This is a genomic window from Tropicimonas sp. TH_r6, assembly GCF_033101155.1.
GTDB lineage: Bacteria > Pseudomonadota > Alphaproteobacteria > Rhodobacterales > Rhodobacteraceae > Tropicimonas.
In genome coordinates this window covers 1-55,729 of sequence record NZ_JAWMPX010000008.1, presented here as the reverse complement: position 1 = coordinate 55,729, position 55,729 = coordinate 1, and the positions used below count along the sequence as shown (strand labels likewise).

At 61.3% G+C, this 55,729-nt stretch carries 59 protein-coding genes and 2 pseudogenes (1 of these 61 cut by a window edge); 32 read left to right on the top strand and 29 right to left on the bottom strand.

The window, feature by feature from the left end; translation table 11 throughout:
• Window positions 1-125, top strand: partial view of a MerR family transcriptional regulator gene (locus tag R3X27_RS09995; protein ID WP_317708712.1) — the 3' portion only. 262 nt of this gene lie to the left of the window's left edge; 125 of the gene's 387 nt are visible here — the last part of the coding sequence; its start codon lies beyond the left edge, outside the window; the stop codon is at window positions 123-125.
• A gap of 66 nt (window positions 126-191) precedes the next feature.
• On the opposite strand, the gene R3X27_RS09990 is transcribed toward R3X27_RS09995, so the two are convergent.
• The 13 genes from R3X27_RS09990 to R3X27_RS09930 form a co-directional block, all read right to left on the bottom strand.
• Window positions 192-1,535 (bottom strand): HAMP domain-containing sensor histidine kinase, encoded by a 1,344-nt coding sequence (locus R3X27_RS09990; RefSeq protein ID WP_317708711.1) that lies wholly within the window; start codon window positions 1,533-1,535, stop codon window positions 192-194.
• Entirely contained in the window at window positions 1,532-2,203 is a 672-nt protein-coding gene (locus R3X27_RS09985) for a response regulator transcription factor (RefSeq protein WP_317708710.1), read from the bottom strand. The genes R3X27_RS09990 and R3X27_RS09985 overlap by 4 nt, the downstream gene beginning before the upstream one ends.
• 5 nt (window positions 2,204-2,208) lie before the next feature.
• Entirely contained in the window at window positions 2,209-2,496 is a 288-nt protein-coding gene (locus R3X27_RS09980) for a PepSY domain-containing protein (RefSeq protein ID WP_317708709.1), read from the bottom strand.
• 110 nt (window positions 2,497-2,606) lie between these two features.
• The gene (locus R3X27_RS09975) at window positions 2,607-3,080 is read right to left on the bottom strand and encodes an EF-hand domain-containing protein (RefSeq protein WP_317708708.1); all 474 of its coding nucleotides are present in this window, start codon (window positions 3,078-3,080) and stop codon (window positions 2,607-2,609) included.
• 164 nt (window positions 3,081-3,244) lie between these two features.
• A complete protein-coding gene (locus R3X27_RS09970) occupies window positions 3,245-3,898 on the bottom strand; it encodes an isoprenylcysteine carboxylmethyltransferase family protein (RefSeq protein WP_317708707.1) in 654 nt (217 codons plus the stop codon).
• Window positions 3,895-4,158, bottom strand: coding sequence for a DUF2933 domain-containing protein (locus R3X27_RS09965; protein WP_317708706.1), 264 nt, complete (start codon window positions 4,156-4,158; stop codon window positions 3,895-3,897). Before R3X27_RS09965 ends, R3X27_RS09970 begins: the two co-directional genes overlap by 4 nt.
• Before the next feature lie 15 nt (window positions 4,159-4,173).
• Window positions 4,174-6,486 carry a copper-transporting P-type ATPase gene (locus R3X27_RS09960; protein ID WP_411572481.1) on the bottom strand — a complete coding sequence of 771 codons (2,313 nt, stop codon included), beginning with the start codon at window positions 6,484-6,486 and terminating at the stop codon, window positions 4,174-4,176.
• Between the two features lie 337 nt (window positions 6,487-6,823).
• A complete protein-coding gene (gene lgt, locus R3X27_RS09955; RefSeq protein WP_317708841.1) occupies window positions 6,824-7,747 on the bottom strand; it encodes a prolipoprotein diacylglyceryl transferase in 924 nt (307 codons plus the stop codon).
• A 96-nt stretch (window positions 7,748-7,843) separates the two neighbouring features.
• The gene (locus R3X27_RS09950; protein WP_317708704.1) at window positions 7,844-8,530 is read right to left on the bottom strand and encodes a TVP38/TMEM64 family protein; all 687 of its coding nucleotides are present in this window, start codon (window positions 8,528-8,530) and stop codon (window positions 7,844-7,846) included.
• 103 nt (window positions 8,531-8,633) lie between these two features.
• Entirely contained in the window at window positions 8,634-9,158 is a 525-nt protein-coding gene (locus tag R3X27_RS09945) for a c-type cytochrome (RefSeq protein ID WP_317708703.1), read from the bottom strand.
• Window positions 9,155-9,541, bottom strand: a complete 387-nt coding sequence (locus tag R3X27_RS09940) for a DUF302 domain-containing protein (RefSeq protein ID WP_317708702.1) — start codon at window positions 9,539-9,541, stop codon at window positions 9,155-9,157. Before R3X27_RS09940 ends, R3X27_RS09945 begins: the two co-directional genes overlap by 4 nt.
• A 189-nt stretch (window positions 9,542-9,730) precedes the next feature.
• Window positions 9,731-10,060 carry a hypothetical protein gene (locus R3X27_RS09935; RefSeq protein WP_317708701.1) on the bottom strand — a complete coding sequence of 110 codons (330 nt, stop codon included), beginning with the start codon at window positions 10,058-10,060 and terminating at the stop codon, window positions 9,731-9,733.
• Between the two features lie 70 nt (window positions 10,061-10,130).
• Window positions 10,131-10,862 (bottom strand): calcium-binding protein, encoded by a 732-nt coding sequence (locus tag R3X27_RS09930; RefSeq protein ID WP_317708700.1) that lies wholly within the window; start codon window positions 10,860-10,862, stop codon window positions 10,131-10,133.
• A 172-nt stretch (window positions 10,863-11,034) separates the two neighbouring features.
• On the opposite strand from R3X27_RS09930, the gene R3X27_RS09925 reads away from it, so the two are divergent.
• Together R3X27_RS09925 and R3X27_RS09920 are read left to right on the top strand one after the other, a co-directional pair.
• Window positions 11,035-11,757 (top strand): response regulator, encoded by a 723-nt coding sequence (locus R3X27_RS09925; protein WP_317708699.1) that lies wholly within the window; start codon window positions 11,035-11,037, stop codon window positions 11,755-11,757.
• Window positions 11,754-13,142 carry an ATP-binding protein gene (locus R3X27_RS09920; RefSeq protein WP_317708698.1) on the top strand — a complete coding sequence of 463 codons (1,389 nt, stop codon included), beginning with the start codon at window positions 11,754-11,756 and terminating at the stop codon, window positions 13,140-13,142. Before R3X27_RS09925 ends, R3X27_RS09920 begins: the two co-directional genes overlap by 4 nt.
• Window positions 13,143-13,241: 99 nt before the next feature.
• Here the strand turns inward: R3X27_RS09920 and R3X27_RS09915 are convergent, their stop codons facing one another.
• Window positions 13,242-14,258 carry a hypothetical protein gene (locus R3X27_RS09915; RefSeq protein WP_317708697.1) on the bottom strand — a complete coding sequence of 339 codons (1,017 nt, stop codon included), beginning with the start codon at window positions 14,256-14,258 and terminating at the stop codon, window positions 13,242-13,244.
• 155 nt (window positions 14,259-14,413) lie between these two features.
• On the opposite strand from R3X27_RS09915, the pseudogene R3X27_RS09910 reads away from it, so the two are divergent.
• From R3X27_RS09910 to R3X27_RS09895, 4 genes and pseudogenes are all read left to right on the top strand, one after another.
• Window positions 14,414-15,172 (top strand): annotated as a pseudogene (locus R3X27_RS09910) (heme lyase CcmF/NrfE family subunit); the annotation flags it as partial.
• Window positions 15,173-15,738: 566 nt separating this feature from the next.
• Window positions 15,739-15,966 carry a type II toxin-antitoxin system prevent-host-death family antitoxin gene (locus R3X27_RS09905; RefSeq protein ID WP_317708696.1) on the top strand — a complete coding sequence of 76 codons (228 nt, stop codon included), beginning with the start codon at window positions 15,739-15,741 and terminating at the stop codon, window positions 15,964-15,966.
• Window positions 15,957-16,400 (top strand): type II toxin-antitoxin system VapC family toxin, encoded by a 444-nt coding sequence (locus tag R3X27_RS09900; RefSeq protein ID WP_317708695.1) that lies wholly within the window; start codon window positions 15,957-15,959, stop codon window positions 16,398-16,400. The genes R3X27_RS09905 and R3X27_RS09900 overlap by 10 nt, the downstream gene beginning before the upstream one ends.
• Window positions 16,401-16,496: 96 nt before the next feature.
• Entirely contained in the window at window positions 16,497-16,709 is a 213-nt protein-coding gene (locus R3X27_RS09895) for a hypothetical protein (RefSeq protein ID WP_317708694.1), read from the top strand.
• Between the two features lie 118 nt (window positions 16,710-16,827).
• On the opposite strand, the gene R3X27_RS09890 is transcribed toward R3X27_RS09895, so the two are convergent.
• From R3X27_RS09890 to R3X27_RS09880, 3 genes are read right to left on the bottom strand one after another with little or no spacing between them, the layout of a single operon-like run.
• The gene (locus R3X27_RS09890; protein ID WP_317708693.1) at window positions 16,828-17,964 is read right to left on the bottom strand and encodes an SAVED domain-containing protein; all 1,137 of its coding nucleotides are present in this window, start codon (window positions 17,962-17,964) and stop codon (window positions 16,828-16,830) included.
• 9 nt (window positions 17,965-17,973) lie between these two features.
• Window positions 17,974-18,708, bottom strand: coding sequence for a hypothetical protein (locus R3X27_RS09885; protein WP_317708692.1), 735 nt, complete (start codon window positions 18,706-18,708; stop codon window positions 17,974-17,976).
• On the bottom strand, window positions 18,701-19,924 hold the full coding sequence (locus R3X27_RS09880) for a nucleotidyltransferase (protein ID WP_317708691.1): 1,224 nt from the start codon (window positions 19,922-19,924) through the stop codon (window positions 18,701-18,703). Before R3X27_RS09880 ends, R3X27_RS09885 begins: the two co-directional genes overlap by 8 nt.
• 175 nt (window positions 19,925-20,099) lie before the next feature.
• On the opposite strand from R3X27_RS09880, the gene R3X27_RS09875 reads away from it, so the two are divergent.
• The 6 genes from R3X27_RS09875 to R3X27_RS09850 all read left to right on the top strand — a co-directional run bounded on the left by R3X27_RS09875 (window position 20,100) and on the right by R3X27_RS09850 (window position 24,573).
• Complete coding sequence (locus R3X27_RS09875) at window positions 20,100-20,657, top strand: hypothetical protein (RefSeq protein WP_317708690.1); 558 nt, start codon at window positions 20,100-20,102, stop codon at window positions 20,655-20,657.
• Window positions 20,647-21,063 (top strand): hypothetical protein, encoded by a 417-nt coding sequence (locus R3X27_RS09870; RefSeq protein WP_317708689.1) that lies wholly within the window; start codon window positions 20,647-20,649, stop codon window positions 21,061-21,063. The genes R3X27_RS09875 and R3X27_RS09870 overlap by 11 nt, the downstream gene beginning before the upstream one ends.
• Window positions 21,060-21,842: an ImmA/IrrE family metallo-endopeptidase gene (locus R3X27_RS09865; RefSeq protein ID WP_317708688.1), complete on the top strand. Its 783-nt coding sequence runs from the start codon at window positions 21,060-21,062 to the stop codon at window positions 21,840-21,842. The genes R3X27_RS09870 and R3X27_RS09865 overlap by 4 nt, the downstream gene beginning before the upstream one ends.
• 873 nt (window positions 21,843-22,715) lie before the next feature.
• Complete coding sequence (locus R3X27_RS09860) at window positions 22,716-23,642, top strand: sialidase family protein (RefSeq protein WP_317708687.1); 927 nt, start codon at window positions 22,716-22,718, stop codon at window positions 23,640-23,642.
• Between the two features lie 12 nt (window positions 23,643-23,654).
• Window positions 23,655-24,074, top strand: a complete 420-nt coding sequence (locus tag R3X27_RS09855; protein WP_317708686.1) for a DUF411 domain-containing protein — start codon at window positions 23,655-23,657, stop codon at window positions 24,072-24,074.
• 49 nt (window positions 24,075-24,123) lie between these two features.
• Window positions 24,124-24,573 carry a cytochrome c gene (locus R3X27_RS09850; RefSeq protein ID WP_317708685.1) on the top strand — a complete coding sequence of 150 codons (450 nt, stop codon included), beginning with the start codon at window positions 24,124-24,126 and terminating at the stop codon, window positions 24,571-24,573.
• 533 nt (window positions 24,574-25,106) lie between these two features.
• On the opposite strand, the gene R3X27_RS09845 is transcribed toward R3X27_RS09850, so the two are convergent.
• From R3X27_RS09845 to R3X27_RS09835, 3 genes are all read right to left on the bottom strand, one after another.
• Window positions 25,107-27,221: a protein-disulfide reductase DsbD family protein gene (locus R3X27_RS09845; protein WP_317708684.1), complete on the bottom strand. Its 2,115-nt coding sequence runs from the start codon at window positions 27,219-27,221 to the stop codon at window positions 25,107-25,109.
• Window positions 27,206-27,979 carry a DsbA family protein gene (locus R3X27_RS09840; RefSeq protein ID WP_317708683.1) on the bottom strand — a complete coding sequence of 258 codons (774 nt, stop codon included), beginning with the start codon at window positions 27,977-27,979 and terminating at the stop codon, window positions 27,206-27,208. The genes R3X27_RS09845 and R3X27_RS09840 overlap by 16 nt, the downstream gene beginning before the upstream one ends.
• Window positions 27,980-28,284: 305 nt before the next feature.
• The gene (locus tag R3X27_RS09835; RefSeq protein WP_317708682.1) at window positions 28,285-28,566 is read right to left on the bottom strand and encodes a DUF2933 domain-containing protein; all 282 of its coding nucleotides are present in this window, start codon (window positions 28,564-28,566) and stop codon (window positions 28,285-28,287) included.
• A 226-nt stretch (window positions 28,567-28,792) separates the two neighbouring features.
• Here R3X27_RS09835 and R3X27_RS09830 point away from each other — a divergent pair, with 226 nt between their 5' ends.
• Genes R3X27_RS09830 through R3X27_RS09795 form a run of 8 tightly spaced genes read left to right on the top strand, consistent with a single transcriptional unit; the run spans window position 28,793 to window position 34,388 of the window.
• Window positions 28,793-29,335 carry a L,D-transpeptidase gene (locus R3X27_RS09830; RefSeq protein WP_411572478.1) on the top strand — a complete coding sequence of 181 codons (543 nt, stop codon included), beginning with the start codon at window positions 28,793-28,795 and terminating at the stop codon, window positions 29,333-29,335.
• 50 nt (window positions 29,336-29,385) lie between these two features.
• Window positions 29,386-29,844, top strand: a complete 459-nt coding sequence (locus R3X27_RS09825; protein WP_317708681.1) for a cytochrome c — start codon at window positions 29,386-29,388, stop codon at window positions 29,842-29,844.
• Window positions 29,845-29,894: 50 nt separating this feature from the next.
• A complete protein-coding gene (locus tag R3X27_RS09820; RefSeq protein ID WP_317708680.1) occupies window positions 29,895-30,200 on the top strand; it encodes a hypothetical protein in 306 nt (101 codons plus the stop codon).
• A gap of 44 nt (window positions 30,201-30,244) precedes the next feature.
• Window positions 30,245-30,826: a cytochrome c gene (locus R3X27_RS09815; protein WP_317708679.1), complete on the top strand. Its 582-nt coding sequence runs from the start codon at window positions 30,245-30,247 to the stop codon at window positions 30,824-30,826.
• A gap of 1 nt (window position 30,827) precedes the next feature.
• Window positions 30,828-31,715, top strand: a complete 888-nt coding sequence (locus R3X27_RS09810) for a cytochrome c (RefSeq protein ID WP_317708678.1) — start codon at window positions 30,828-30,830, stop codon at window positions 31,713-31,715.
• A gap of 56 nt (window positions 31,716-31,771) precedes the next feature.
• A complete protein-coding gene (locus tag R3X27_RS09805) occupies window positions 31,772-33,163 on the top strand; it encodes a multicopper oxidase family protein (RefSeq protein WP_317708677.1) in 1,392 nt (463 codons plus the stop codon).
• On the top strand, window positions 33,160-33,654 hold the full coding sequence (locus R3X27_RS09800; RefSeq protein WP_411572477.1) for a c-type cytochrome: 495 nt from the start codon (window positions 33,160-33,162) through the stop codon (window positions 33,652-33,654). Before R3X27_RS09805 ends, R3X27_RS09800 begins: the two co-directional genes overlap by 4 nt.
• 5 nt (window positions 33,655-33,659) lie before the next feature.
• Entirely contained in the window at window positions 33,660-34,388 is a 729-nt protein-coding gene (locus R3X27_RS09795; RefSeq protein ID WP_317708676.1) for a DsbA family protein, read from the top strand.
• A 670-nt stretch (window positions 34,389-35,058) separates the two neighbouring features.
• On the opposite strand, the gene R3X27_RS09790 is transcribed toward R3X27_RS09795, so the two are convergent.
• The 5 genes from R3X27_RS09790 to R3X27_RS09770 form a co-directional block, all read right to left on the bottom strand.
• Window positions 35,059-35,712, bottom strand: a complete 654-nt coding sequence (locus tag R3X27_RS09790; RefSeq protein ID WP_317708675.1) for a L,D-transpeptidase — start codon at window positions 35,710-35,712, stop codon at window positions 35,059-35,061.
• 159 nt (window positions 35,713-35,871) lie between these two features.
• A complete protein-coding gene (locus R3X27_RS09785) occupies window positions 35,872-36,069 on the bottom strand; it encodes a heavy-metal-associated domain-containing protein (RefSeq protein WP_317708674.1) in 198 nt (65 codons plus the stop codon).
• A 260-nt stretch (window positions 36,070-36,329) separates the two neighbouring features.
• Window positions 36,330-36,671 (bottom strand): copper-binding protein, encoded by a 342-nt coding sequence (locus R3X27_RS09780; RefSeq protein WP_317708673.1) that lies wholly within the window; start codon window positions 36,669-36,671, stop codon window positions 36,330-36,332.
• A gap of 40 nt (window positions 36,672-36,711) precedes the next feature.
• The gene (locus tag R3X27_RS09775) at window positions 36,712-39,888 is read right to left on the bottom strand and encodes a CusA/CzcA family heavy metal efflux RND transporter (RefSeq protein ID WP_317708672.1); all 3,177 of its coding nucleotides are present in this window, start codon (window positions 39,886-39,888) and stop codon (window positions 36,712-36,714) included.
• Entirely contained in the window at window positions 39,885-42,110 is a 2,226-nt protein-coding gene (locus R3X27_RS09770) for an efflux RND transporter periplasmic adaptor subunit (RefSeq protein WP_317708671.1), read from the bottom strand. The genes R3X27_RS09775 and R3X27_RS09770 overlap by 4 nt, the downstream gene beginning before the upstream one ends.
• Before the next feature lie 880 nt (window positions 42,111-42,990).
• On the opposite strand from R3X27_RS09770, the gene R3X27_RS09765 reads away from it, so the two are divergent.
• From R3X27_RS09765 to R3X27_RS09735, 7 genes are all read left to right on the top strand, one after another.
• Window positions 42,991-43,284: a hypothetical protein gene (locus R3X27_RS09765; protein WP_317708670.1), complete on the top strand. Its 294-nt coding sequence runs from the start codon at window positions 42,991-42,993 to the stop codon at window positions 43,282-43,284.
• 143 nt (window positions 43,285-43,427) lie between these two features.
• Window positions 43,428-44,048 carry a class I SAM-dependent methyltransferase gene (locus R3X27_RS09760; RefSeq protein WP_317708669.1) on the top strand — a complete coding sequence of 207 codons (621 nt, stop codon included), beginning with the start codon at window positions 43,428-43,430 and terminating at the stop codon, window positions 44,046-44,048.
• A 328-nt stretch (window positions 44,049-44,376) separates the two neighbouring features.
• Window positions 44,377-46,878, top strand: coding sequence for a heavy metal translocating P-type ATPase (locus R3X27_RS09755; protein ID WP_317708668.1), 2,502 nt, complete (start codon window positions 44,377-44,379; stop codon window positions 46,876-46,878).
• Between the two features lie 11 nt (window positions 46,879-46,889).
• Window positions 46,890-47,315 carry a Cu(I)-responsive transcriptional regulator gene (cueR, locus tag R3X27_RS09750; RefSeq protein WP_317708667.1) on the top strand — a complete coding sequence of 142 codons (426 nt, stop codon included), beginning with the start codon at window positions 46,890-46,892 and terminating at the stop codon, window positions 47,313-47,315.
• Window positions 47,219-47,950: a DUF3047 domain-containing protein gene (locus tag R3X27_RS09745; protein WP_317708666.1), complete on the top strand. Its 732-nt coding sequence runs from the start codon at window positions 47,219-47,221 to the stop codon at window positions 47,948-47,950. The genes cueR and R3X27_RS09745 overlap by 97 nt, the downstream gene beginning before the upstream one ends.
• Before the next feature lie 531 nt (window positions 47,951-48,481).
• Window positions 48,482-48,910 (top strand): hypothetical protein, encoded by a 429-nt coding sequence (locus R3X27_RS09740; protein ID WP_317708665.1) that lies wholly within the window; start codon window positions 48,482-48,484, stop codon window positions 48,908-48,910.
• 1 nt (window position 48,911) lies between these two features.
• Window positions 48,912-49,394 (top strand): hypothetical protein, encoded by a 483-nt coding sequence (locus tag R3X27_RS09735; protein ID WP_317708664.1) that lies wholly within the window; start codon window positions 48,912-48,914, stop codon window positions 49,392-49,394.
• Between the two features lie 157 nt (window positions 49,395-49,551).
• On the opposite strand, the gene R3X27_RS09730 is transcribed toward R3X27_RS09735, so the two are convergent.
• Window positions 49,552-49,812 carry a hypothetical protein gene (locus tag R3X27_RS09730; RefSeq protein WP_317708663.1) on the bottom strand — a complete coding sequence of 87 codons (261 nt, stop codon included), beginning with the start codon at window positions 49,810-49,812 and terminating at the stop codon, window positions 49,552-49,554.
• Window positions 49,813-50,271: 459 nt separating this feature from the next.
• Window positions 50,272-50,895, bottom strand: coding sequence for a hypothetical protein (locus R3X27_RS09725; RefSeq protein WP_317708662.1), 624 nt, complete (start codon window positions 50,893-50,895; stop codon window positions 50,272-50,274).
• An 85-nt stretch (window positions 50,896-50,980) separates the two neighbouring features.
• On the opposite strand from R3X27_RS09725, the gene R3X27_RS09720 reads away from it, so the two are divergent.
• From R3X27_RS09720 to R3X27_RS09710, 3 genes and pseudogenes are all read left to right on the top strand, one after another.
• On the top strand, window positions 50,981-51,238 hold the full coding sequence (locus tag R3X27_RS09720) for a helix-turn-helix transcriptional regulator (RefSeq protein ID WP_317708661.1): 258 nt from the start codon (window positions 50,981-50,983) through the stop codon (window positions 51,236-51,238).
• 74 nt (window positions 51,239-51,312) lie between these two features.
• Window positions 51,313-52,419, top strand: coding sequence for a DNA polymerase IV (dinB, locus tag R3X27_RS09715; protein WP_317708660.1), 1,107 nt, complete (start codon window positions 51,313-51,315; stop codon window positions 52,417-52,419).
• A 205-nt stretch (window positions 52,420-52,624) separates the two neighbouring features.
• Window positions 52,625-53,479 (top strand): annotated as a pseudogene (locus R3X27_RS09710) (DNA polymerase IV); the annotation flags it as partial.
• A gap of 2 nt (window positions 53,480-53,481) precedes the next feature.
• Here the strand turns inward: R3X27_RS09710 and R3X27_RS09705 are convergent.
• Window positions 53,482-53,913: a methylglyoxal synthase gene (locus tag R3X27_RS09705; protein ID WP_317708659.1), complete on the bottom strand. Its 432-nt coding sequence runs from the start codon at window positions 53,911-53,913 to the stop codon at window positions 53,482-53,484.
• 207 nt (window positions 53,914-54,120) lie between these two features.
• Between R3X27_RS09705 and R3X27_RS09700 the strand changes: the two genes are divergently transcribed.
• On the top strand, window positions 54,121-54,642 hold the full coding sequence (locus R3X27_RS09700) for a hypothetical protein (protein WP_317708658.1): 522 nt from the start codon (window positions 54,121-54,123) through the stop codon (window positions 54,640-54,642).
• Window positions 54,643-54,644: 2 nt separating this feature from the next.
• Here R3X27_RS09700 and R3X27_RS09695 read toward each other — a convergent pair whose 3' ends face one another.
• On the bottom strand, window positions 54,645-55,556 hold the full coding sequence (locus R3X27_RS09695; protein WP_317708657.1) for a metallophosphoesterase: 912 nt from the start codon (window positions 55,554-55,556) through the stop codon (window positions 54,645-54,647).
• Window positions 55,557-55,729: the final 173 nt, after the last annotated feature.

Below are 55,729 nucleotides of genomic sequence, written 5' to 3'. Positions count from 1 at the left end.
AACTGGCCGAGGTGAAAACCAAGATTGTCGAATTGCGGAAACTTGCGTCGGCGCTTGAAGAATTGACCGCCAACTGCGCCGAAGGCTCGACGAATTGTCCGATGCTCGATCAACTTCGATCATGACGATGCGACTCTCCGGCGCTGCCCAAGCAGCCTGTCATGACGTCACCATCTCGGAACGCCCTTCAATCATGCCTTCGGCAGGGTGAGGCGAACTGACAATCCGGGCGTTCCGTGGCGCAAGTCGAGCCTTCCGCCGAGTGTTTCTGCAAGCTCAGAGGCAATTGCCAGCCCGAACCCGCTCCCGGCCGAGGATTCGTCGGCTCGCACGCCCCGGCGGGTCATCTCCGCCAGTTTTCCGGGCGGGATACCGGGGCCGTCATCCTCGATGCGAATACCGACCTCTCCTCCGACTTCGCGTGCAGTGATCTGGATGCGGGATGCGGCGTGGCGCGCAGCATTCTCTGCAACAGCCCCCATAATCTCTGTGAGGTCGGCGGCTTCGGCACGGACGGCGAGGTTCGGCTCAAGCTCGACATCCCAGGACTTTTCGCCACCAAGAACGGAGCGGCGCAGCACCCTCAGGACAGCCTCCACCACGTCCGCGACGTCGCAGCGCGCTGTTTCGCGATGCAGGGAAATTCGGGCCCGCATCAATTCCCGATCGACATGCCCGCGCATGGTCTCGACAGTTTCTTCGATGGCCTTGGCGTGGATTTCCTGCCCATTTTCCCGCAACCGCCCAGCCTCGCCCAGCATCGCCTGAAGGGGCGTCTTGAACCCGTGCGCAAGATCCGCGGCCCGCATTCCGGCGCGGGAAATCTCTTCCTCGCGCTCCGACAGCAGCGCATCCACCTCGGTGGCCAACGGGATCACTTCAGCAGGAAAGTCTTCTCCCAGCCGCTGCGACCTGCCCGAACGAATGTCGCCGACCCGGGCCTCCACCCGCCCAAGTGGCCGCAACCCGATAGCAATCTGGGCTGCCATGGCAAGGATGAGCACCGCCGCGAGGATGAGCAGGTAGGGCAACAGGTCGGACGCGAAATCCCGGCTCGCCTTCTGCAACTCGGCCTGATCCACCGCGACGGCGGCACGCATCCCGGTCTCTCCCAACCGGGGCGGCAAGATCACGCTGCGTTCGACCGTCAGGAGCGATTGGCCGTCGGGACCTTCGAGCGTGTGAACATGTTCTCCGCCATCCGGCAATTCATCAATGGGCAGCGGGATCTCATGATCCCAGAGGGATCGGGATCTCAGCAGCCGCCCGTCGACCGAGATCTGCCAGTAGAGCCCACCAAACGGGCGCTCGAAGCGCGGATCAGCGGGCGTGTTCGAGAGATATAGCAGCCCGTCCGCATCCCGCTCGACACCCGATAGCACCTGATCCAGTTGGACCGAAAGCTCGGCCAAGGCACGACGTTCTACATGCGCCGAGAACAACAACGCGATCCCCACCGCGGCGACGCCAAGCGCGATCAGGACAGAGACCGCACCCGTTACAAGAAGCCGGAGGCGGAGCGAATACGACGTCATCCTTCTGGCTCCACGGGTTCAAGGAAATAGCCGAAACCGCGCCGGGTTCCGAGGACGCCCGACCCGAGTTTGCGTCGCAATCGGGTGACAACGGCCTCGAGCGCATTCGCTTCCCGGGCGTCCTCGTCGCCATACAGGTGTTCGAGCAGTTCGCCGGGCGGAATGATCCTGTCCCGGTGCAACATCAGGTAGGAAAGCAGTCGGTACTCAAGTGCCGTGACCGAAACGGGCACACCTCTCAGCGTGACGGTCATGCGGTTGGTGTCGAGCGTCAGATCGCCGGCCTCTTGTTGGGCCGAGCCACGGCCGGCCGACCGACGCACCAGCGCGCGGGCGCGCGCCACCAGTTCTTCCATCCGGAAGGGCTTGGGCAGGTAATCGTCGGCGCCGGCATCGATCCCCTCCACGCGCTCGGTCCAGGCTCCACGTGCGGTCAGCACGAGCACGGGCATGTCCCGGCCGTTACTGCGCCAGCGTTTCAGGATTGTCAGCCCGTCGAGTCGCGGCAGACCGAGGTCGAGCACCACGAGGTCGTATTCCTCGGTATCACCAAGAAACCAGGCCTCCTCGCCATCCGCGCAGGTCTCGACGCGGAATGCCGCGTTCTCCAGAGCAGCCGCCAGGTCAGAAGCGATCCGCGTGTCATCCTCGACGACCAGCACACGCATGAAGCTCAGTCCTCCTCTTCTTCGAGGATCTCGCCAGTGGCCGCATCAACCAGGATCTCAAGGATCCGACCGTCCGAAGTTATCAACTCGAACTCATAGACATACAGCCCGTGCTCCCGTTCCAGTTCGACTTCAAGCAGCGTCGCGGAATAGTGCTCCGACACATCCTGCATCACCGTCGCGAGAGGGAGGATCTCGTGACGGGATCCTGCCTCGCGGGCAAGGTCATGGTCGGACTCGGCAGTGACGGGCCCGGCCAGCAACAGGATCAGGAAGGTGTAGACGTGTTTCACAGGCGACAGTTTCGTGGATTCGACCTGACAGCGGCCTGACAGCCGCTGCCTTTGTCATGCATACCATCACCTGTTGCGCCCGAAGGCCAGAAACGACGAGATCGTCAGAATCATCCGTTGTTCCAGCGCATCCCGCGTCCCTGTCCGGCGCCACGCCCCGTGCCACGTCCGGTCCGGCCGAAATCCGTCGCGGTCAGCACACCATCTCCGTTGGTGTCCATGCGGTCGCGCCAGAGCCTCGCGCCTGCCACGTATTCCTTCCGCGTGACCAGACCGTCGCCATTTGTGTCGATCTGGCTCCGGATGACACTTTGTGTTCCGCGCTGATTGTTCGCCTGTCGCCCGCCATAGGCCTGCGGGGCAATACGGGCGAACTCATCGGTAGAGAGCGTCCCGTCATTATTGATGTCGTAGGTTCCAAAAAGCGCGGCACGTCCGGCCTCGACCTCGGCCAGAGTCACTCTGCCATCATTGTTCGCGTCCCACCGGGTGAGGGCATTGCCGCCCGGCACGAACTGCTGTGCCGCCGCGGTCGTCCCCAGAAGTGCGAGTGTCATAGCGATCGGAAGTGCGATACGTGTCATGGTTTTCTCCCAATTCATCATCGTCGCGCATTCATGATACGCTGTATGAGCCGTTTTCCGTCGTCAGTCACAGAGAAAATGGCTGTGGAGCAAGGCGAACACGGCGAAGCTATCAATAGCCATACCATTCACTTTTCCCGACCCCTTTCAATGAATGCCTCGCTTCATTGGTTGACGCCCATTGGAGCACGTTGGCCGGGAATGAATGCGGGAACCCGGCTTGCATACCTGTCCCAGCTTTCGCCGAACCGTTCCTGGCTGTCGGATTCTTCGGCACGGGCAAGACGGGCGTACATCCAGACCAACACCGGGAACATTGCGAGCGTCAGAATTGTCGGCCACTGCACAAGAAAACCAATCATGATGAGAACGAACCCGACGTATTGGGGATGGCGAATGCGGGCATAGGGGCCGGTTGTGGCCAGCCGTCCTTGCCTTTGTGCCGACCACAGATGGTGCCATGCGACGGACATCAGCCAGAAGCCGCCTCCGGTCAGAACAAAACTGAGTATATGGAAGGGGCCGAAATGTGGGTTCGACTTCCAGCCGAACATCATTTCAGGCAGGTGTCCGCTATCGTGGGCAAGCCAGTCGATATCCGGCCAGGTCGATTGCAGCCAGCCGGACAAGACGAAGATCGTCAGAGGAAACCCGTACATCTCGGTGAAGAGTGCCACGATGAAGGCGCTGAACGCCCCGAAGCTCCGCCAGTCTCGCGAGGTCTGTGGCTTGAAGAAACTGAACGCAAAGATGATGAAGACTGCGGAGTTGATGAAAACCATCAGCCAAAGGCCATATGCCGTTCCGGGTTCGGTCATGACTTGTCGCCCCCGGAACCGTGTCCGCCGTGACCTCCGTGCATGAAGAAGTGCATTCCCACACAGAGCAGCAGCGGCAACCAGACCAGCAATCCGCTGTCCAGGATGTGCACCCGGTGTTCGATACCCAGAAGGGTGCCGCCCACGACCAGCGCGACAATCAAGTAAATTCCGGCCCGCGATCGCCAGAAGGATGGTGGCCGATGGGATTGTTCGGAGTGATTGTGATCGCCATGTGAAGGATCAGGTTGATGCGTCATACTTGATGTCCGTTCCTATATCTTTGCGCCGCGAAGGCGCAGTGAGTTGAGTACTACCGAGATCGATGAGGCGCTCATGGCGAAGGCAGCAAACATCGGGCTGATGAGGATGCCGAAAAAAGGAAACAGAACGCCCGCTGCGACCGGCACGCCGGAGGCATTGTAGATCAGCGCGAAGAACAGGTTCTGGCGGATGTTGCGCATGGTGGCGTGGGCGAGCCGTCGCGCGCGCACGATACCGTCGAGATTGCCCTTGACCAGAGTGATGCCGGCGCTTTCGATGGCCACATCGGCGCCAGTGCCCATGGCAATGCCGACATCTGCCTGCGCGAGAGCCGGCGCGTCGTTGACGCCATCTCCGGCCATCGCAACTTTTCGACCAGCCTGTTGCAACTCCTTGATGATCCTCGCCTTGTCCTCCGGCAGCACATCGGCTCGGATCTCGTCGATGCCGAGACGTGCGCCGATGGCTTTGGCCGTGCGTTCGTTGTCGCCGGTCGCCATGATGACGCGGAAACCAAGTTCGTGCAGATCCTGGATGGCGGCGGGGGTGGTCTCCTTCACCGGGTCGGCGACACCGACGAGGCCAGCGATTTCACCATTCAGCACCACGAACATGACCGTCTCGCCCTCGTCGCGGCGGGCATTGGCCTTGGCTGCCAGGTCACCCGCCTCGAGCCCAAGGTCGCGGATCATCGCCAGATTGCCGAGCGCGACCGCCTTGCCGTCGACGACGCCCTTGACGCCCTTGCCGGTGACTGCCTCGAAATCCCCGGCATCGGCCAATCCCACGTCGCGCTCCTGCGCGCCCCTGACAATGGCCTCGGCCAGCGGATGCTCCGATCCACGCTCAAGCGATGCGGCCAGCCGCAGCACCTCCGGCTCGTCGTGGCCGGGCTGCGGCAGAATGGCGACAAGCCGCGGTTTGCCCTCCGTCAATGTGCCGGTCTTGTCTACAATCAGCGTATCGACTTTCTCGAACCGTTCGAGTGCCTCGGCATTCTTGATCAGTACTCCGGCCTGGGCGCCCCGCCCGGTTGCCGTCATGATCGACATCGGCGTTGCGAGGCCGAGCGCACAGGGGCAGGCGATGATCAGAACCGCCACCGCCGAGATCAGGGCGTAGGACAGCGCCGGTGCCGGCCCCCAGATCGCCCAGGAGATGAAGGACAGAATTGCGATACCGATCACGGCGGGAACGAAGAAGCCTGCCACCTTGTCGGCATATTTCTGGATCGGTGCGCGCGAGCGTTGTGCGTTGGACACCATCTCGACGATCTGCGCCAGCATCGTGTCCGCGCCAACCCGTGTCGCCTCCATGACAAGGCTCCCGGTGCCGTTGATCGTAGCGCCGGTCAGCGGGTCGCCCTCGACCTTCTCGACCGGCACGGGCTCACCCGAGATCATGCTTTCGTCGACCGAGGACCGGCCGTCCAGAACCATGCCATCGACCGGCACCTTGTCGCCAGGACGAACGCGCAGACGATCGCCGACCTGCACGTCTTCAAGCGGAATCTCGTCCTCGGACCCGTCGGGTCTGATTACTCGCGCGGTCTTGGCCGCCATGTCGAGAAGCGCGCGGATCGCCTTGCCGGTTCCTTCACGGGCGCGCAATTCCATCACTTGGCCCAGCAGAACCAGTGTCACGATCACGGCGGCCGCCTCGAAGTAGACGCCAACATGGCCTTCCGCGTCGCGAAATCCGTCGGGGAATATGCCGGGTGAGAGAACGGCGACGACGCTGAAGAGCCAGGCCGCCATCACACCCATACCGATCAGGGAGAACATGTTGAGGTTCATCGTCCGGAACGAGTTCCAGCCCCGCATCAGAAACGGCCAGCCGCACCAAAGGACCACCGGGGTTCCGAGAACCAGCTCGATCCAGAGGGTTGCTCGCTCGCCGAAAATCTCGCGCACTCCCGGAAAGCCCAGATATGGACCCATCGTGAGGATCAGGAGCGGTATGGTCAGGGCCGTGCCGACCCAGAAACGGCGGGTGAAATCGACAAGTTCGGGGTTCGGACCATCTTCGGCCATTGCCGCCGATTCAAGCTCCAACGCCATGCCGCAGATCGGGCAGGAGCCATGTTCGGTCTGCCGCACCTGCGCGTGCATGGGACAAGTATAGACCGCTCCGGTCCATCCGGTCGGCACGGTGTCAAACTCGCCACCCGCAGCCGCCGCGCCGCCATCGCCGTGATCGTGACCGCAGGCCGAATGATCGTGCTCGCCGTGACCGGAATGCGCATCGGCCTCGGCCTCCGGCACAAGATGCATCCCGCATTTCGGACAGTCTCCCGGCCCGTTCTGTCGCACTTCCGGGTGCATCGGGCAAACGTAAATGAGGGTCTCAAAATCGGGTTCGGCACGGTTCTTATGGTTGTTCATTCGGGAGTCCTCTCGGATTGAGTCGGAGCCAACGTAATCCTTCCAGTAACTGGAAGGCCAAGCCGTGTCGCAAGCAACCGGAGCGCTCTTGCGAGAACAGGGGTAATCTTGGTCGGATTTGATGAGCGGGGCATGAGTTCCGTGGTGATGGTCCAAGCCGCATCTGCAGATTCAGTGACAGAGCTTTTCGGTCCGCGGACACTGTCCGCGTGACTTGGGCGACTCTCTGTCCCTGTTGGCCGGACGTGAACGATCAAATGACGGAAACACATCGGGATCACGCGACGGTGTCGGATTGCTGGTCTCGCACACGTCCGGCGCGTCCGAGCGCGTACCAGATCAGAGCCAGTCCGATCAGGACCATGGGTGCCGACAACAGCTGACCCATATTCAGCCCCCAGTCGCCGAAATGAAGCGCGTGACCGACCGGGTTTCGGGCCGCTACGAACTGCATGTCAGGCTGACGGAACAACTCCACGAAGCTTCTGGCAAGGCCGTAGCCGGTCAAAAACGCACCGGTCAGGGCTCCAGGGGTCTTCAGCCAACCGCGGCGCCAGGTGAGATAGAGAAGGAGCGTTCCAAGAAGCAGCCCTTCCAGAAGCGCCTCGTAAAGCTGCGAAGGATGGCGGGCGCAGAGCCCGGTGATGCCTTCACAAGTTTGCGCTGCATCGCCCGGAAAGATCACTGCCCACGGAACATCCGTCAGGCGCCCCCAAAGCTCGTTGTTGGTGAAATTCGCCAATCGTCCCAGAAACAGCCCCGGCGGGGTTGCCAACGCAAGCAGGTCGGCCGTACCGAGCAAGGGTGCTTTCTGACGAAGGCAGAAAACTAACACCGCGATTGCGACACCGGCGAAACCGCCATGGAACGACATGCCACCCTGCCATACCTTGAGGATTTCAAGAGGATTGGCCAGGTAATACTCAGGCTGGTAGAACAGCACGAAGCCGAGGCGTCCACCGACAACCACCCCCACGATGATCCATGTGAGAAGGTTCTCGATCTGCTGACGGTCAAGTGGCGGCCCGGCTGGCGACCAGAGTGCCGTGCGGCCTACCGCTGACAGGCAGATGCGCCACCCGACAAGGAGCCCGACGATATAGGCAAGCGCGTACCAACGCAGCGCGAATGTGAAAGTTCCGATCTCGATCGAGAACAGATCGGTGCCGATGTCGGGAAACGGAATTGCAGCGGTCAGCATGGGTGAAGATCCTGTGTTTTTTGTTGGAATCGAAATGCGATCTGCCCGTTCCGATCCGTCCATGACGCTGGTTTCGGACGATGGAGTGCGTCTCGATCAGTCACCGCGTAATCCTCGTCTTCGCCAGTCTCTGATCCAGATGATGACAAGTGGGGCCAGCGTCAGGGCGCCCAGTCCGATTGCAGCCCCGACGGCACGGGAGGAGTCTCCGCTGACGACATCGTTGCCGAAATGCGCGAGCAGGAAACTGGCTGGAATGATCCCGGCCAGAGTAGCCAGACCGAAGCGCCAGAAATGCAACCGACTGAGCCCGGCGGCATAGCTGACGATGTCGAACGAAACGAACGGCAACAGCCGGCTGACAAACACCGTGGCGGTCAGCGCGTTCTGAGAGCCAAGCCAACCGACATCGACCTTGTCGCCGAACCACCGTTGCAAAACGTCCCGACCCAGAATACGGGCGAGCCCGAAGGCTGCGAGGGCGCCGAGTTCGGCACCCAGAACGATGTAGACTGTTCCGAGCGTGTGGCCGTAGGCTGCGCCTGCGGCCAGCGCGATGGGCGCACTGGGGATTGGCGTGGCCACGATCGCGACCGTCATCATCCCAATGACGACGATCGGTCCCCAGATGCCCGCGGCCGAAACCCACATGGATATCCTGTCGCCATCAAGGCTCTTCAGGCTCTCCGACAGGGGGCCGAACGCGAGGGCCATCAAGATGGCCGCGACGGCCAGCGCCGCGGCGACCTTTGGGGCTGGTATGTTGCGAGGGTCGCGGCTCATTGGTGCCTCATTTCATAGCCGTTGGCGGCGGGCGGCGTAGAGCACGGGCAACCTGCGTCGTGATCCGGCTTCACCCTGTCCTGGCAAGCCCCCGCGCTCTCACTCAGTGGCTCTGCGCCTCTTCGGGAAGGAGGTAGGATACCAGATCCTGCATATCCCGATCCGAAAGGGACCACCGCGGCATCCCGTCGCCGATGACACTGCCGTCAGGTCGCACTCCTTCAGAGATCGCATGCGCAAGGCTTGCTCTGCTGTAGCTCTCGTGGGCATGCCCGTCTTGCGCGTGCTCTTCGGCGAGGGCCTCCGGCGTGATTGCGGGTGCGGATTGCCTGAGCCCGGGCCACAGCCTTGCCCCTTCCCTTTCCGCACCGTGGCAGGACGCGCAGGCATATCCGCGCATCATCAGCATGTGCTGATTGCCCCCGAAGGAGCGAATGGATTCACCGCTTTCGGATCTGCCGGTGAAATAGATCCGTTCCCCGTTGCCCTCGAACTCGGACGGCCAACCGGAACGACCATTTCCGGTCATTCCGGCGAGGTCGGCGAGTCCGAAAACCAGCACGCCAACCGCGACCGCCACGTAGACGAAGATCTGTCCGCGGTTCGATCTGGCTTCGTCGTCGCTCACATCGCCTCCAGCGCAGCCGCCAGCATTTCCCGAACCTCGCCAGCGACCCGCTTGAGATCGGGGTTATTGATTGCCTGCATGGAGGCTTCCGGGTCGATGGCGCTGACTTCTACCCCACTATCGACAGCCCGCAGGATGACGTTGCACGGCAGCATGGCGCCCACGCGCGGCTCCATCCCGATGGCCTTGTAGGCCATGTTCGGGTTGCAGGCCCCAAGGATCCTGTAGGGGTCGAGATCGACGTCGATCTTTTTCTTCATCGTCGCCTTGACGTCGATTTCGGTCAGGACACCGAAGCCTTTGTCGGCCAGCGCAGTACGAACCCGGCCATCGATCTCCTCGAAATCGGCATCTGAGAAGAATCTGTTCACGGTATAGCTCATTGGTGGGTTCCCTTTCGACCTGGCTCCGGGGTTACTTCGCCAGGTATTTCGCGAGCGCGAGGATCGCGAGAAGCGTGACAATGATCACCAGAACCATCCAGATCGCTCCGAACCCCATTCCGACGCCATATCCATATCCACCCATCATGGGTCGTTCCTTTCACTTTTAAGCAGTCAATGCCCGGTCGGTCAGTTCCGCCAGTTCTTGCCGGGCCCAGTCTGCCGGCCCTGTTGCCAGCCCCGTTGCCAGCCATGCCCCTGTCCCGGCGTCATGCCATTGCCTTCCATCATTTGTGGCCCATGCCCGTAGCCAAAGGCGGGCATTCCGGTGCCGTACGGTCCGGCCCCGGGAACACCTCCGCACGGCGTCTGGCCGTTGGTGGTGCTTGCGCAAGGCGGCGTTCCGTTCTGGAACTGTCCTGCCGGTCCGTTGCCCGGTCCGGGACCATGCGCCAAGGCGAGGGATGGGATCGCCAATGCGGCAATTGTGACGAGGACGTGTTTCCAGATAGTCGTCATGTTTCGTCTCCTTGCATTTGGTGATTGCGGTATGGGTGGGCGACGTCCTTCGTGCCGCCCACCCGCTGGATTAGTTGCTTTCTTTCGTCTCTTCCGGCGCGTCGTCGCCAGCCATGCCACCCGTCTGGTGCATGGACTGCATCCGCGCCATGCGATCGGCAGGAGCGGTGATCTCGTCAGCCGTCACCTTGCCGTCGCCGTCCTCATCGAGCGCCTGGAAACGGTCGACCATCCGTGTGCGGATCGACTCGGCATGAAGGGCCTGGAACTCTTCCAGCGTCAGGCTTCCGTCGCCGTCGGCGTCATATGCCTCGAGGCGTGCCTGCATGCCGTCATGGGCTTCCTCGGCTGTCACCGTGCCATCGCCGTCAGTGTCGAGATCGCCGAACAAGCCGCCCATCATGGCACCGGGGCCGCCCTGGCCGGACATCATGCCGGGCCCGCCGTTCGCGCCCATCATGCTGCCCATGTTCTGATGCATCTGCATCATCTGCTGCATCATTTCCGGATTGCCCATCATGCCACCGCTCATGCCGGGACCACCTTGCCCTGACATCATGCCGCTTATGGGACCGGTGCCTCCCTGCCCCTGCATCATGCCCCCCATGGCGCCGGGTCCGCCCTGGCCGGACATCATCCCGTCACCGCCCTGGACGTTGCCCATCATTGCGCCGGGCATTCCGTGACCTTCCTGCATCCAGCGGCCGCCCTGGGTTCCATGCGCCAGAACCGGAACGGCAAGCACACCGCCGAGCGCTGTGACGGTGACAAGGGCGACTGCGAGTTTCCTGGAGCGTTTCATGACCTATCCTTTTGGTTGTCATTCTTCTGATGAGGTCAATCTGGGAGCCGCCTGTCGCGCCAAGATCCCAAGAAACGGCCTTTTTGTATCAGTCTGTCGCAGAACCGGGTTCTGTTACATTCCGTGACCATTTTAGGCGCGGCCTCGGGCGGCAATGCGCTATGTCGAGAGCATGACAGACACTCCGCATATCCTGATCGTCGACGATCACCGCGACATCCGCGACGCCGTCAGCCGCTATCTCGAACGCAACGGGATGCGGGCCAGCACGGCGCGCGATGCAGTGGAGATGGACGGAAAACTGAAGACCGGCCGGTTCGACCTGATCGTGCTCGACGTCATGATGCCCGGCGAGGACGGCATTTCCGTCTGCCGCCGCCTGAGCGCCGAGGGGTCGGTGCCAATCCTCATGCTGACGGCGCTCGGCGACGAGACGGACCGGATCATCGGCCTCGAAGTCGGCGCCGATGACTACCTTCCCAAACCATTCAATCCCCGGGAATTGCTGGCCCGCATCAAGGCAATCCTGCGGCGCGGGGCTCGCATCGAGACGCAGGCCCGGTCCCTGACCAGCCACCGGGTGCATTTTGCGGGCTGGACCCTTGACACCGACCGCCAGAAGCTGCGCCACGAAGACGGGCGGGAGGTGCACCTGACCACGGCCGAGTTCCGCCTGCTGACGGTTTTCCTGGAGCGACCGAGATTCGTGCTCAGCCGGGACCAGTTGCTCGACTTGACATCCGGACGCACGGGCCATGTCTTCGACCGGACCATCGACAACCAGGTGAGCCGTTTGCGCAAGAAGATCGAGGACGACGCAACGCGCCCGACGATCATCACCACCGTCCGCGGCGGCGGCTACAGTCTCGCAACAGATGTGAAGGTCGAGACATGAGGCGGTTTCTCCCTGTGTCCCTGCGCGGTCAATTGTTGCTGCTCATCCTTCTCACCCTCGCATTGGCGCAAGGGTTGGCGGCATGGCTCTTTGCCGATGAACGCGAACTGGCCGTACGGGCGGCGCTCGGGCAGGAGGCCGCGAGCCGCGCGGCGAACGTGGCGCGGCTCATCGTCGAAGCACCGGAAGAACTCCGGGATTCCATTCTGCGAGCCGCCAACTCGCCGCTGGTCCGATTCACGCTGGATCGGGAGCCGGCGGTCGATCACTTCAACCATGATGGCGGTGGCATCATCGCCGACCAGATTGCGGATCAGGTCGGAACCACGCCGCCACCAGAAGTGCGTGTGGAACTGCACCAGACGTCGGAAGCCATGCCGCCGATGGCCGGAATGCCGTCGGACATGGCACGCCGACACATGGCGATGATGGATATGCAAATCTCCTCGGTTGAAATGACGATCGCCGTTGCGATGGGGGACAATTCCTGGCTGAACGTCACCACCCGGTTCCACCATCCGCCATACCAGGTTGGCTGGACCGCGTTGGCAACCTTCGGCGTAACCTCGTTCCTGATCGCCATCACGCTCTGGTTTGCGCTCGGTCAGTTGACCGGACCGTTGCGAGAGCTGGCCCGATCAGCGGAACAATTCGGAAGAGGCGAAGACGTGCCGGATATTGCCCCCTCGGGCCCCGAAGAGCTTCGGAGCCTGACACGGGCATTCAACCAGATGCAGACGCGCATTCGCCGGTTTGTCGATGATCGCACGAAACTTCTCGCAGCCCTCAGCCACGACCTGCGTTCTCCCCTGACGGCGCTTCGCGTGCGCGCCGAGCTTGTCGATGAGGAGGAGACCCGCGAGCGGATCATCGCAACGACCGAAGAAATGCAGGAGATGGTCGAGTCCACGCTCGCCTTTGCGCGGGGTGTGACAGATACAGAGCCGGTCGAGACCGTCGATTTGAACGCTTTTCTCTCTGATCTCGTCTCCGAATTGCAGGAAACCACCACGGCTATCGAGTTAAAGACGAGCCCTGAGGCTGTTTCTGCTCGGCTCCGGCCAACATCCATGCGGCGCGCGCTGCGGAACGTGATCGAGAATGCGGTCCGGTATGGTCAACATGCCGAAATCCGGCTGGAGACTCGCGAAGGCAACGCGGTCGTGGTTGTCGAAGATCAGGGTCCGGGAATTCCCGCGGAAGAGCTTGATCGCGTGTTCGACCCGTTCGTACGCCTGGAACAGTCTCGATCGCGGGAAACCGGCGGCACAGGCCTTGGTCTCTCAACCGCACGGACGATCACGCAGTCCCATGGCGGCGACATTTCGCTGGAGAACAGGGCCGGCGGCGGGCTGAGTGCTTGCGTAACACTTCCCGCGACATGACCGGTAAAACCACAGCCAGAGCCGAGAACGATTGAATTAGCCAGCCCGAAACGAATGTCTCGGGCTGGCCGTTCGCGACTCCGAGGGGATCAACCGTAGTCACGAATTAAAAGCAGGCACCATCTGATGAGCGGTGCCGGCAGTTGGGATGACCTTTTTCAGGTCCAGCGTGTTAGGATCGAGCACCCAGATCATCGGCAGCTCGGCGCTGCTGACGAGGAGATCTTCACCAACAAGGGTCATGTGATAGGGCTGCGGTCCGACATCGACTTCTGTCTTTCGGCCGGAGGCCACATCGATCCGAACGACACGTTCTGGCTCCCGCGCCGAGACGAAAATGGCTCCCTTTCCGAATTCCACGCCGTGCAACTCGCCGCCGATCTCGATACGGTCCAGGACATCTCCGCTATCGGCATCGAGGATTGTCACCACTCCTTCGTCCGCCTGGGCGGAAACCAGGCGGCGCTGGTCGGGGACCAGGCGCATGTGCTTGGGTCCGCCATCGACCTCGAAATTCCGCATGACGATACCCTTGACAGGGTCGATATCGCTGATCGTGCCGTTGCCTGCATTGGACACGAAAAAGCGGCCTGTCGCCGGATCGGCCACTGCATATTCGGGCACAGGTCCAGTCGGCAGCGTTGCCGTCAATTCGCCGCTTTCGAGGTCGATGAGGGAGATCGCCTCGAGACCCGGATGTGTCACTGCCGCCCAGCGTTCGTCGGAACTGACCTCGACGTGGTGGACGCCCCCGGGAACCTCGATCCGGCGCAGGATTTCATGCGTGGCAGCGTCGACGACTGTGACGATGCTGACGCTTTCCGGCATCGACTTCGCCCCGCCATGGTGGGCGTTATGATCTTCCTCGGAGACGCCCGCCGGTTTTGCGACCACGCCGGGAATCACTTCGGAGAGGCTGCCGGCAATCAGAATTCCACGCTTCGGCGCGGAGGCAAGCCCGTGGACGTCGGTCAGGGATTCGATCCTTCCGACCGGTTCGAACGACTCGTCGAGATGCAGGGCCGTTCCGGCGCCACCTTCGGGAACATAGACATCCGCGAGCCCGGCGAATGGCATGGCAACCGCAGCGGCAAGAGTAAGCGTGATCGTTTTCATGATGCCTCCTGTTCGTGTTGCAGCGGTTGTCCTGCCTTCCCGCACTGGAAGGTCAAACGATTGGTTTTCACATCATCGTGACCCCGGCACCGGAGGGCAGCGCTTGACCTTCCAGTGCGGGAAGGCGGCACGCACAGGCGACGGAAGGGGACCAAATGATACCGGAAATTGGCGTTTTTGCGCTCGCACTGGCTCTGTGGCTTGCCCTGGTTCAAAGCATCCTCCCGATGCTGGGCGCTGCAAGAAACAACCTGCTGTGGATGCGCTCGGCGCACGCGACAGCAATCGGCCAGACTGTTTTCATCGGCCTGGCATTTGCCGCGCTGATGCGCTCCTTCGTTGTGAGCGACTTCACTGTTCGCAACGTGGCGGAGAACTCACACTCCCTGAAACCCATGCTGTTCAAGATCGCTGGCACATGGGGCAGTCATGAAGGCTCGCTGCTTCTTTGGGTGCTCATCCTGGCAGCCTTCGGCGCCGGCGTTTCGGTCTTCGGCCGCAACATTCCGGATTCGCTGAAGGCACGTACGCTTGCCGTTCAGGCCTGGATCAGCGTCGGGTTTCTTTCCTTCCTGCTGCTCACGTCCAACCCGTTCGAACGGCTCTACCCGCCGCCGATAGACGGAAACGACCTCAACCCGCTCCTGCAGGACGTCGGGCTCGCCATGCATCCGCCGCTGCTCTACGTCGGCTATGTCGGGTTTTCGATCGTGTTTTCCTTCGCGGTGGCGGCCCTGCTGGAAGGGCATGTGGACGCTGCCTGGGCACGATGGGTGCGTCCATGGACACTTGCCGCATGGATCAGCCTGACAGCTGGAATCGCGCTCGGGTCCTGGTGGGCGTATTACGAGCTTGGCTGGGGTGGTTGGTGGTTCTGGGATCCCGTCGAGAACGTGTCCTTCATGCCCTGGTTGCCGAAAACCACCGCATGAAAATTTGATATTTTGGACGATGGAATAACTATATATGGTTTTCGGAGGCACCTCAGAACCACATGTTGATCCCGTGCAGGAGAAAGTTATCTCAGGGTATCAAAGACGGGCCATGTGAAAAAATATCGGGCCAGTCGCGTGTGTAGTTTAGGTCAGGACCTACGACACAAGATGTAGTGCTTGAAAAAATCCACGATCCTGCCACCCCGACCGGAGATTGATGGTGTTTTTTGAGTCAACGAGCAGGTCAGTAGCGAGTAGACGCGTCGAATCAAAGGCCGGGAATTAGATAGCCTCGACAGTCTGTGTCGCCGGCTGGGTCCGAGAAACCGGGGTCAGGTAGAGATGAGCTTCCGGGATAGCTTGCTGGTCGGATCATCCTCCTGCGATCCTATCAGCTTTTTGCGTCGGCCTTTGGGCGGTATAGATTGGCGGTAGAAACAAGCCAGCCCTTTGCATTTCGTGGTGCAATCCTCTTCTTGCCGGCAGCGCAGCTCGGCATTGTCCTGGACCAAGTGTTGGACTATACTCATCCTTGGAGGTGAACCATGCAAATGAACATCGCGGAAGCCAAGGCAAAGCTTTCGGAGCTTGTTGCCGCTGCCGAACGCGGTGAGGAAGTTCTTATCGCGCGAGGTGGCAAGCCCGTCGTGCGGCTTCTATCTGCAAATGCGACAAGTCCCGCCTTCCGTATCGGAATCGCAGAAGGTGCTGTTTCCAGCATTCCGGATTTTCTCGAGCCGATGAGCGAGGAAGAGATATCGCTTTGGAACTGACCACGGTCCTTCTGGATACACATACCTGGGTCTGGAGCCTGTTCAAGTCGTCTGAACTGTCCGATACTGCACGAGGCATCATGGAGCAGGCGCGAACAGTTTATGTCGCGCCTTGCTCGCTTCATGAGATCACCGCCAAGCATCGATCCGGCAAATGGCCTGAGGTCGGAGAAATCGTCATGCGACTGCCACAGCTCCTGCGTGCTCAGGGTGGCGTTGCTGCGCCTTTCACGGCAGAGATGGCCGCTCTTTCCGGCGGGATGGCCTGGTCGCACAAGGACCCGTTCGATCGAATGATTGCAGCGACCGCCATGGAACTGGCTTGTCCGCTGATCTCCAAAGAAAGCGCCTTTGATGGCCTCACGGGATACCCGGGATGGGTGGGGCGCATTTGGAAGACAATGCCCGCGGAAAAATCTTCGTCTGACACGTAGTGCCGGAAGACCAGGGAACCCCTTGTTCTCCGCAATACGGGTCCAGTTTCTGCACCACGAAATGCAAAGGGCTGGAGAAACAAGGAGTGTTCTTCTATGGCGGCTGGGGAACAGGCAGACAGGAATAAGCGCATAGCAGATGCCCTGAAGGGCAAGGTCGACACCACTCAGATGAGTGAAGACGAATGTGCCTTGTGGCTTGACGCTTTCACCGAGAAGATGGCCCGACCGACTGAAATCGAGGAGGCGTTCTACACGCGCCGCCGGCAACTTGGTCAGGGCGTCGGCGACCCAGACGAAACCTGGTAGATGCCGTCGCCGCCTCACGGGGGAGTGGATTGAAGTTCCGAGTCGTGGGACCCTCTCATACATCCAGGCGAACGCCATCTTGGGCAGACGCGGAAGACGCTTCTCACAGGGCTTTCCCTTACGGCCCTATCCGCAGTCGACGAACGAACCCGAGATCCGGAGTCCGATCATACACATCGAAGCTCGGTTGCGCCTTTGGCTGCCAGACCCGACCAAACTCCACGGAGCAAGACACTGGCGTGGCTGGAAAGACAGATAGATCGACATCGCGTCCATGCTGGTTCTGGATCTCATCGAAGGTGCGGCGTGCAATCTCCCTGAACCGCCGAAGATCGTCCCTGTGCCGGATGATGCCCGCCCGGTGGATGTCGCTGCTGATCTCCCAGATCGAGACGTCGGTTCCGAGAGCCTGCACCACGACATCATCGCTGACTTCGTTTGTGATGGAGAGCTTCAAGGCAACCTGTTTGCCACCAGGTGTTCCCCGCCGCAGCGCGAACTGGACCTCCTCCCGGTCCTCCGGCCAGGACCACTGCACGGGCTCGCGTTGCAGATCGTAGACATCGGCAACCGAGATGTCGGAGAGAAGTCGCCCCAACTCCATCAGGAGGGGGATCGGGGCAAGGCCGAAGACCGAAAGATGGCGGATGTCACCGGCCTCGAACCGGCCGAGCACCTTCCTGGCGAAATCGGCGCGAAGCACCTCGGGCTGGATTTGCCAGTATGTCGGGTCGCTGTCCTTGTAGTGCATGCCTTTGACCTTGATCTCGGTGGGCCTCGCCTCCGCAGGAGTACGATTTGGCAAGATGGCCGTCACGCAGTCATCAAAGGGCACGGCAGTTTCATTCGGACCTATCGGCGCGCTGAACTGGAGAATGTGAGAGCGTCTGTTCGGGCCGGCCGAAAGCACCATATCGACCCAAGCCTCATGATCCCGCTTCATTTGCCGAAGGCGCTCCGGCGGATAGGCGTCCGGGTTCTCGCGATCAACTTCGCGATGACAGGGATCGCAGAGGAGCATGACATTGGTGTGGTCATTGGCGAGACGCGGCGAGAGCTCCTCATCACCCCTCGGCCCATTGACGCTGTCGGCAATGATGTGGGCAACGTAGCCCTTGTTCGCACCGGAGTTGCCCGACACCAGGTGTCCGATCAGTGGCTCGTTGCAGTTCTGAAACTGGCATCGTCCGGCGGACTTCGCCCATACGATGCGCCTGGTTTTCTCAGTTAGATTTCGGGTTCCATTCTTGCCCATTTCTCGTCCTCAATGCACTCGCCTGAAAGGGCGGTTTCGGTGGATTTTTTGTTGTATCTCATGAGGCGACAGCGTCGGCGTCAGTTCGACCATCCGACGGAGCCATAACTCGGCTGTTTCCGCACTCACCTGCATCCAGAAATCCTGAAGCGATGGTCCACAGCAATCTGTCGCAGATACGCGGGCTCCACAGGGGCACTCTGCCCTCATGTCCAGCGGGTCATCGTCGCGTCGGCGCTCCAGGATATTCCGTACCTCGGTTTTGCGCGGCCGACATCCGATGAGTTCGGCCACCGCGTCGATCCAGCCATCTACACCATGGTTCCATTCCTCGAACGGCCAGTCCTTGCCCTTCCGCCGGAGAAGCTGGCTCAGAAAAAAATTTCTGAGCGGCCCCTCGAGGAAGGCCCCTATCGACGGGTCTTTCTGGGTCACCACCCATGTCTCGAATACGGTGACGCAGCAGACACCCGAGGTCGAACAGTGGAAGCTCTCATGCCTGGGAAGGCTGTCATCCAGCATCGTGACCCTGGGCTCCGTGGCCGGATAGTCGGCTGGAATCTCGATCCGGATGCGATGCTCCGCCAACGGGCCACGATCCCGGTAGGCAGGCAGCTTTGCCAGTAGCAGGTAGATGCCCTCGACGACGACCGCCTCATCCCGGGTCGCGATGTCCAGGTAAGGCTGGTCGACGTAGAGGGAGTCCCTGACGTCTCGGAGAAGGGACTTCGCGGCGTCACTCACCGGCGAACCAGGGCTTCGTCGTGGTCCCCGAGGCTTTCACCGCGGCGGCTTCTTCGGCGGCCACGGCCGCGCTGGCTGCCACAGCAGCCGTAGTCAGGGACATCAGGGGCGCGACCTTGCGGATCGTTTCGGCCGTCATGCTGTCCCGGAACGCAGGCGGAATGGAGTCGAACCGGCTGCCGGCCAAGTAGGCAAGGAAGTCTTGGCGCGCCCGAGCGATCCAGCGCTCGAAATTCTTGCGCTTCGCCGGCTTCTCCTGCCACTTGTCTGCGAAGTTCTCCGCCGGGTAGGACGGGTTCGGGATCACGGCGACGGGTCCGAGGTCCTCGATCGCACGCTGCATCTTGGGCAGGATGTTCCGGAGCGTTTCCGAGATCGTCGCCTCACCATTGTAGGAGGCTGCCGCCAGGGTGGAGATGATGATCGAGATCGGCTTGTGCTCATCCCCGTCGAACATCACGTCCCGGTGCCGCTTCAGCAGCTTGATGGCGTTCTGAAGCGGTGTCTGGACCTCGTGGTTCGGAAAGTCCTCGACCGAGGCAATGACGCGGCCAGCGGCGTTCATCTGGGCACGCCTCTGCTCGAGCATCTGGTACTGACGGCCGCGGAACCAACGCAGATACCCCTTCGGGTTGCTGACGAGCCATGTCACGCCACGATCATTATAACCGCAATGCTTCTTGTCGGTGATGCTGATCGCGGTGCCTGTATAAGAGCGCACGCCGTTGATGTCGTATCCGGCGGCTACCATGGCAGCCACGTAACTGTTCTTCCCGGGGATGCTCGGCAAAATGTCCATATGGAACTCCGCCTCATCGGCATACTCCATGGTCCAGCACCGACGCCCGTCCTGAGGAACCTGTTTCATCTGGTGCCTCGTGGCGTAGGCCTTGATCTCGATGCCGACCAAACTCTTGAGTTCAGCTTGCGACATATGCTTGTGGTCGCCTTTCTCGAGCTCGCAAACCACGTCAACATCGTAGGCATCGCCGTCGCCGACGGGGCGGATCACAGTTCCCAGGGCGAACGAGCCCTGAGCCGAGATCTTCGGTTTCAGGTCATGAACCTTTGAGTCCGGGCGGTCGAGCCATTCGCCGATGGACCGATACCGGCCACGCGCCTTGTCGTCATAGGTCTGCGGGATCGAGATTTCCCGGACGATGGCCCAGAGGGCTCCCTCTTTCGAGGTGATCTGTCTGTCTTTCGGTACGTTCATTCGATTTCTTTCTCTGCTCGGTGATCCGGCACCACATAATGCGGGGGGCCTGCCAATCGGCCCTTGTTATGGTATGCGCTTGAGAGCTTGAGTCCCGGACACGTGGGACGAACATTTTTTGTCCGGTGTCTTGGCTTTCGGGCGCATATGTCAGTAGAGCGAACGAGGATGGCCCATGGATCAGGCAACAAGCCAACGACAGTTTCACTCCGTCGACGAGTTCAAGGCTGCGCTTTCTTTGACAGAGGCTGAATGGGCTAAAATGAGACGCCTGGCGCGCAATCGCTGCCGCGTTGGTCGACCAGGCGAAGAGGAAGAGGTTCTCCAAGACGCCATTTTCCGGGTGCTCGAGGGAAGGCGTCGTTGGCCAAAAGGACTGAACCTGTTCGCATTCCTTTCTGGCGTCATGAAGAGCATCGTATCGGAAGAGTCCAAGATCGGATTCAGGCGCAATGTGGATCGCGGCATAGATGAGGTCATCGACACTGTGTCTGAGGAAACCAGTGCTGAAAAACTCGTTCTCGAGACGGAAGTTGTAGCGCACGTCATGGCGCTCTTCGAGGGGGATGATGAAGCAGAGGCTCTGGCAGAGGGGACTATGGACGGCTGGGAAAAGAGCGACCTTCTCAGTCTGTTTGATGGCGACGTGACCCGTTACGAAACTGTGCGCAAGCGGTTCAGACGTAAAATGAATGCGCACCAGGAACTCAAGAGTATGATCAATGGTGAATGACAAGATGTCGAAGCTCGATCGGCTCGAAGAGGCGATCAACGAGGATATCCTGGCGATGACGCCGGATGAGATTTTCGAAGAAGCCAAAGCAGATGGCGAGGACACCGCCGCTTTCGCCCAGAGGATGAATGCGTGGCTGGAGGCGGCGATTGTCGAGGCGAACACAGCACGTCTTCGGGGAGCGCGAGAAGCACTGGAACAGGATCGCGAACAGTCGAAGGCCAATATTGTCCAGCTGAAACCACGCGACAGACAGGCTCGTCCGGATAGCTTTGTCCCTGACACCATGGCGGCCCGAAATGGCAAGAAGCTATCGGAGCGGGACAAAGAAGCTCTCGACGAGGACTTCAACGAACTGTTCGATGATGATGCCTGGGATGATGATCAGGACGATACGAACAAATGACACATCAGCCTCGAACTGCCCAGAGAGTTCTGGAGTCTTTGTCGATCCGGGATCCGCAAGGGATAGACCTCGAGGCTATCGCTTGGCTGAGTGGAGCGAAAGTCAAGTACCGGGAACTCGATGGGTGTGATGCCTGTATCGCCGGCAGGGCTGACGTTGGGCGGGCGATCATCTCGATCGACAACCGTGCTCTCTCTCGTCGGCAGAGGTTTTCGCTGGCGCACGAGATTGGCCACTGGGAGTGGCACAGGGGTCATCAGTTATTGTGCAGCAAGGATGACATCGGGGGGAGCGGAAAGTCTCGTGGCCTTTCGAAAGAGGCGGCCGCAAACCGATTTGCGGCAGAGCTTCTTATGCCCCGCTTCATGCTGAAGGATGCGATGCGCGACTTCAATCGACTCGATATGAGGACCGTGAGAAAGATGGCGACCCATTTCGACGTCAGCCTGACGGCGATGGCTTACCGGCTGGTTGAGAGCGATTTTCATCCTTCTCTATTGATAGCTTACGGAAAAGAGGGGCGCCGTTGGTTTGTCCGTTCGAAGAGTATCGACGAGAAGTGGTTCCCGAAGGATACTCTCGATCGCCAGAGCGGAGCATACAGCATCCTGTTTGAAGGCGCTGGAGATGACGGCTACATGTCCACAGTCGAAGCCGACACTTGGTTTGATGTTCAGTGGGCGGACCAGGTAGATGTCGGTGAACAATCCTTCAGGACTCAGGATGACGAAGTTGTGACGCTCCTCGTCGCCAGGAGCGATAGGATGCTCGCTGACTGAAGCATCCTCGGCTTGCCCGCCATTACTTGACCTGCCCTTGTCTGGATCGACGGACGGCCGGCAACACTGTGGTCGTGGATACCTGCGGATGGACGATGTGTTGATCCCGGTGCTTTCGGAGCTCTCGTGCGGGCTGGGACACCAGGCAAGACACTGGATACTGACGTGTCGATGTCGTCCGCGCATCGTCGGGGATCACTGCCAAGATGTCCCAGTCACTTTCGGCCGAGTGATCGCCTCGCGACCTGCTCCCGAAACCAAGAAGGCCGCAGACGCTTATGAGGCAGCGGGAAGACTCGCCAATGCGCTCCCTGCCGAAGATCCCCGGCGGGCACAAGTCAAACAGGGGCTTGACGCCCTGAAGTGAAGGCTGATCCCGGTCGGCGAGCTCTCTTGCGACGATCTCGCCATCGACAATTTGCTGTTGGAGCCTCATATTCACCGCCATGACGCGTCTGCTCAAAATGCTTTGCATCGGACTGCTCGCCGCTTTCTTCGCAGGAACGGTGGCGCAGGCTGCGTCGATGGGCATGATGGCTGTCGAGATGTCCGATAGTGATCATTCGGACATGGCCGACATATCCTGTGCCGGCTGCGATGACGTCAGCGAGGATAGCCATTCTGCTTGCGGTGGCACATGTGCCTCGGCACAAGTGGCTTCTTTGCCGGTCGAATGGGATGGTCCGGATGCCGCTCTGGATGCCGTGCTTGTGTTCCCAGAGGCAGCGTTTCGGAGTTGGACCGAACCGCCCGCGCGCACACCTCCGCGCCTCTTTTCCTGATGTGATCCACCGCGCTGCTACCCGGCGCATGTGACGGGATTGGCCGCGCCTTCACCGGCGCGCTTCGATCTCCATCTTGGGAATTCGAGAAATGACTGAAATCACGAACATCCGGCTCAGCCGGCGTGCCTTTGCAGGTGGCGCCTTGGGAGCTTTGATCGTCAGTGGCGCGCCGCCGCTCCGTGCGGCTACGGCCCAGCGGATCACCGGACTTGCCTTTGACAAAGGAACGACCTTCGCCGTCGGAGATGCCCTGCTGACGAGCGACGACGGCGGTGCCACTTGGAAACCAATCTCCGGACCGGACATCGGGGCGATCGCAATCACCAGCCACCCGAAACGGCCGGGCCGCCTTGTCGTTTCGCTTGAAGGTGGCGGTCTCTCGCAATCGACAGATGGCGGAAACAGCTTTGCCAGATTCGGGCGGGGCCTGCCGGACGCACAGATCGATGCCCTGGCGACGGCTGCGAAACTGCCCGACACGCTCTATGCCGCAATCGCCGGCGACGGACTCTGGCGCAGCGAGGATGCCGGTGCGAGCTGGGAATTCGCGATGGATCGGCCTTTCATCGGGGGTGACGAACGCGATGTCCTCTCCCTTGCCTCGGTCGATCTGGCCAGCGGCATGGGTGGCATCTGGCTCTATGGCGGTACCACGAACGGTGTGCAGCGCGTGCCCGATTGCTTCTGCCGCTGGCAGGATGTTCAGCCGGACAATGCTCTGGACGGGTTGGTTGAGGGGGCCGAAGCAGCGGAAGTTGCTCCGCTCCCGGAGGGCCAACCGGTCTTTTCGCTGGTCGCCTCTCCGGCGGCATCCAACCGCCTCTGGGCCGCGCTGCCATCCGGCATATGGGCAAGCACCGACGCCGGCGTGGTCTGGAAACAGGCCAGCCAGCTCACCGCCACCGCGCTGGCCACGGATCCGAACACTCCCGAAACACTCGTTGCCGCAGCCGAAAGCGGCCTGTTCCACAGCCGCGACGGCGGCACTTCCTGGGCCGCGTCCGCGGTTCTTTGAATGAGATACCCTATGAAAAAACTCTCTCTTGCAGCCCTCATGCTGATTGCCACCCCGGCGCTTGCCGCCGAACCCGTCACCGTCTACCGCGACCCAAGCTGCGGCTGCTGCCTCGCATGGGCGGAATACATGGAAGACCGGGGCTATGACGTGACGATCGTCAATGTCACCAATGTCGCCGAGCGGGCGATGGCGGTCGGCGTGCCCGAAAAGGGCCTGTCCTGCCACCATTCCGAAATTGGCGGCTACGAGGTGCACGGTCATATCCCCGAAGAGGTCATCGCCAGATTGCTGGACGAACGCCCGGCGATCACCGGCCTCATCCTGCCGGGTATGCCGCCAAATTCGCCGGGCATGTCCCCGGACAAGGTCGGAACGCTCAAGGTTTACTCCTACGGCCCCTCGGGCATCGAGGTCTACTCGAATGAGTGATCCGGCCGTTTCGGGCAGGCAAAGGCCGCGGCGCCTCGCGCGCCGAGCCTTGTCTGTCGTCCGACCGGGATTGGTTGTGGCGGCGCTCTCGGGTGCCGCCATTGCCGATCCTGCCGAAATGACCTTCCTCGGAAACCCGGTAACGCCGGAACTGATCGCCTCAGGCGAAGCGCTCTATGCAGAAAACTGCGCTGCCTGCCACGGAGAAAACCGGGAGGGTCAGCCCGACTGGCGGCGGCGCCTCGAGACCGGTCGAATGCCCGCCCCCCCACAGGACGGTACCGGCCATTCCTTCACCCATTCGGACAGCCACCTCTTCGCGATGACCAAATCAGGGATCGGGGCTGTCGTACCCGGCTATGAAAGCGACATGCCGGCGTTCGACGGCGTTCTGACGGATGACGAGATCGTGGCAATCCTGTCCTTCGTGAAGGCGAACTGGCCCGTCGCCAAACGGGAAATACAGGCCGGATTGCCAGGGATGGCCTCCAGGAAGTGACGCGCACGGCGCCGTTTGCGCTGTGCGAACAGAGAAACCGGGAGGCCGATCAAGCAGGTTTGGCCTCCCCTGAGGATGATCCGGTCCCGCGCAGAGCAACCATCGATACAGAAACGCGCCAAAGATCGCGGGGGCTGTGCCCGAGGCGATGAAGAGCGTCCCCTGGTCGCTTCGTCGTTTCCTCCGAAACAGGCAGGAACGGCATCGATACGGCTGCGCAGCCACGATCAGCAGGCCGAGACGAGTAAGAATGCGACCCAGGCCCGCGCAGCGGCGGCTCTCCGGGTGTACCTGATCACGATCCACAAGAGCGTGAGACCGCCAAACACCAGCCCCATGGCGATGCCGCGGGTCTCGGCTCAGACCACCTTGCCGGCGAGGATTCCCGCGGGGAACAGGACAACTCGCCGGACGACACGATAAAAGATTTCGGCGAGGAACGTCATTGCCACAGGAACGCCGAGTATCGGACTTTGACGCGAATGCGTGCTGGACGAAGGTATCATCGAGAATCCGCCTATCCGTTCAATGCCCTACTCCCGGATTGCAACCGCCCGCCTGGCCGCCGCTTCAAGCGCGTCCAGAACCGCTTCGGACGTCAGGAGTTCCGGAAGCACGATACCTTCCGGCGCCGCAGGCCCGTAGACGACATTGAAGGGGATCCCGAACCTGTCGAAACTCGCGAGGTAGCGCGAAATACCTTCGTCGGGGCGCGTCCAATCGGCCCGCATTGGCACGATCCCCGGTGCGTCCAGAGCCGTGGCCACCGGTTCGCGGTCCAGTACGAGCGCCTTGTTGGCCTTGCAGGTCAGGCACCAATCCGCGGTGACGTCGACGAAAGCGACAGAGCCACCCGAAACAAGCCGGGCGATTTCGGCCCGGTTGAACGGGGTCCAGTTGGTGGCGATGGCACGCGTTTCGGCCAGTGGCGGGAGCATGAAGGCGGGACCGACCATGATGGCGAGCGCGAGAACCGAACCGGCAACCAGTCGCAACCGAGACGATATCCGGCCAATCGACAGGATCAGGACGAGCCCCAGCGTCGCGAGCGCGACCGAGGCAGCGGCGGCGGGGCCAGACACGCCGACAAGGACACTCAGCAACCAGGCCGCTGTGACGGCGAGCAACCCGCCGAGGGCGAGTTTGAGCCAGACCATCCATGGCCCGGGTCTTGGCAGGCGCGCCACGAGACCGGGGCGCAGGGCGATGAGGATGTAGGGGCTGGCAAGACCGATCCCGAGTGCTGTGAAGATCACGAAGATGTCCAGTGGCCGCCCCGACAGGGCAAACGCCACGGCCGTTCCGAGAAACGGCGCCGAGCAGGGTGTTGCCAGCACCGCGGCAAAGGCGCCGGTGGCAAAATCGCCGGCATAGCCGGGTGCCCCGTCGGCGTTCGCCAGACGGGTCTGCAAAGCAGACGGCAGGCTGATCTCGAAGGCTCCGAAGAGGTTGGCAGCAAAGAGCGCCAGGATCAGGAACATGATGGCGAGGAAAGACGGGTTCTGAAATTGCAGGCCCCAGCCGACGGACAGACCGAGCCAGCGGGCGAGAAGCGTGGCCGCCGCCAGCGCCCACATGAAGACCAGCACCCCAAGGGCGGAGGCGAGAAATCCCGACCCGATGCGGTGCGGGGACTGTCCACTCGTCTTCACGGCCGAGGAGAGCTTGATCGACAGCACCGGCAGGACGCAGGGCATGACATTCAGGATCAGCCCGCCGATCAGCGCAAAGAGCGCGATCCAGGCCACATCCCCAATGCCCGGGACTGCCGTCTTGAGGGAAAACGGCGGCTTGGGTGGAGCGGGAGACAATTCCGGGGAAAGGGTCGCGGCGGTCGGCCCGTCGGTGATCGTCACCCGAAGCTCCGGCAAGACTTCGCCCGCATAGAGGATCGGCAGTCGTGCCCAGAGCGCGGAGCCCCCCTCGCTCAAACGAATGTCCGGGGCCCCGAAGGCCGCTGCCGGGCCGAGCTCGGCAAAGACATCAGGCGTCTGGAACCCCGCCTCGCTACGGGCGGCGATTGTCAGGGAGGTCAGATCGGCGGCGATGAACGCCGTGGAGATGGAGATGCCGCTCCTATCCCCGTCATCCGGCACCTTGGCTGCATATTCCGCGATCCGGGCCGCGGAGGCCAAATCGATGCCTGTGCCCAGGTCGAGTGTCAGCGTCAGGTCGAAGATCTCGGGAACGCAGATGTCGGAGCAGACCAGCAGGTTGACGGCCGCATTCAGGCGCGCGGGCGCGCCCGGTTGCTCAAGCGCGACGCGCAGCGGGAAGGCAACTTCGGTGTCGTAGCCGAAATTCTCGATGCCAAAGGCGCGGAACCGTTTGGGCGCGGGCCAGAGCATCTCCACATCGGCAATGTTGTGCGAACCGGTCCAGTCGATCTGGGGCGGGATGCCAACCTCGCCCGGCGACCGCCAGTAGGTTTTCCATCCGTCACCGAGGACAAGGTCCAGTGCCACGGAGACCGATCGTGCGTCCGGGGCGATCCCGTCCTCGGCCGAGATCAACCTCGCCTGCACGGCCGGAGAGGCATGCGTTTCCGACTCGGCGGCCTTCCCCGCTCCCGGAAAGTGCAGCAGGGCGCCGGCAAGCACCGCCGCCAGCAACATCCCCCGTTTCAATCCGCTCAGGCGGTCGCGCATGTGGCGGACACCCCCTCTTCTCGCTCAAGTTCGATCAATCGCTCGATGGTCCGGTCGCTGATCTGTCCCTGGATAACCGTCTTGCCGACCACCAGCGCTGGCGTGCCGACGAATGCAAAGATCCGCGCAAGGGCGGCGCTGGTCCGGAGTTCTTCCTCCACAGACGCGCTCGCCATGTCGGCGGCCATCTGATCGTGATCGATGCCGATATCCTTTGACAGCAGCCGAAGATACTCCGGCGTGGGCCGGAAGGCCGATTTCATCAAACGCTTGTGGAACAAGACATAGGCGCCCTGCCGTTTCGCAGCCAGGGCGGCCTTTGCGGCCATGTCCGACGTCTCTCCCAGCAAGGGAAGCTCATGCCATACGACCTCTATGCCGCCGCTCGAGTTTTCTTCGAGCCGCGCGAGCTTCTGAGTTTGGACCCGGCAATAGGGGCAATAATAGTCGGAGAAGGACGCGATCCTGACGACGCCGGAAGGCACGGTGTTCCCGCCATAGAGCGCCCCGCAGATATCCTGTCGGACAGTTGCCTCAGTCACCGCTTCTCCGGGATCCACCTCATCGGGCGACAATCCGAAGAACGGGTCGAATGCGGCGCTGCGTTTGCCCCCCTCGATCTTGCGGAAACCTTCCGGGTCCGCCATCGCTTCGAAGGACAACGGTGCCTCGAAGATCCTCGGCACATACTTCCAGGCGGCAGCGCCCACCGCAGCGACCCCAAGTCCAGCCAGAAAAAGCCTTCGATCAATGGCCATCTATGAACTCTCCTGCCCTATTCATTGTCTCGTTTCATTCCGTCGAGGTTCCAAGAATCGCATAGCCGGTCCTGCCGCCCTCGCAGAGAAGTTCTGCGGCGCCGCCGGCGCCGATTGCACCCAGCTCACATCCCTCCGGAAGCTGAAGCAGGTTTTGTCGCTCCACCGCCGTGCGGGGAGCCTCGCCGGTACAGACGCCTCCCGTCGAACATCCCGCTGCGACCGCTGGAAGCAATAGCACAACCCATTTTGCAACTCCCCGGCACCCAAGGAACCGTTCATTCAACAGAAACAGCAACGGCCCGCTAACCGGCCCGCTGCTCTTCAATGACGTCAGCCGATTCTGGTGTCGTTTTCGCCTCGTCACCGCCGTGGCAGGACCTTCCCATCATCTTGTGCATCACAAGATGCGCGCCGACACAGAGGACCAGGGGCGCAAAGGCCGTCAAAGGCTGGGACATGCCAGCGCCCGCGCCTCCGGCCAGGAAGAACCCGGCAACCGGAATGAGCATGACGGCACAGCAGGCCCACATCCCGTATTTGGCCAGTTTTCCAGCGTGCCCGGCATGCATCTGTTCTTTCGGCATTTCGTCCCTCTTTCTTAATGGCTTGCCGGGATCAGCCGTGCCACCTTCCGGCGCGGGAAGGTCAAGCCGGACAAGTTCACTGTTTCGTTATCGAAAGGCCGTTGACCCTCCAGCGCTGGAAGGTCGTTCAACTGTTACATCGCGAACGGACACAAGCCTCGGAGGCAGGGCAGTGAACAGGAAACAGAACGTCTGCATAAATAGGCGAAACTTTGTCGTCGGAACCGTGGCCGGTATCGTCGGAATGCAACCGGGTGTGCTCCTGGCACAGGATGCACCGACACAGCGCCTTTCATCCCCGGCAATCCAGCGCAACACCTCATCCTTTCGCGTCCATGACTGGCGCGACCACTTCGACAGCCTTGAGAATGGCGTGATCCTGTCGGACACCGTTTCGAAGATGCTCCAGTACTGGTCGGAGGACGAGACGATCCGGAAGGTCTATCCTACCAGCGTCCCGCTATCGGGCGACCTGACGAAGCTCGGCTACACCCGTGTCACACGAAAGGTCGAAGGGCCGAGCTGGCGTCCGACGCCAGCCATGAAAGAACGCAATCCCGACTGGCCGGATTTCGTTGGGCCGGGAGCCGACAACCCGCTCGGAACGCATGCGCTTTACCTCTCCTGGCAGTACTACCGAATCCACGGCACCAACGACACACGCAAGATCGGGCGCAAGTCGTCCAACGGGTGTATCGGTCTCTACAATGAACAAATCGAGGAACTGTTCGCGCTGGCCAAGATCGGCACCCAGGTGAAGTTGATCTGAAATCAATATGGCGCACCATTTGGGGAAGCGCTGACGGGACATCTGCACACATGAACAGACTTCTGCCACTTGCCATCGTCGCCATCTTTCTCGGCGGTCTCGGCGTATTTATCTTTCAGGCAATGAACCCTCCCGAGGTCGCGGGGCATTCCATGACGTCTCCCGACACGTCCGACATTGCCGAGGGCGCCCCGATCGAGAAAGTTCGTGTGCCGGCTGAATTGTCGGCCAACGCCCAGATCGGCAAAAAGGGATTCGACGCCAATTGCGCGTCCTGCCACGGCGAGAACGCCGCCGGACAGAATGGCGTTGCGCCGCCCCTCGTTCACAAGATCTACGAGCCGAGCCATCATGGGGACATGGCCTTTCAACTGGCGGCAAAGAACGGTGTGCGGGCGCATCACTGGAAGTTCGGAAACATGGCCCCGGTAGAGGGGCTGACCGATGCCGATGTCGCCTATATCACGCTCTATGTGCGCGAGTTGCAGCGCGAGAACGGGATAAATTGATGCGGAATGCGGGACGGACAGGTTTCAAGAGTAGGATCTGGGCGGCGCTGGTGAGCGTCTCGCTGATCTTCCCGCCACTATCTGGCCCGGCTTTCGCATCAACTGAGGACCACCACGAGCTTATTCTTACTGAGGTCGCACATTCCTCGGACGGCCATCACCACGATGCGCCCGATATTGATCTCACTGACCACTGCCATCCCGGGTTGGACTGCTTCTTCCAGGCTGTCGTCACGGCACACCCCATCCCACAGCCGATTTTGGAACTTGGCCAACTGACCTTTTTTGCACATAGCCGAGATCAGACCGGTACACCCCACGGCTTCGATCCGCCTCCACCGCGCATCCTGTCCTGACACGGAAACTCTCTTGAGACAGGACAACGAACAGGATCGAAGACATGAATTTGACAGCACGCATCACCGGCGCGGCCGGGATTTCGCTGATTGCAGTCGCTGCCCTCGCCCATGGCGGGGCGACGGGCATCGTCATGGAACGCATGGATGGGATGTCCGCCATGGCCAAGGTCATGAAGGCGCTCGCGCCAATGATGCAGGGCACGGCCGCCTATGACGCTGCCGCCGTGCGCGCCGGCGCCGCGCAGATTGCCGATCATGCCGGGGAGGCGATGACCACGAAATTCCCCGAAGGCACCTCCGGGGGCGCATCGGAGGCGAAGCCCGAGATCTGGCAGGACTGGGAGGATTTCGCAGGCCTTGCGCGCCAGCTGGAGGTCTTTGCCGAAGGGTTGGAGGCCGCCGCCGACAACGGTATCGGTGGCATGCCCGCTCAAGGCAACATGATGGGCAACAGCACCATGATGGGCGGCCAGGGAATGATGGGATCTGGCGGCATGATGGGGGGGCAGACGCCCATGATGACGGCAGAACATATCGCCCAGATGCCGGCCGACATGGCCTTTGCCATGGTCAGCCAAAGCTGCACCGCCTGTCACAGCCGGTTCCGCGCAGAGGACAAGTGACATGGTTTTTCTGCTACGTCTGGCGGCCCTCGGGGCCGTTGCGGGCGGGGCATTCGTGATCGGTCTGGTGTACTGGCCGATCAGGGATGACCCGGGAACAATCGAACTGGCTGGCGATCCGAACCGCGGTGCCTATCTGGCGCGCGCCAGCGGATGCATTGCCTGTCATACCGACATGGCCGGCGGTGGTGCACCGCTGGCCGGGGGGGCTCCACTCGAAACGCCTTTCGGAACCTTCGTCCCGCCGAACCTGACCACTGACCCGGAGCACGGGATCGGCGTCTGGACGATTGGGGACTTCGCGGTGGCAGTTCGGCAGGGCGTCTCGCCGGAGGGTGAGCCCTATTTCCCGAGCTTCACCTACCCATTCTACGGCAACTTCACCGATCAGGACATCGCCGACCTCTGGGCCGCCTTCCAGACCGTTCCGGCCGTGGCCGAACCGGCACCGGATCATGACGTTGCCTTTCCGTTCAACCAGCGGTGGGGGCTGAAGCTCTGGCGGGCGGCCTTCCTCGAGGCGCCGGACACAGATCCGGTAGCCGGGCGCAGTGACGCCTGGAACCGCGGCAGGCAACTGGTCGAGGGCGCATCGCATTGCGCGGCCTGCCATACGCCCAGGAACCCTGTCGGTGCGCGATTGTCCGGTGCGGCCTTCGCGGGCAACGAGGATCTCCCCGGCGGCGACGCTGCGCCATCAATCCTCCCCGGTGACCTCGTGGAACGGGGGTGGACCGTCACGAACCTCGCCTTCGCGCTTCGCACCGGCGTGATGCCCGATGGCGATGCGTTTGGTGGTAGCATGGGAGAGGTCGTGCAGGGTGGCACTGCCTTCCTGAGCCCCGAAGATCTGACCGCAATGGCGACCTACGTGCTCGATCAAGACTGACAAGACTGGACGCGGGCCACCCACGGCCCGCGTTCGTATCAAGGGACCAGACAGATATGATACACCGCAGATCCTTGCTGACCGGCGCGGCCGCACTGGCGGCAACTCCCCTGTTGCCGATGCGGGCCCTGTCCGCCGGCATCGACCCGGACGTGCTGGAAGCTGCCATGGCGAAGGTCCAGATCGCTCCGGAGGGCTACCCGAAGACCGAGATCTGGTCCTATGGCGGCACCGTTCCGGGCACCGAGATCCGCGCCCGGCAGGGCGACCGGTTGCGCCGAAGGCTGGTCAATTCGCTCACCGAGCCGACCACGTTGCACTGGCACGGCATCCGCATCGACAATGCGATGGATGGTGTGCCGGGCGTGACGCAGGACGCGGTGCCGCCGGGCGGCGCGTTCCTCTACGAGTTCGACCTGCCCGATGCAGGCACCTATTGGTACCATTCGCACAACCAGTCCTATGAACAAGTCGCTCGTGGATTGCAGGGGCCGCTGATTGTCGAGGAATCCGATGCGCCCGACGTGGATCGAGAAGAGGTGCTGGTGCTGGACGATTTCCGCCTTGATCCGGACACGGGGCTGATTGCGGGTTTTGGCAACATGCACGATTTCAGCCATGGCGGCCGGATCGGCAATATCGCCGTGACCAACGGCAGTTTCAACAAGACGCTTTCGGTCAAGCAGAACGAACGGCTGCGTCTGCGCCTGCTCAACACCGCCAATGCCAAGATATTTGCGCTGGAGCTTCAGGGGTTGGAAGGCTGGATCGTGGCGCTGGACGGGATGCCTTTGGAAGCCCCGAAACCGATCACCGAAACGCTCCTGCTGGCCTCAGCCCAACGCGCCGACCTGATCGTCGATGTAACCGCCGAGGACGGCGGCGAGGCACATCTGGTCCGCTACGAGGGAGACGAGACCTTTTCTCAGGCCCTGTTCAACGTGAATGGGCAAGCGTCGGGCGCGCGCCGGGGTGCTCCGGTGCCTCTGCCGCCGAACCCGGACATGGGCGTCACTGGCCTCGAAGATGCGCTGAGGAGTCGACTTCACATGGAGGGCGGCGCCATGCGCGGTTTCCAGTCGGCCGTGATGGACGGCCGCGAGGTCGGTTTCCGCGAAGCGGCGCAGAGCATGAACTTCTGGGCCATGAACGGGATGGTCGGGATGCCGGAAGAGCCGCTCCTTATCGCCGAACGTGGCCAGACCGTGCGCGTGGTAATGCAAAACGACACGATGTTCCCGCACGCGATGCACCTGCACGGCCACCATTTCCGCGAGGTTCTGGCCGGCGGCGGCCTCGGCCCGCTGCGCGACACGTTGCTGATGTTCGGCGACGAGAGCCGCGAGATCGCCTTCGTTGCCCACAACCCCGGTGACTGGCTGTTCCACTGCCACATGCTGACCCATGCCGCTGCCGGCATGATGACCCGCATCAGGGTTCTGGCGTGAGTACGAAAACGATCCTGAAGGGCACCGGGGCACTTGGCCTTGGTGCGTTGCTTGCCGTCGCGGCCAGCTGGTTTCTGCTGGGCGGCTCCGCGCAATCCTTCGGTCAGCCAAAGGATGTGGACGTCAGCGCGGGCAAAACGCTCTATCAGGAAAACTGCGCCTCTTGCCATGGCGCGAACCTTGAAGGTCAATCCGAGGACTGGCGCTCTCCCGGAGAGGACGGCCTGCTGCCTGCCCCTCCGCATGACGAGACCGGACACACCTGGCACCACGGCGACATGCTGCTCTTTACCTACACGCAACTCGGCGGCGCCGAGACGCTGGCGCAGCAGGGCATGGAATTCGAGAGCGGTATGCCGGGCTTTGGCGACAGCCTCAGCGACCAGGACATCTGGAACATCATCGCCTTCATCAAATCAACCTGGCCGGAGCGGGTCCGCGAGATCCAGTCCGTCCGCACCGAGGCAGAACGCCTGCAACAGGGAAAGTGACTCACATGAAAACAATTACTGCCAGCATCGCGACAGCGTTCGCCCTACTCACATCAACGATAGCGCAAGCCGACGACCTCAGCGAGGCCCGTATCAAGGAGCTTGTCTACGAGGCGATCCGCGAAAACCCCGGCATCGTCATGGAGGCGGTGCAAATCCTGCAACAGCAAGAGGCGGAGCAACAGGCGAATTCCGCGGCCGAAGTACTCTCTACCCAGCGGGATCTGCTCGAAAATGACCCGAACGCGCCGGTGATCGGCAATCCTGAAGGCGATGTGACGATGGTCGAGTTCTTCGACTACAACTGCCCCTACTGCAAGAGCGCCGCGAACGAAGTGAAAGCGCTCATGGCCGAGGATTCCAACATCCGGGTCGTCTACCGGGAATGGCCGATCCTCGGTGAAGGCTCGGTGTTTGCCGCCCGCGCCGCGCTCGCGGCCCGCAATCAAGGAAAATACGAGGCGTTTCACTGGGCGCTCATGGATCTCAAGGGCCGTGCCGAGGAGGCATCCATCTTGCGGGTAGCGGAAGAGGTCGGACTCGATGTCGATCAGCTATGGGAGGACATGGATAGCCCGGAAATCGAGGAACACATCGCGACATCCATGGCGCTCACACAGGCGCTCGGCCTCACCGGAACGCCCGCTTTCGTCATCGGCGAAGCGCTGGTTCCGGGCTTTGTCGAGAAGGCGCATTTGGAGGAACTGGTGGGGCAAGCCCGCGACGCCAATTGATCCCGGGAATCCTTCGGACATGGGGGACCCCAACTTGCCGGTGGCGGAACGCCACCGGCCTTTTCATTGATCGGGCGCGACCGGTCCAACTTTTTTTGCCTGACGGACTCGCAACTGCGCATGCACAACGATTACAGCCACACATTCTTTCGAAATGCCGAAACCTGCCAGACGAGGCTGAATATCCGGGTTTGGCCGAACCCGGATATGAAGACATGAGGCAGGGCAAGATTTGCACACACGGAGCTATCCAAATGAATACCAGAAACGTCTTCCTTGCCGGGTTTATGCTTGCATTTGTCGGAGCTTGCACGACTTCGACATCGGCGGTGAACCTGGGGACAGAACCGGCCGCGCTGGAAGAATTGCCAGAAGGCGTAGTTGCCATCGCTGCACCCAATCAAAACCTGCAGTCCGTCCGGATCCGGCCGGACGATGGCTGCTACTGGTTCCAATGGGTAGGACCGGTCGAAACAACCTATCTGCCGCTCCGATCCAGAGATGGACGGCCAATCTGCGCCCGACCGCAAGGGACACCTGTCGGTGGTTGAATCAAGGCGGGCTCTGTCCGCCTGAATCAACGTCGCACAGTGAGCCTCGCATTTGTCGGAGGAACGACACAGCAGTTGGCTCCACCTTCACGAAGGCTCCCGGCAAACCCGTTTCCAGATCAGTTGGAGGCCGTGACGTAGTTGTCGGCCGAATAGAGGATCGCCGTCGACCCGACCGCGACGTTTTCATACAGCTCGTTGACATGTGCCATCACCATTCTCACACAACCGGAACTTGCCCGTGAGCCGATCGAACGGGGGAACGGCGTTCCATGGATGCGCAGGTATGTGTCACGATTGCCAACGAATAGGTACAGCGCCCGCGATCCCAGGGCGTTCTCCGGCCCTGGCGGCTGTCCGTCTGCGAATTTCGCGTAAATTTCGGGTTCTCTTTCGATCATTGCCGCCGTCGGCGTCCAACGTGGCCACTTGGCCTTTCGCTTGATCGTGTAGGTCCCGGGTTCGTAGAGACCACCACGACCTATGGCAACACCATAGCGCATGGCGGTTCCGTCGGTCTGAATGTGGTACAGATATCGCGCGACTGCATCCACGTGGATATCGCCGGGGATCAGTCCGGGGTTGGCCTCGACACGCCTGGGAAGAAAGCGCGGGTGCAGACCCCAGGGGTTCGAAAAAGAGGGATCGAAGTTCACCGGTGTCACCTGGGCATCCCAGGCCGCCCATTGAGTCCTGTCCGCGAAGACCGGGGTCGCTATCGGAGCCGAGAACAGCGCGGCCGTTGTCATTATGAAGTGGCGTCTACTGAGCATGGAAGCTCCTATATGAAACCAAGGTTCGTCCAACGTTTATTTTCAAGGCCATGAGATCGCTCGAACTTGCCCCCGAGCCTTGCGTGATTACTCGTCCGGGCCGACAATCAGAACTTGCCCGGAGCGTCCACCACTTGCACCACGGATGGTCGATGGTCTTCAGGCGGCCTCCGACTTGTACCCGGCCTCGTAGATCGCGGATTGCAGCGCTTTCGCGGGCAGATCGCTGGAAACCGAGACCGAGTGATCCTCGAGGTTGCAATCGACCCTCGCCTGGTCGTCGATCTCCTTGATGGCTTTCTCGATGGCGGCCGTACAATGGCCGCAGCTCATTTCCGGGACGGTGAAACGGGTCATGGCATTCTCCTTTGAGCCGTCCTTCGAGGATTCCAGCGGGGGAAGGTCAAGTGAAACCGATGTCGCATATGCGGTTTGCCTGTGCTCCTGGGGCGGAGTTCCATGGCGGCCCAATTTCTCAGCTTTCAATTTCGCACCATCGTTCAAGGTTCGAGTGCCGAAAGGAAAAAGCGGTTTGCCCAATGATTGTGACGACCAGCTTCCGTTTTGCTCGCAAGATGCCGACCGGAAGCGGTGCCTCCGGCCGGCTGTCGCAAACCCTATTCAGGCATCATCGCGCTGATTGCATACATGCCATCGTCGCCCTTCATCAGCATCAGAATGACCGTGTCACCAGCAGCGACATCCCCCATCACCTGAGCGTCTGCACGCAACGGCAGATCCATCGTCATGGCAGGCCAACCGATTTCCGGGATCGGGTCGTGGCTGACATTGGCCGTTTCCTCGCCAACCGAGTTCACGATGGCCTTGGTATGCACCGCGCCTTCCATTTGAGCCGCGGTCTCCGACATTTTGGAGTGGTCCGCTGCGTGGCTCGTTTGGGCCTGCGCCATCGGAGTGGCGAGGAGCAGTGCAGGCAGAGTCAGGGTCAATATCTTCATAGTGTTACCTTTCTGGTTGAGAAGATGACGAGAACAAGCGTCACTCGGCCGGAACCGGTGCGACTGGGAAGGGCGCGCGCGCCAATTGGCGGTTGACGCGTTTCAGCGCCAACCGCTTCCAGATCACGAAGATCGACGGGATCACAAACAGCGTCAGCATGGTCGCGGATGCCATGCCGCCCACCATCGGCGCTGCGATGCGTTGCATGATTTCAGAGCCCGTCCCGTGGCCGTACATGATCGGGATCAAACCCGCGAAGATAGTGGCAACCGTCATGATCTTGGGCCGCACCCGCAAGAGCGCCCCTTCGAACACCACCTCTTCGACGTCGACCGGCGTCATCTTGCGACTTTCCGAGAGCGCCAGATCCTTGCGCTTTTCCCAGGCAAGGTTGAGATAGAGCAGCATGACGATTGCCGTTTCAACGGCAACGCCCGCCAGCGCAATAAAGCCCACCAGCACAGCGACCGAGATGTCGAAGCTCAGATACCACAGGAACCAGACGCCGCCGGCCAGCGCAACCGGTAGGGCCGCAAGTATAATGCCCACCTCGATCACCCGGTTGAAGGCAAGGAACAGCATCAACGTGATGATCAGCAAAGTCGCCGGTGCAACGAGCTTCAACCGTTCCTGCATCCGCTCGATATATTCGTACTGGCCGGACCAGGCGATGGAGTAGCCCGGCGGCAAGCTGACCTGATCGGCCACCACGGTGCGGGCCTCCTGCACGTATCCGCCGAGATCGCGGCCAGCGATGTCGATAAACACAAAACCGGTGCGCCGCGCGTTTTCGGAGCGGATCATTCCGGGGCCGTCGACAACCGCGATCTCCGCGAGGCTGCCCAGCGGGATATGCGCGCCCGAGGGCGTCACCACCGGCAGATCGCGCAGCCGCTCCGGACTGTTGCGCCATTCCTGGGGGTAGCGCAGGTTGATCGGAAACCGTTCCAGCCCTTCGACGGATTCCGAAACCTGCATACCGCCGATCGCCGTCTGGACCACGTCCTGCACATCGCGCACGCTCATCATGTAGCGGGCCGCACTATCGCGATCGACGTTGATCTCGATAAAGCGCCCACCGACCGGGCGTTCGGCATAGGCAGATGTCGTGCCCTCGATCCCCACGACCGCGCGTTCGATCTCGATGCCGATCTGTTCGATCGTCTTCAGATCAGCCCCGGATATCTTCACGCCAACCGGGGTCTTGATGCCCGTGGCCAGCATGTCGATCCGGTTCTTGATCGGCTGGATCCAGACATTGGTCACGCCCGGAATCTGCACAACCCGGTCCAGTTCCGACCGTATATCCTCCATCGTCATGCCGGCGCGCCACTCGGCTTCGGGTTTCAACTGGATCGTGGTTTCGATCATCGTCAGCGGCGCGGGGTCGGTCGCTGTGTCGGCTCGCCCGAGCTTGCCATGTACGGTCTGCACCTCCGGGATCGTCGCAATCAACCGGTCCGATTGTTGCAGCACCTCGCGGGCCTTGCCGATGGACACGCCGGGATAGAGCGTCGGCATGTAGAGGAAATCGCCCTCGTTCAACTCGGGCATGAACTCCGAGCCAATCCGTTGTAGCGGCCACCACATCGAGGCGACCAGCAGGCCCGCCAGCAAGGTCGTGGCCCAGGGCCAGGCAACGGCGGCATCGAGAAACGGGCGATAGATCCAGATGATCAGTCGGTTCAAGGGGTTCTTGCGCTCGGGCAGGATGCGCCCGCGCACGAAATACCCCATAAGCACCGGGACCAGCGTTACCGAAAGGATTGCTGCAGCCGCCATCGCATAGGTCTTGGTGAATGCCAACGGTTTGAACAGCCGACCTTCCTGGCTTTCCAGCACAAACACCGGCAGGAAACTGACGGCGATGATTGCCAGCGAGAAGAACAGCGCGGGGCCCACTTCCGACGAGCATTCACTGACGATGCGCCATCGGTTCTGCGGTGTCAGCGGCTCCTTCTCGATTCGCCGGTGCATCGCCTCGATCATCACGATCGCGGCGTCGACCATGGCCCCGATCGCAATCGCGATGCCACCCAGAGACATGATATTGGCGTTCACACCCTGCATCTTCATGATGATGACGGCAGCGAAGATCCCCAACGGCAGCGAAAGCACGATCACGAGCGATGATCGCAGGTGCAACAGGAACAACGCACAGACCAGCACCACGACGATGAACTCCTCGATCAGCTTGTCCTTCAGGTTGTCGATCGCGCGCTCGATCACGCCGGCGCGGTTATAGGTGGTGACGATCTCCACACCTTCCGGAAGGCTCGGCCTGATCTCTTCGATCTTGGTCTCCACAGCCTTGATCGCCGCGAGGGCGTTGCCGCCCCACCGCAAGACGACAACGCCGCCCACCGCGTCGCCCTCACCGTCGAACTCGCCGACACCCCGCCGCATTTCGGGGCCGAGGCGAATGTCCGCTACGTCGCCCAATGTGATCGCCGCACCCCGATCGTTGACCATCAGCGGCGCCTTGGCCAGATCCGACAGTTCGTCAACATAGCCTGTGGAGCGGACCATGAATTCCGCCTCGCCCATCTCGATCACGCTGCCGCCCGTCTCCCGGTTCGCACCCTGAATGGCGGTGCGGATCTGGGCGAGCGTGATGTCAAATGCCCGCAGCTTGTTGGGATCGACGACGACCTGGTATTGCTTGACCATGCCGCCAATGGTGGCGACTTCAGACACGCCATCGACCGTCTGCAGCTCGTATTTCAGGAACCAGTCCTGAAGCGTGCGCAACTGCGAAAGGTCATGCTCGCCGGTGCGGTCTATCAGGGCGTATTGATAGATCCAGCCGACGCCGGTCGCATCCGGGCCAAGCTGGGGAGAGACGCCTTCCGGCAGGTTGGAGGCGATCTGGCCGAGATATTCGAGCACCCGTGTGCGCGCCCAATAGAGGTCGGTGCCATCCTCGAACACGACGTAGACATAGCTGTCGCCAAAGAACGAGAACCCGCGCACGTCACTCGCCCCCGGCACGGCCAGCATCGCCGTGGCCATCGGATAGGTGATCTGATCCTCGACAACCTGCGGCGCCTGGCCCGGATAGGAGGTTCGCACGATGACCTGAACATCCGACAGGTCAGGGATTGCGTCCACCGGGGTTTCGCGGATCGCCCAGACACCCGCCACTGCGATCATGACCGCAAGCGCAAGGACGACGAACCGGTTGGCAATGGAACCTCGAATGATGGCCGGGATCATTGCAGCAACTCCGGCATCTGGGCCGCGCCAACCAGCGTCAGCGAGAAATCCGGATTACGTTTCAGCAGCAACGTCATTTCCCGACCCTCCGGCAGGGTCGTCGTGTCCAGCCCTGGATCAACCGCGAAATCCATGGTCATGCCGGGCATGCCGATCTCGGTCATCGGGCCGTGGGTGATGTTCGCCATTCCCGTCGCGGGATCGAGCGCGTTGATGGTGCCACTGACCTGCATCGGCGGCAGGATCGGTTCCGCAGCGGCAAGGATCATCGTCATGCCGTCTGGCCGCGCGAAGGTCAGGGTCATCTCGCTTCCCGGAACAAGTGCGGTCAGGTCGAGCGTCTCGGCAACAGAAAAGTCCATGGTCATGCCAGGCATGCCGATCTCGACCATCGGACCATGTGTGATGGTTGCCATGCGGGTTGCGGGATCCGTGGCGTCGATCGTTCCCGAGACGACAATGGGCGCAGCCTTGTCCGCTATTGGCGCCTCGTCTTCAATCGTTTTCGGGTCGGTCGCGGTATCCGTCATCGCCTCGCCAGCATTCATGCCGTCCCCGCGTACGCCGACGATGATGAACACCCCATCCTCGCCCTTGGACAGGTCGAATTCCACCGGTGCATCCATCGGAACATCGGCCGGATCAAACCCCGCCACGGGCATGTCCATCTGCATGGCAGGCCAGCCCAGTTCCGGGATCGGATCGTGCGAGAGCGAAAGCTTTCCGTCCGCTGTCACCGCCAGAATCGTGCCGGTGCCCGTAGCCGCAATGCCGTCATCCGCCCCGATATCGATCAGCCCCAGCAGCCCATCGGCCCCGCGCGCCGCCTGAAAGGCGACCTTCTGACCTTCGGACAGCCGATCCAGGGACAGGTCCGCGCGCACCGGAAAGCGCGAGGTCATGGCGGGCCAATCGAGGGTCTCGAGCTCAGCGTGCCGGATGGTGGCCATGCGGCTCTCCCGATCCAGCGCGATCAAATCGCCATTGCCCCGCGCCGGTTCTTCGTCCGTCGGCGCCATGCGCATCAGCCCCGCGTTGAGCGCGCTTTCGCTGTCGATCAGGAACTGGGCGGAGGCGACAACCTCCTCGCCGGGGGCAAGCCCCTGGACAACTTCGGTCCGCCCGCCCTCGCCGAAATTATCCCGCAAACCGGAGGTGATCAGCCTCGGCTTGAAGGTTCCTTCGCCGGTCTTCAGGATTACCCGCTCGGCGGACCCCGTACGAATGATAGCCTCTGTCGGAACGGTCAGCGCCGTGCGCGTCTCGGTCGGGATCAGGCTGATTGTTCCGAACATGTTGGGCCGTAGCAACCCGTCGGAATTGTCGATCCGCAGACGCACGGGCAATGTGCGGGTTTCCGGGTCGAGTTCGGGGTAAACATAGTCAACCGTGCCCGCGAAGGTCTGGCCAGGCAGATGCTCGAACCGGGCCACGGCGCGCATGTCTTCCTTCAATCGGGCAATGTCGCGTTCAAACACATCGACGATCAGCCAGACCGTGCTCATATCGGTCAACGAGACGGCGCGCGTTCCCGGTTGCAGGTACATACCGTCCGCCGCCGTCAAGGAGATCACGACGCCATCCTGCGGTGCCTGAACCTTGAGATTGCGGGCCAGCTCACGGCTCTGCTCAATCTCGGAAATCTGGTCGTCGGACATGCCGTGGCTGCGCAATTTGCCACGTGCTCCGTCGACGATGCGCCGATCGCCGGCCTCCAGAGCCCGGATCAGTTCCGCGCTGGATGAACCGATCAGCGGCGAGAACATCTCGAACAACAGGTCGCCCTTTCGCACCGGATCGCCCACGGCCCGAACGTTGAGCGCCTCGATCCAGCCGTCCACGCGCGTATGGACATGACTTGTCAGATGCTCGTCGTACCCGACAAAGCCGACGGTCTCGATGCGATCCGAAATGTCGGACATTTGCGCCAGGGCCGTACGGACGCCAATTGCGTTGATCTCGGCCGCCGACAGGGTCACCTCCGCAGGGTCACCTGACGGTTCCTGACCAGCATACACTGGTATCAGATCCATCCCCATTGGCGATTTTCCCGGGCCCGGCTGCCGGAAATTAGGGTCCATCGGGGCGACCCAATAGAGCACCTCGGGGCCCTCAAGCGCGGCTGCGCCCGTCGGGTTCAAATAGAGCCGTTCCAGATACACTCCGCCTGCCATACCTGCGGCAAGCGCAAGAATGCTCAGGGCTGAATAACGTCCACGCATGGTCACCTCTGCACCGGCCTGCAAGACGGCAAGCCGTTTCCAATCAACAAAACATCCGCCGTCGGCTATCGCGCCAACAGCTCGAAGGATCGTTCAGAGAAAACGGGGAGGACGGTCGTGGGGCGTCTCAGAGCGCGATTGCCGGGAGTTGACTGGTTCGATCCAGGGCTCTCCTGGAATCAAGGAACCGACAGAAACCAGCCGGGCCGTTGTGAGCGTGTCTTGAAAACAGCAGCTCGTCAGCGTGCAGTGGCCTGCGTTGCCCTGGCCGGCACATGGTCCTGATGCATCGTCAACACCGCGTCCGGAAAGGGTGGCGTCCAAATCGAATTCGATTGGATGATCCATCGCTTCGTGGTGGTGCGCCGACTCAGTCGGAGTCGCGGTTGCGGCCCCAGGGACAACGAGTTGGAACAGGAAAACCGCCATCAAAAGCAAAAGCCTTGATGTTCCCAGGATCGCTTGAAAGTCGAATCGTGGAGCTTTCCGGTTCATAGCTTTGGAACTACCTTGAAACCCGCCGAGTGCAAGTCAGAAAGTTGTGACTCGCCAGATCGAGATTTGTTCTGGCGGCCATCCGCAACCGCTCCGTGAATGCTTTTTTTTGGGCGATGTCTCTATGCTTTGTTGGTCGCGTTCTTTCTGGCGAAATCAGCCAATGTTACCTTTCCCGGACTGACAGGGGCGCTGGAGAATGATCGTCCTGGAGGCTGTAGGCGTCGCCTCCGACGATGCCTTCAGTGTCATTGTCGAGATAGACGAAACTCATCAACGGGAGAGCCGCAGAGGCTCACGGGAATAGGCGCTGCACCTTAGGAATCCGCTCCAGTATCCGCGCCCGCCTCGCCACCAGTGGTATGTTTACAAGAGCGGAAGGGAGATGATGCCGAGAGGCTTGTCGCGATGGCAATTTCCGCTTCTCACAATCACCGACCGCTCCGGCAAGCAATATCTGGAGCGGACAAGGAACCGCAGCATTCCCGTCATCGACGCGGCGCTTTCATCCGTGGTGGCGACAGATGTGGTTCCCTGCACCGACGGTGCGGCGGCTTGCGCCCACTTTACCACGAAGAACACCTTGGACCATCATGTTCTCAGCAACAAGCCAGGCAAACGGATCGCGCAGAAAAGCATTTCACATCCGGAATGTGAACGCATTACACTCCCGCTATAACCACTTCATGGGGCCCTTCAAAGGCCCGGCGTCGAAGTATCTGGGGAGTTACCTGCGTTGGTTTCCGCTCCTGTCGAAGATGGACGGGGGAGCGGTTTTCCGAGGGGTGTTTTCTCCACAGTGCGTTGGGAGAGCGTGGAGATATGACAGTCGACAGAAAGGCCCACTGGGACAGAGTCTATGGCGAGGCATCCGAGGCCCAGTTGAGTTGGCATCAGGATGATCCACGGGTCTCGTTCGAACTGATCGAGATGTCTGGCGCAACTGCGAACTCATCCGTCATCGACATTGGTGGAGGGACCTCCCGCCTTGCGAGCCTTCTACTCGCGACGGGACTTCACGATATAACAGTCCTCGATCTATCGCAGGTCGCCCTGGATGTGGCCAAAGAACGGCTGGGACAAGCCGGTGAAACGGTGAAATGGATTTCGGCAGACATAACCACTTGGGCCCCTGATCGCCATTATGACCTGTGGCACGATAGGGCAGTGTTCCATTTCCTCGTCGATCCGGCGGAGCGGGCGACCTATCTGAAAAGCCTCGTGCGCGGGGTGAGCATCGGCGGCCATGCGATCATTGCCACCTTTGCGCCAGATGGGCCGGAGAAGTGCAGTGGCCTCCCGGTCGCCCGATATAGTCCAAGCGACCTTGCCGAGCTACTCGGAGAAAGCTTCGAACTCGTGGTGCATCGCCACCACCTGCATCAAACTCCCTCGGGTAAAAGCCAGTCCTTCCAGTTCAGTCTTTTCCGCCGCTGCCGCTGAAGCCGCAGATGAAATTGGTCGTGAGCCGACCTGCCCAACACGCTTTCGAGACATGACTATTTTGCCAAGGTGCCTGACAAAGCGCACGGGATTGCTCGAAGCGCTACACGATTTGGGCCGTATCGCGATTTTCGCCAACGAACGCGCTTCGAATCTGGAAACCGCCAATGCGGTGTCAGAAACGGCCCGGTCGCGGATCCTGTCGATGAATCTGGGGCCGGTCGTTTGATCCCCTGTCGGAAATAATGGGATCGATTCTTGACCTTCCAGTGGGTGGAACCCCTACATAGGAGATCAGCTGAAACAAACTGAGTCGCTGGTGACCTGTATGAACACTCTGAATCTCTCGGTGGGCGGGATGTCCTGCGCCTCCTGCGTGGGCCGCGTCGAACGCACGCTTGCCGCCCTGCCTGGCGTCGAATCTGCTTCCGTCAACCTTGCCAATGAAAGCGCGCGTGTGACTTTCTCGGATCCGGCGGATACCGGGGCCATAAAGGAGGCCCTCGACAAGGCCGGCTACCCGGCGCGCATCGGAGAGGTCACGCTGCGGGTCGAGAACATGTCCTGCGCTTCCTGTGTGGGGCGTGTCGAACGCGCATTGGAGAAGCTGCCCGGCGTGATGGAAGCCCTGGTCAACCTTGCCAGCGAAACCGCCCGTGTGCGGTACCTTGAAGGCCAGGTGACACCGGAGGCGCTGGTGCGCACGGCCACAGACGCAGGCTATCCCGCATCGCTTCCGAACGCGGCATCGAACGCGCCGGACGCAGGAGACCGCAAGGCGGCCGAAGCCGCAGACCTCAGGCGACTGACGCTCATTGCCGGTGCCCTGACGTTGCCGGTCTTCCTGCTGGAAATGGGCGGTCACCTGATCCCCGGCTTTCATGTGTTCATAGGCAACACGATCGGCCACCAAACCAGCTGGGTCATTCAGTTCATCCTGACGAGCCTTGTCCTGTTCGGGCCGGGGCGGCGGTTTTATCAGAAGGGCTTCCCGGCGCTGCTGCGCGGCGCGCCGGACATGAACAGCCTCGTGGCCATCGGCACCTCGGCGGCCTATGGCTATTCCGTCATCGCCACCTTCCTCCCCTCGCTGCTTCCGGCCGAAACCCGCGCCGTCTATTTCGAGGCGGCCGCGGTGATCGTGGTGCTGATCCTGCTTGGCCGATGGCTGGAGGCCCGCGCCAAGGGGCGGACAGGACAGGCGATCCGCAAGCTTGTCGGGTTGCAGGCCAAGTCGGCAATGGTGGAACGCGGCGACACCACGATCGAGCTGCCTATCGAACAAATCGTCGTCGGTGACGTCATCCGCGTGCGTCCCGGCGAGCGGATTGCCGTGGATGGCGAGGTGATTTCGGGCATGACCTATGTCGATGAGAGCATGTTGACCGGCGAGCCTATCCCGGTTGGCAAGGATGCCGGAGACAGTGTTGTTGGTGGCACCGTCAACGGGACCGGCGCCATCTCGTTCCGCGCAACGGCGGTCGGCGCCGACACGATGCTGGCGCAGATCATCCGCATGGTCGAAGAGGCGCAGGGCGCCAAGCTGCCGATCCAGGGGCTGGTCGACCGCATCACCATGTGGTTCGTGCCTGCCGTGATGACGCTGGCGGCGCTGACGGTTCTGGTCTGGCTTGTCTTCGGCCCCGACCCGGCATTGACCTATGCGCTGGTCGCCGGGGTGGCGGTTCTGATCATCGCCTGCCCCTGTGCGATGGGGCTGGCCACGCCGACCTCGATTATGGTGGGCACAGGCCGCGCGGCCGAGTTGGGGGTGCTTTTCCGCAAGGGCGACGCGCTGCAGCGGTTGCAGGAGGTGCAGGTGGTCGCGCTGGACAAGACCGGTACGATCACTGAGGGCAAGCCAGCACTGACCGACATGGAGCTGGCTCCCGGCATGGACCACGACCAAGTCCTGTGCCTTGTGGCCGCGGTAGAGGCAAGCTCGGAACATCCGGTTGCCGAGGCGATCCTGCGCGCCGCCGGGGACCGATCGTCCTTGCCGGACATGACAGACTTCGCCTCGATCACCGGCTTCGGTGTCCGGGGAAACGTCGATGGCCATGATGTCCTTGTCGGTGCCCGCCGGTTGATGGAGCGCGAGGGGATTGAACTTGAAGGGTTCGTATCCTTCGGCGAGACCTTCGCTGCTGCCGGCAAGACCCCACTCTTCGCCGCAATCGACGGGCGCATTGCCGCCGTGATTGCCGTTTCCGACCCGATCAAGCCGACATCACGCACGGCCATTGCCGCGCTGCACGAGCTGGGACTTCAGGTCGCGATGATCACCGGAGACGCCAAGGCGACAGCCGAAGCCATCGCGACGGAACTGGGCATCGACCACGTGGTCGCCGAGGTGCTGCCCGACGGCAAGGTCGCGGCGCTGGAGGCGCTTCGCGCGGACGGGCGCAAGCTCGCCTTCGTCGGCGACGGGATCAATGACGCCCCTGCGCTGGCTCATGCCGATATCGGGATCGCCATTGGCACCGGTACCGATGTCGCCATCGAGAGCGCCGACGTCGTGCTGATGACGGGTGACCTCCGCGGTGTGGTCAACGCATTCGACATCTCGGCGCGCACCATGCGCAATATCCGCCAGAACCTCGGCTGGGCCTTTGGCTACAACACCGCGCTGATCCCGGTGGCCGCCGGCGTGCTCTATCCGGCTTTCGGCATCCTGCTGTCGCCAGTGCTGGCGGCCGGAGCAATGGCGCTCAGCTCAGTCTTCGTGCTCAGCAACGCACTGCGCTTGCGTCGCGTCCAGCCTGTCCTGCCCGAAGGGGCCGGTCAGGCAAAATCAGATCTCTCCCTGTCACCCGCTCCAGCCGAATAGGAGGAACCCCAATGAACATCGGAGATGTCGCCCGCATGTCGGGCCTGCCCACCAAGACCATTCGCTACTACGAGGATATCGGCCTGGTCTCCCCACTCCGGAGCACCAATGGCTACCGGACATTCCGCGACAGCGACCTGCACAAGCTCGCCTTTCTCGGCCGGGCCCGGTCCCTTGGATTCACGATCGACGATTGCCGCAATCTGATCGCTCTCTACGGCGACGACACCCGGGCCAGCGCGGACGTGAAAAAAATCGCCAGCGAGCATCTCGAGCGCATTGACGCCAAGGTCGACGAACTCTTGGCGATGAAGAAGACGCTGTCACACCTCGTCCACGAATGCGCCGGCGACCACCGCCCCGACTGCCCGATCCTCGAGGACCTTGCGACCAGCCTGGACGAGGAAACACCGAAGGCAACGGTGGCCAATTTGTGAAGGGCGAATTAGCACAAACGGCGGTATTGGCATTTGCGGCTTTCGCAACAGCGGCATCTGCCGGCGATATCCCGTTTGACGGCGCCTGGCGCGAGCAGCGTTTTCCATTCAAGCGGCCCAACAACTGGATCCTCGAAGGGAGCAGGCTTGGTCTCGAGTCGGATGGAGATGTTTCCTTGGTCTACCGTCAACTGGAGGCTGAGTTCCGGCAAGCCGGCCGGGCAAGCTGGCGCTGGAACGTCGAACACTCGGTTCCTCCGACCGATCTAACCCGAAAGGGCGGCGATGACAGGAACCTTGCAGTCTACTTCCTGTTTCCGCCGGAGAACGAAGCCCTCCGGCTTAGTGGAGCCAGTCTCAAACGCGTGCTGGGAAACCGCAATGCCCGGGCAATCGTCTATGTGCATGGCGGCGACCATCAGCTCGGTCAGTTCCTGCCCAGCCCCTATCTCGGGTCACGGGGTGTCACGATCCAGCTTCAGGACGCCGCGCCGGGGAGTGATGAGCAATCCGTCGATATCCGAAATGATTTTCGCCGAGCCTTCAAGGAGGAGGCAGGAGTTCTCTTCGGGATAGCCATTTCCGCTGACAGCGACGACACGTCGAGCAACATCGGAAATTATATGGCAGTTTAAATTCATAAAGTTGACCTCCCCTGAATATTTATATACATAGAAAACAATGTTTTATAGCTCTCGCGCATCCCTTCGTGTTGCTGCGTTTTGTTGGCCAATATTATGAAGGATCGAGCGTGCCCTTGGCGCCCGGATTCCGCCAACAAAATCCGGATCAAGTTGAGTGATTTTTCGAGAGCGATCGCGGCACCCTGCGGAAAAGGGTGCCGCTACCGCTCCGGCGGTGATGTCACTGCCGTGCCGATTCGTGGCCCTGTGGATCCGTTATCGCCGGACATCCTGCGGCTTGAGTTGCTGAAAGAAAGTAGAGCGCCGTTGCCAGTGCAAGCGCGCGTGAAAATTGCTTCATCGAAACTGTCCTTGTCAAAGAGAGGCAAAGGATAGATTTCGCGGGTTTTGTGAAAATTTAACCAGAGTTTCAGCAGCTTGCAGTTTGATCCGTCACTCTCCGGCTCTCTCGACCTCTTCTGTAGCCTCTCGTCCTTTCTTGGCATAGTGTAGAACGAAGAAGGAACATTCTGGAGTGCACGCATGGATCACTGGGAGACGGGAAAGAGAGACGCCGAAGATCTCGCGTTGTATTTTTCAGACGCAACTGGCCTCGACGAGGTGAGCGTCTGGATCAACGTGCCCTACACCTTTGGCGCTGATCCCGACACGCTGGTTTTCGTTGGTGCCGTCGTCAACTCCGATGGCCGCCGAGGCTTCTCTGCGCAAGCAGAAGAGATCCTTGTGGCCATGGGCTGGCAACTCGACCGATATCGGGACATCATGTCGGAAATCACCGGCTGCGCGCGGGATCTGTCGGCGCATCGCCGCCTCGAAGGCGCCGATCGTATCCGCCGGCTGCGCGAAGAGGCAGTCAGTCAGGATGCGCTTAGGGAACTCCTCGACAGGCGACGCTCGGGAGACTTCGTGTCCCTCGAAGAGGGGCAGCAGATCACGAAAAACGAGGGCTGAAATGGTCGCTGATCGCAAACCCGAAATCGAGAGGCTTGAAGAGATGGGAGACGCCTTCTTTGACGCGCTTGACGAAGCCGTTGCGTCCTACGACGAGGCAACGCGTCCTGACCAGGACGCAGCCCGCCGGCGGATCCTTGACCGAGCGATCGCGCGATTGCCTGGCCTGGACCGCGTCTTGCAGGCCCATGCCGGCGTTGATCCGTGGGTGTTACTCGACATCCTCTTCGCGCCTGATGACGTGTGGGGCGGGCGCTCCCTGTTCGATATTCTTCTTGAGGGAGATACGGCCGCGCTCGATCGCTATATCGCCCTGTCGGCGACCCACGACCACGAGGAACAGGCCGCCTTGCTTGATACCTTCACCGAGAAGTTGGCGCAGCCCGGCGAGAACGAGGCTGAATTCTACGCGCGGCGGCAGAGGCTGGGTAAGGGGGTAGGCCTCGATGGGGACGGAAACCTGACATACGCCAAGCCGAAGTGATCAGCTCATGGCCGCGATGCAGAGTTCACCGCGGTGAACTCTGCGCATTGTCGCCGTTACCCCGCGTTGCTCCGGGTCGGTATGAGTTATACCGCGGCAGGATAAGAGAGAGCAAAGCTCTGCGCGTTACCGGTAATGCGGCCGGCATACCGGCGCCTTACTTGCCCCGGACGATGTCCTCGATGACGGCGATCAGGCGCTTCTTGTCCTTGATGGGCTTTCCATCGAGGCGCACGGCCAGGCGGCCGTCGTCTTCAATGGTGATCTCTGCTGACTTTGGGGACTTCTTGAAGATCGTGGGATGCGTTTCGGCCAGGGTCGATCCGGGCGTCAGGGCGAATTTGGGGAGATCCTGCTTCAGATCGAGCGGAGCAGCCTTGGCCTTCCCGTTTGCAGCCTTCGTGAGCTCACGCACCATTTGCGGATACCGGTGCTTCCGGACTTCATTCCCGGAGGTTGACCTCTGCTCCGCCATTCTTCCTTGACCACGATGGTTTCTTGCATTGGCAACAGGGCGCAACAAGTCCGGCCATGTCTCGCATGAGAGTTCGCCCTCGTTGCCGGCCCAGTATCCATTAGGTTCGGATTTTTTCTGCCGCCTGCCAATTTGAAAAGCTGTTCCTCGGACAACTTCCGGGCTTGAAGCTACAGGCGCTGTAGATCCTATATTCCGGTTTGTTATCAGAATCGGTCATGAAGACGTCAATGTCGCTGGAAGAGCACTCGCATGGCCGCGACGAACGCGGACAGCATCAGCTTTCGCAGGAACCCTCCGCTCCAGGCGGATGATCGTGCTCGACAGCGCTGGCGACATTCTCCTGAAGCGGACCACGATACTGGATTTCGAAGCCTCAACCATCAAGGACATCGCCCATTGCTAAACGGACTCTTGGAGCGATATGATTACGCTGGATCTTTTCGGACTGATGTTTGACGACCACCACTTCGAGGCTGAGGCCCGTGTTTTTGCGTCGACTTTCCCCGTCATTCCCCATGCTTCTGGAAAGGCGAAGGTACCACTGTAGGGGTGCACACAACGTTTCAGGATTTCGAGGTCATCGATCTCGATCGATGTTTCGAGGAACTCCCTCGTCGCGCAAATTCCTCTTCCGTCATCTATACAAGCGTAACCAAGCACCGAGCCGCGAAGATACTCCAGCCACCGGTTGTCTTCGAGGCCATCCTGTTCTTCGAACATCATAGCCATGCCAATGCCCGTGATCTGAAGGCTACTGCACTCTCGTCCTCTGAAGGGTCCGGTACGGATCTTGAAAGCCTGTAAGGAAACAAGTTCGCCGGCCATTAGAATCTGGGTGCCCCGAAAGGACGTGCACCCATTCAGTTCAAGTTCCAGCAGCGATCGGAACACGAGATCACCACCCAATCGAGCAAGGAGTCTGAGGCCGACAGGGTCGTCGATGTGCTCAGCAAAGACATCAAGGCGAGCTTTGTGGGCTCGACGTTCTGCCTCGATGAGCATGTCATTCGGTTTATCCATCATGGTCCCGCCTCGATCATTTTAAGCCCAATTTAGGCTTAAATCACTCATGCGCTACGCCGCTGTCAAGTCACAGTGGAAAAATCGCATGCCGAAATCGATCAGGAGCCCCGGTCTGCTTGCATTGGGAAACGCCATCGCAAGCATTCGAACTTGCCGGGGAATGTCACAAGCGGAGTTTGCCTTGGCCCTCGGTTATCAGCAGTCCTTCATTGCGAAGATTGAGCTCGGCAACCGGAGGCTGGATGTTGTCGAGCTTGTCGTGCTCGCTCGCGCCATGGAGGTCGACCCCATAGAGCTATTGAAAGTCGTTGTGCAAGCTACCCCAGTTAGCCAGCCTATGTAAGGCTGGCTGGAGGAAGGTCCCGCATTCAATCAGCGAAAGGTTCTCCCAAGGACAATGGAAAGGGCAGCATTGACGTGAGAGCAGCACAACGCCGCATTCTCCATGTCGACATGGACGCCTTCTTCGCCTCGGTCGAGCAACGCGACGACTCCACCTTGCGCGGCAAACCCGTCGCGGTGGGCCGCGGACAAGTGCGGGGCGTGGTGGCGGCAGCGAGCTACGAAGCGCGTCGCTTTGGCGTGAAATCGGCCATGCCTTCGTTGACCGCAATGAGGCTCTGCCCCGATCTCATCTTCGTGAGGCCTCGCTTCGAGGTCTATCGAGCGGTCTCTGAGGAAATACACTCCATCTTTCGCGACTACACGAAGTTGGTGGAACCGCTTTCCTTGGACGAGGCCTACCTCGACGTGACGACCGCTTGCTCCGCAGGCAAAACTGCAACTGGAATCGCAACGGAGATCCGCGCTCGGATTCGTGAGAAGGTCGGACTTACTGCCAGCGCCGGTGTGAGCGTAAACAAGTTCCTGGCAAAGCTGGCTTCCGATCAGGACAAACCCGATGGGCTCACTGTTATCCGACCAAATCGCGTGGCGGACTTTGTGGCAGAACTGCCTGTGAAGCGGTTTCATGGCGTGGGTCCGGTAACACGGGCGAAGATGGAGGCCCTTGGCATTCTGACAGGCGCCGATTTGCGAAATTGGCGCGTAGAAGATCTCGCACAGCACTTCGGCTCTTCGGCCGCTCACTACTGGCGCATATCACGCGGTATCGACGACCGGCCAGTAGTGCCTCATCGAGAAAGCAAATCCGTCGGAGCGGAGGAAACCTTCGACTCAGACATCGAAGACCTCAAGGCAGGCAAGCAGGCCGTTGCTAAGATTGCGGCAAAGGTTGCGACAAGGGTCGAGAAGAAAGGTGTGCTCGGCCACACTGTCACTGTGAAGGTGAAGTTCTCCGATTTCGAGCAGGTCACTCGTCAGGTCACACTCAGTGATCCAATAAGTGGTTCAGAAGACCTTACTGCCGTTGCCGGGAGACTTCTGACCGAAGTCCACCCGTTCCGACGTCCTGTGAGGCTTCTTGGCGTCACTTTGTCTTCGCTGGTTGCCTGCGATGCCAATGCCGCCCTGGCCCAGCCTTGGCTGTTCGACGCCCTTCCGCGATCGTTTCAGTATGATTGAGCGGAATCTTGCCCGATTCCAGACCTTCTGGTCTCGTTTCCGACCGGAGATCGACGCGTCTCAAAAAGGTGGAAGTTTTCGACTTTTCTCATCGTCAGAGCTTCCACAATCTGCGTGGAAGTTTTGAAAGTGGAAAAGCGGCAGCGTGAATTTCGATTAAAGAACAGTGACATACACCTTTCCAGTCAACTGACAAATGCATGATGATAGGTATAAGCTCGACATGACCGGCACGGCGCGGCTGCACCATGCGCCGCCCGCGGTGATGCTGGCGCGGCTGGTGAAGCGGATGGAAGAGGAGATCGGGGTGTCCGGCTCGATCGGGCTGAGCCATTGCAAGTTCCTCGCCAAGGTGGCGAGCGATCTGGAGAAGCCGCGGGGGTTCTCGGTGATCGGCGAGGCGGAGACGCAGGATTTCCTGTCCGACAAGCCGGTGTCGCTGATCTGGGGTGTCGGCGCGGTCGCACAGGCGCAGCTCTCGCGGGCCGGAATCCGTACCTTTTCGGATCTGCGCCGCTGGGACCGCAAGGCGCTGCACGAGCGCTTCGGCAAGCAGGGGGACCGGCTCTGGCATCTTGCGCGCGGAGAAGATTCGCGCAGGGTCTCCTCGGGATCCGGGCTGAAATCCATCTCCAACGAGACGACCTTCAGTGACGATATTGGCGCACTGGACCGGTTGAAGGGCTATGCCTGGAGGATGACGGAGAAGGTCGCCGACAGGGCCAAGGCCAAGGGGCTGGCCGGACGCACCGTGACGCTCAAGCTCAAGCAGGCCGATCACAGGATTCTGACCCGCCGCCACGCGCTGGAGGAGCCAACGCAGCTCGCCGGGAAGATCTATGCCGAAGCGGAAGCGCTGCTGCTGCCGGCGGTCTCTTCAGGGCCGTTCCGCCTGCTCGGCGTCGGCATCTCCGAGCTTGTGCCGGCCAGCAAGGCGGACCTGACCGGTGACCTGCTCGACCCGCAGGCCGGCAATCGTGCCGCCGCCGAAAAGGCGACGGACGCGATCCGGAAGAAGTTCGGCAAGGACGCGATCTTCAAGGGCCGCGCCATCCGCTAGGCTCAGCGGTCGTGGGCGGCCTCTTCGGCGACCGGCGTGTAGTCGTCGTCCAGCATGTCCGAGGCGACGATGAAATCGGCCGTCGCTGCGTTGCAGGCCATCACGACCTGCTCCAGCGTGGCGATGCGGGTCAGCGCCTTGACATCCACGTCATGCGGCATGGCGGTCAGCGGGTCAGTGAAGAAGATCAGAACGTCGAGCTTGTCATCGGCGATCATCGCGCCGAGCTGTTGGTCGCCGCCCAACGGACCGCTCTTGAGCCGTGTCACGTCCAGCCCGGTCCCTTCGGCAATCCGCCCGCCCGTGGTGCCCGTCCCATACAGGTCGTGGCGCGACAGGATCTCGCTGTTACGTCTGGCCCAGGCGACAATCGCCGGTTTCATCGCGTCATGCGCGACCAATGCGATGCGCTTGCGCGCGGACATGCGTGTCATCGGGTCTCTCCGGGATACAGGTCTCGTCATCTTCCCTATCGGACGGATCGTCGCCTCGTGCAACCCGCCACGCTGCCGCGCCGGAGACCTTACGTCAACCTGTTGGAAATAATGGGAAAAGCATGATGTGAATCATGGCGCGGCGAAAGGCGCGTCCTTATGGGCAGGACGGGACCCGCAATACGACCCGATAGAAGGAGAAACGGTATGAAGATTGCCTTGGGTGTGTTCCTGTCGGTGGCGATATCCGCAACGCTGGCCACTGCCGGCGAAGACGGTCGCAACAAGCTGGCCTCTGCGGGAGCCTGGACGGCCTATTCGCTCGACGGGTTCAGCTATTTGGACAAGGGCGCGGTGCACGCGTCCGAGACAGCCTGCATGCTGGAGACCGGCGGTGGCGCGTCCGGGTTGCGGGTGGTCTTCTTTCCCGGCGCCTCGGTCAGCATCCTGCAATTCGGCTCGCGCGACTGGGACCTGAAGCGGCACAAGGCCAAGCTGAGGCTCGATGGCGGCGGCAAGCCGGTCACTTTCAAGGCCGCGCAATATGACGACGAGTTCATCCAACATGTCGACAAGACCGCCAAGGGAGCGGCCCGGTACGAGGCGCTCGATCAGGGCGGCGCGGAGCTGACTCTGGCCGACAACAAGGGCAAGGCGCTGATGGTGCTGCCGATGGAGGGATACGCGCCAATGCTGGCAAAGGCCCTCGCCTGCGCAAGGGCGCTCTAGGGTCAGGCCATGCGGATACGCGCGACGGACATCTCCGGTTCGCTCGGATCGAAATCATAGGCGAGGAGCGGACCGTCGAGACCGGCGGAATAGTCGAGACAGAGCGCGTGGGGCGCTTCCACCCGGGGCGTCCCGCTTTCCCAGTAATGGCCAAAGAACACAGGACATGTCTCGCGGTATCGCCAGGCGGCCAGTTCCGGCGGCAGCGGGGTCGTCGGCAGGCAATCCGGGTCCGGCACCGAGCGCGCGATCTGCTGCCAGCTCCGGGCTTCGGCCATCCACCAGGCGATACGGGTGTGGCGGCGCTCCACGCCATCCTTGTCGTGGAAGGAAAACCCGTCCGGCAGCGGCGCTTCCAGCCCACTGGTCACATTCTGCAACGCGTCGTAGAGCGGCCCGGTCGCCCAGCCCGGGTGATGCAGCACCGCATCCGTCAGCCGATCTTCGACAAGCTCTTCCCGAAGGCGCTCGACCGACGGGCCGTGCCAGCAGGCATGCACCGCCCGGAAGGCTGGGTCCTCGAGAAGAAGCGGCAGGGTCTGCATCCAATCGATCACCTCTGCCGTCTGCGCCGCCCCAATGGGGAACTCGCGAAGGAAGGACGCGTGCTGGCGCAGGTTCTTCTCCGACCGCTGCCGCAGCGGTCGGCCTTCGATCTCGGTGTGGAACTGGATCGCGTTGAACTCATGGTTGCCCATGATCGCCCGCGCCTTGCCAGCATCGATCAGCGACCGGACGATGGCGAGACTTCGCGCATTCTCCGGGCCTCGATCGATGAAATCGCCCAGAAATACGATCTCCAGCCCGAGCTGCGGCGCGCGCCAGCCGAAAGGCGTGCGCCGCCAACCAAGATGGTCCAGAAGGCCCGTCAGCTTGTCGGCCTGTCCGTGTATGTCGGGAATGATGTGATACATCTGCGCTCCTCGCTCTTGCCGACAGGGCGGAGCGCCCTCTAAGCGGTCTGCGCAGGGGCGGGGTTGGCAGGTTTTCTGCCCATCGAACTGTCGGGATTTCACGCAGAGGTATAGCAAGGGCCCGGCGCATTGTCGAGCCGGGCCCATTGTCTGTCAGCCTTGTGTGTCTGAGC

Bases quoted from the DNA above. Each gene is read 5' to 3' on its own strand.
- R3X27_RS09730 (WP_317708663.1), bottom strand. From the start codon at position 49,812: ATGGTGCGTGAGCTCACGAAGGCTGCAAACGGGAAGGCCAAGGCTGCT.
- R3X27_RS09745 (WP_317708666.1), top strand. From the start codon at position 47,219: ATGCGCCGGCGACCACCGCCCCGACTGCCCGATCCTCGAGGACCTTGC.
- R3X27_RS09965 (WP_317708706.1), bottom strand. From the start codon at position 4,158: ATGACGCATCAACCTGATCCTTCACATGGCGATCACAATCACTCCGAA.
- R3X27_RS09970 (WP_317708707.1), bottom strand. From the start codon at position 3,898: ATGACCGAACCCGGAACGGCATATGGCCTTTGGCTGATGGTTTTCATC.
- R3X27_RS09780 (WP_317708673.1), bottom strand. From the start codon at position 36,671: ATGAAGATATTGACCCTGACTCTGCCTGCACTGCTCCTCGCCACTCCG.
- R3X27_RS09735 (WP_317708664.1), top strand. From the start codon at position 48,912: ATGGTCGCTGATCGCAAACCCGAAATCGAGAGGCTTGAAGAGATGGGA.
- R3X27_RS09865 (WP_317708688.1), top strand. From the start codon at position 21,060: ATGACACATCAGCCTCGAACTGCCCAGAGAGTTCTGGAGTCTTTGTCG.
- R3X27_RS09915 (WP_317708697.1), bottom strand. From the start codon at position 14,258: ATGAAAACGATCACGCTTACTCTTGCCGCTGCGGTTGCCATGCCATTC.
- R3X27_RS09985 (WP_317708710.1), bottom strand. From the start codon at position 2,203: ATGCGTGTGCTGGTCGTCGAGGATGACACGCGGATCGCTTCTGACCTG.
- R3X27_RS09810 (WP_317708678.1), top strand. From the start codon at position 30,828: ATGGTTTTTCTGCTACGTCTGGCGGCCCTCGGGGCCGTTGCGGGCGGG.
- R3X27_RS09805 (WP_317708677.1), top strand. From the start codon at position 31,772: ATGATACACCGCAGATCCTTGCTGACCGGCGCGGCCGCACTGGCGGCA.
- R3X27_RS09880 (WP_317708691.1), bottom strand. From the start codon at position 19,924: ATGAACGTACCGAAAGACAGACAGATCACCTCGAAAGAGGGAGCCCTC.
- R3X27_RS09755 (WP_317708668.1), top strand. From the start codon at position 44,377: ATGAACACTCTGAATCTCTCGGTGGGCGGGATGTCCTGCGCCTCCTGC.
- R3X27_RS09785 (WP_317708674.1), bottom strand. From the start codon at position 36,069: ATGACCCGTTTCACCGTCCCGGAAATGAGCTGCGGCCATTGTACGGCC.
- cueR (WP_317708667.1), top strand. From the start codon at position 46,890: ATGAACATCGGAGATGTCGCCCGCATGTCGGGCCTGCCCACCAAGACC.
- R3X27_RS09790 (WP_317708675.1), bottom strand. From the start codon at position 35,712: ATGCTCAGTAGACGCCACTTCATAATGACAACGGCCGCGCTGTTCTCG.
- R3X27_RS09705 (WP_317708659.1), bottom strand. From the start codon at position 53,913: ATGACACGCATGTCCGCGCGCAAGCGCATCGCATTGGTCGCGCATGAC.
- R3X27_RS09855 (WP_317708686.1), top strand. From the start codon at position 23,655: ATGAAAAAACTCTCTCTTGCAGCCCTCATGCTGATTGCCACCCCGGCG.
- R3X27_RS09870 (WP_317708689.1), top strand. From the start codon at position 20,647: ATGGTGAATGACAAGATGTCGAAGCTCGATCGGCTCGAAGAGGCGATC.
- R3X27_RS09835 (WP_317708682.1), bottom strand. From the start codon at position 28,566: ATGCCGAAAGAACAGATGCATGCCGGGCACGCTGGAAAACTGGCCAAA.
- R3X27_RS09700 (WP_317708658.1), top strand. From the start codon at position 54,121: ATGAAGATTGCCTTGGGTGTGTTCCTGTCGGTGGCGATATCCGCAACG.
- lgt (WP_317708841.1), bottom strand. From the start codon at position 7,747: ATGCTGACCGCTGCAATTCCGTTTCCCGACATCGGCACCGATCTGTTC.
- R3X27_RS09860 (WP_317708687.1), top strand. From the start codon at position 22,716: ATGACTGAAATCACGAACATCCGGCTCAGCCGGCGTGCCTTTGCAGGT.
- R3X27_RS09795 (WP_317708676.1), top strand. From the start codon at position 33,660: ATGAAAACAATTACTGCCAGCATCGCGACAGCGTTCGCCCTACTCACA.
- R3X27_RS09760 (WP_317708669.1), top strand. From the start codon at position 43,428: ATGACAGTCGACAGAAAGGCCCACTGGGACAGAGTCTATGGCGAGGCA.
- R3X27_RS09815 (WP_317708679.1), top strand. From the start codon at position 30,245: ATGAATTTGACAGCACGCATCACCGGCGCGGCCGGGATTTCGCTGATT.
- R3X27_RS09890 (WP_317708693.1), bottom strand. From the start codon at position 17,964: ATGGGCAAGAATGGAACCCGAAATCTAACTGAGAAAACCAGGCGCATC.
- R3X27_RS09905 (WP_317708696.1), top strand. From the start codon at position 15,739: ATGCAAATGAACATCGCGGAAGCCAAGGCAAAGCTTTCGGAGCTTGTT.
- R3X27_RS09960 (WP_411572481.1), bottom strand. From the start codon at position 6,486: ATGCACCCGGAAGTGCGACAGAACGGGCCGGGAGACTGTCCGAAATGC.
- R3X27_RS09695 (WP_317708657.1), bottom strand. From the start codon at position 55,556: ATGTATCACATCATTCCCGACATACACGGACAGGCCGACAAGCTGACG.
- R3X27_RS09845 (WP_317708684.1), bottom strand. From the start codon at position 27,221: ATGCGCGACCGCCTGAGCGGATTGAAACGGGGGATGTTGCTGGCGGCG.
- R3X27_RS09920 (WP_317708698.1), top strand. From the start codon at position 11,754: ATGAGGCGGTTTCTCCCTGTGTCCCTGCGCGGTCAATTGTTGCTGCTC.
- R3X27_RS09765 (WP_317708670.1), top strand. From the start codon at position 42,991: ATGATGCCGAGAGGCTTGTCGCGATGGCAATTTCCGCTTCTCACAATC.
- R3X27_RS09775 (WP_317708672.1), bottom strand. From the start codon at position 39,888: ATGATCCCGGCCATCATTCGAGGTTCCATTGCCAACCGGTTCGTCGTC.
- R3X27_RS09840 (WP_317708683.1), bottom strand. From the start codon at position 27,979: ATGGCCATTGATCGAAGGCTTTTTCTGGCTGGACTTGGGGTCGCTGCG.
- R3X27_RS09930 (WP_317708700.1), bottom strand. From the start codon at position 10,862: ATGAAACGCTCCAGGAAACTCGCAGTCGCCCTTGTCACCGTCACAGCG.
- R3X27_RS09720 (WP_317708661.1), top strand. From the start codon at position 50,981: ATGCCGAAATCGATCAGGAGCCCCGGTCTGCTTGCATTGGGAAACGCC.
- R3X27_RS09825 (WP_317708681.1), top strand. From the start codon at position 29,386: ATGAACAGACTTCTGCCACTTGCCATCGTCGCCATCTTTCTCGGCGGT.
- R3X27_RS09940 (WP_317708702.1), bottom strand. From the start codon at position 9,541: ATGAGCTATACCGTGAACAGATTCTTCTCAGATGCCGATTTCGAGGAG.
- R3X27_RS09925 (WP_317708699.1), top strand. From the start codon at position 11,035: ATGACAGACACTCCGCATATCCTGATCGTCGACGATCACCGCGACATC.
- R3X27_RS09950 (WP_317708704.1), bottom strand. From the start codon at position 8,530: ATGAGCCGCGACCCTCGCAACATACCAGCCCCAAAGGTCGCCGCGGCG.
- R3X27_RS09990 (WP_317708711.1), bottom strand. From the start codon at position 1,535: ATGACGTCGTATTCGCTCCGCCTCCGGCTTCTTGTAACGGGTGCGGTC.
- R3X27_RS09895 (WP_317708694.1), top strand. From the start codon at position 16,497: ATGGCGGCTGGGGAACAGGCAGACAGGAATAAGCGCATAGCAGATGCC.
- R3X27_RS09975 (WP_317708708.1), bottom strand. From the start codon at position 3,080: ATGACACGTATCGCACTTCCGATCGCTATGACACTCGCACTTCTGGGG.
- R3X27_RS09770 (WP_317708671.1), bottom strand. From the start codon at position 42,110: ATGCGTGGACGTTATTCAGCCCTGAGCATTCTTGCGCTTGCCGCAGGT.
- R3X27_RS09725 (WP_317708662.1), bottom strand. From the start codon at position 50,895: ATGATGGATAAACCGAATGACATGCTCATCGAGGCAGAACGTCGAGCC.
- R3X27_RS09935 (WP_317708701.1), bottom strand. From the start codon at position 10,060: ATGACGACTATCTGGAAACACGTCCTCGTCACAATTGCCGCATTGGCG.
- R3X27_RS09740 (WP_317708665.1), top strand. From the start codon at position 48,482: ATGGATCACTGGGAGACGGGAAAGAGAGACGCCGAAGATCTCGCGTTG.
- R3X27_RS09875 (WP_317708690.1), top strand. From the start codon at position 20,100: ATGGATCAGGCAACAAGCCAACGACAGTTTCACTCCGTCGACGAGTTC.